This window comes from Pseudomonas sp. NPDC089741 (genome assembly GCF_044748825.1).
In the GTDB taxonomy this organism is placed as follows: domain Bacteria; phylum Pseudomonadota; class Gammaproteobacteria; order Pseudomonadales; family Pseudomonadaceae; genus Aquipseudomonas; species Aquipseudomonas helmanticensis.
The window spans coordinates 1-50,296 of sequence record NZ_JBIVGT010000038.1 but is presented as its reverse complement, the minus strand read 5'-3'; the positions used below and the strand labels follow the sequence as shown (position 1 = coordinate 50,296).

Genomic DNA, 50,296 nt, shown 5'->3' with positions numbered 1-50,296 from the left:
AAAAATACACCAAAAGATATAACACTACGACACGGAGCGAGCCAACCGACAGAGACTGCGTCTTGATCTGAGCTTCGCCTGGGACAATCGCCCGGCCGCCGCCGGTGACGATCTGACCCTGGCGCTCGACTACGCCAGTGTTTCCACGCGCATCCAGGCCTTTGCCGAGCAGGCGCAGTTTCAACTGGTCGAGACATTCGCCGAGCGTCTGGTCGAAGTGCTGATGAGCGAGTTCAAGATTACTTGGGTTCGCTTGAAGCTGACCAAGCCTGGCGCTGTACCGGCTGCGAAGGGTGGCGTGGGTGTGGAGATCGAGCGCGGATGTCGCTGACTCAGGTCTATCTCGGGCTCGGTAGCAATATCGAGCGCGAAACCCATTTGCGCGCAGGTCTCGATGCATTGGCGAAGTTTCTTGTCGATATCCGCTGTTCGGCGGTGTTCGAGAGCGCGCCTGTGGGCATCAAGAGCGGGCCGTTCATCAACTTTGTGGTCTCGGCCTATACCGATCTGCCGTTGATGGAGCTGGATCGCCGCTTGAAATTCATCGAGGCGGATAACGGCCGTTACGCGCCGGATCGCAGGGGTTTACCGCTGGATATCGACGTGCTGCTGTATGGCGATCTGGTCGGTAACTTTGACGGACTGGTACTGCCGCGTGCTGAAATTCTGAAGAATGCCTTTGTGCTGTGGCCGTTGTCGCTGATCGCACCGGATCGCGTGCATCCGGGTGTGGGAAAAAGCTTCGCGACGTTGTGGGCAGAGGCGCAGATTGATCAGGTGCTGGCACCGGTCGGGTTTGAGTGGCGCGGCGAGCAGCTCACGCCTGAGAACCTTTAAAAGCAAAAGATCGCAGCCTGCGGCAGCTCCAGAAAAAACGCGTATTTTCCATGTAGGAGCTGCCGCAGGCTGCGATCTTTTGATCTTGCTTCAAGCGTTGTCTTTGTAAGCCTTCAAGGCCTTGAGCCGCTCACGCTTCAGCGCTTCGCCCAATTCGGGCCCTTTGAATCCCTTCTCCAGCAACGGTTGCACCGCGACCTCCCGCGCAACCTTCGCCGCCCCGCGCAAATAATCCGCCTGTGGGTAACTTCTCTGTTCCAGCCCTTTGCGGCCCCGGGCATCCATCTCGCACGCGGCAATAAACTCTTCAAACCGCTGTGGCCGGCGATAAACATCGAAACTCTGCAACAGTTCCAGCACCGTCGATGCTTTCAACTCCAGTGCCCGGTGCCCATGGGTGTGATACTTGCCCACCAGCAAGGCTAATTCCTGACAGTCCTTCGGCGCCTTGAAGCGTTCGTTTACGGCTTTGATCAGCTTCAGTCCGGTGTGCTCATGGGCGATATGCCGTGGCCATTCTTCTTCAGGCGTCAGGCCTTTGCCAAGGTCATGCAGCAGGCAGGCCCAGCGTACGGTCAGCGGTTGTTTGTGCAGCGCCGATTGCTCCAGCACGCTGAGGGTGTGCAGGCCGGTGTCGATTTCCGGGTGATGGGCTTCCGGTTGCGGCACACCAAACAGCGCGTCGACTTCCGGCATCAGCACTTTCAATGCGCCGCAGTCGCGCAGTACCTGGATAAATACCTGCGGCTGATCTTCCATCAGCGCCCGGGAGATTTCCTTCCAGCTGCGTTCAGCGGTCAGCGCTTGCAGTTCGCCGGATTCGCTGAGTTGACGCATCAGTTCCAGTGTCTCCGGCGCGACGGTAAATCCTAGCCCGGCATAGCGAGCGGCAAAGCGGGCAACGCGCAGAACACGGAGAGGATCTTCGGCGAACGCCGGGGAAACGTGACGCAGGATACGCTGTTCAAGATCGCGTTGGCCGTGGTACGGATCGGTGAGGTTTTGCTGATCGTCCTCGGCCATGGCATTGATAGTCAGGTCACGGCGGATCAGATCTTCTTCGAGCGTCACTTCCGGGCTCGCGTGAAAGGTGAAACCGCCGTAACCGCGCCCGCTCTTGCGTTCGGTGCGGGCGAGGGCGTACTCCTCTCCGCTTTTCGGATGAAGAAATACCGGGAAATCTGCGCCGACCGGGCGATAGCCTTTGGCGAGCATTTCCTCTGTGGAAGCGCCGACGACGACCCAATCGATATCGGTGACCGGTTTGCCCAGCAAGCGATCACGAACCGCGCCGCCAACCTTGAAAATCTGCATAAAAAAACCTCCGTTAGCCCGACAGGATAACCCTTGCGTCAGACTTTCGGAGGCCAGAACCGTATCAAAGATGGATGACGGCGAGGTCGAGCCGACCGTAATCCCCTTCGCTGTGTTCACTGCGTGGCGGAACGTGATGGGTTTTCATGATCTGGTCGCCTTGCAGGGTTTCCAGATGAATGTCGAAGCCCCACAAGCGATGCAGGTGTTTGAGTACTTCCTCAGTGGAATCACCGAGCGGTTTGCGGTCGTGCTGCTGGTGACGCAGGGTCAGCGAACGGTCACCGCGCCGGTCGATGCTGTAGATCTGCACGTTCGGCTCACGATTGCCCAGGTTGTACTGCGCCGCCAGGGTTTCGCGGATGATCCGGTAACCGGGTTCGTCATGGATTGCCGGCACCAGCAAGTCGTCCTTCTGATCGTCATCCATGATGCTGAACAGCTTCAGGTCCCGGATCACCTTGGGTGACAGGTACTGCAGGATGAAACTCTCATCCTTGAAGCTGCTCATGGCGAACTTGATGGTCGATAGCCAGTCGGTCCCGGCGATTTCCGGGAACCAGTGATAATCCTCCTCGGTAGGTTCTTCGCACATGCGCCGAATGTCGCGGTACATGGCAAAACCCAGCGCGTAGGGATTTATGCCGCTGTAGTAAGGGCTGTCGAAGCCAGGCTGGAACACCACGCTGGTATGTGACGTCAGGAACTCCATCATGAAGCCGTCGGTCACCAGGCCCTCGTCATACAGGTCGTTCATCAGCGTGTAGTGCCAGAACGTCGCCCAGCCTTCGTTCATGACCTGAGTCTGACGCTGTGGATAAAAATACTGGGCGATCTTGCGCACGATCCGTACGATCTCGCGCTGCCAAGGCTCCAGCAGGGGGGCGTGCTTTTCGATGAAGTAGAGGATGTTTTCCTGCGGCTCGGCCGGGAAACGTGCGTTGTCCTTGTCGCTGTATTTGTCCGCGCCTTTGGGAATGGTGCGCCACAGATCGTTGATCTGCTTCTGCAGGTGTTCCTCGCGATCCTTCTGCCGGCGCCGTTCTTCTTCGGCGGAAATCGGGTAGGGGCGTTTATAGCGGTCAACGCCGTAGTTCATCAGCGCATGGCAGGAATCCAGCAAGTCCTCTACCGCGTCGATGCCATGGCGCTCCTCGCACTGCATGATGTACTGCTTGGCGAACACCAGGTAATCGATGATCGAGCTGGCATCGGTCCAGGTGCGGAACAGGTAATTGCCCTTGAAGAAGCTGTTGTGGCCATAGCACGCGTGGGCCACCACCAGCGCTTGCATGCAGATGGTGTTTTCTTCCATCAGATAAGCGATGCACGGATCCGAGTTGATGACGATTTCGTACGCCAGGCCCATCTGCCCGCGACTGTAGGATTTTTCCGTGCTGAGGAAGTGTTTGCCGTAGGACCAATGGTGGTAACCCAGCGGCATGCCCACCGAGGCATAGGCGTCCATCATCTGCTCGGCGGTGATCACTTCGATCTGGTTGGGATAGGTGTCCAGCGCATAGCCGGCCGCGATACGGGCGATTTCGCGGTCGTAGGTCTGGATCAGCTCGAATGTCCATTCGGAGCCGGTGGAAATAGGTTGGCGCTTCTGCTCTTTGGCGGTCATGTCACTAACCTGCGCTGGAAGAGTTCACGGAAGACCGGATAGATATCCCCGGCCGAGACCAGTTGCTGCTGGGCAAAAGTGTCAGAAAAGGCGTCGGCGATGCGTTCGTATTCGTACCACAAGGCCTGATGTTCGCGCGGGGTGATCTCCACGTAAGTGTAGTACTGCACAAACGGCATGATCTGATTGATCAGGATGTCGCGGCAGATCGGCGAGTCGTCGTTCCAGTTGTCACCGTCGGAAGCCTGCGCCGCGTAGATGTTCCATTCATTGCTCGGATAACGCTCGGCCATGATCTCCTGCATCAGTTTCAATGCGCTGGAAACGATGGTGCCGCCGGTTTCTCGCGAATAGAAAAACTCCTCTTCATCGACCTCCCGCGCACTGGTGTGGTGGCGGATGAACACCACGTCGATCTTGTCGTAGTTCCGCTTCAGGAACAGGTACAAAAGGATGAAAAAGCGTTTGGCGATGTCCTTGGTCGCCTGGGTCATGGAGCCGGACACGTCCATCAGGCAAAACATCACGGCTTTCGAGCTGGGGTTCGGTTGCTTGATCAGCAGGTTGTATTTCAGGTCGAAGGTGTCGAGGAACGGTACACGATGAATACGCGCGCTGAGTTTCTCGATTTCTGCCTCGAGTTCCTGAATATCGCCGAAGTTGTCCGGCTCTTCGCGTTTCAGCCGTTCAAGTTCTTCTTTAGCCTCGCGCAGTTTTGCCCGGCTGCTGCCGGACAGGGCGATGCGTCGTGCATGGGCCGAACGCAGAGTGCGGATGATGTTGATGCGCGAAGGATTGCCTTCGTTGCTGATCCCCGCACGCACGGTTTTAAAGGTGTCGGTGCCGCTCAGGTTGCGTTTGACCAGGTTGGGCAGTTCGAGGTCTTCGAACATGAATTCGAGGAATTCTTCCTGGGTGATCTGGAAGACGAACTCGTCCATGCCTTCGCCGGAATTACCGGCCTTGCCCGGGCCGCGTCCGCCGCCACCGCCCGGTGGTCGGGCGATGTGCTCGCCGGCAGTGAACTCCTTGTTGCCGGGATGAACCACGGTCTGCTTGCCGCCGCGGCCGTGGTGAAGCACCGGCTCGTCGATGTCGCGACCGGGGATGCTGATCTGTTCGCCGTGCTCCATATCGGTAATGGAACGGCGGCTGACCGCCTCTTCGACAGCCTTCTTGATGTGGTCACGGTAACGCCGCAGGAAACGCTGGCGGTTCACCGTGCTCTTGTTCTTGCCATTGAGACGTCGGTCGATCACATAACTCATAGGAAGCCCTCCGGGCAGCTTCAAGTTGTGAGCTTCAAGCTGCAAGTAAAAGCAGGTTCCCGGGCATCCGTGGGTTACGCGCTTTGTTCTTGCAGCTCGTAGCTAGAAGCTTGCAGCTGCTTCACTGCGACTTCCGTACCCGTAGGTACCATTCGGAAAGAAGCCGTACCTGTTTGTCGGTGTAGCCGCGTTCGACCATTCGAGTGACGAAGTCGTTGTGCTTTTGCTGATCCTCTTTGCTGGCCTTGGCGTTGAAGCTGATGACTGGCAGCAGATCCTCGGTGTTCGAGAACATTTTCTTCTCGATGACCACCCGCAGTTTTTCGTAGCTGAGCCAGGTCGGGTTCTTGCCGTTGTTGTTGGCCCGTGCGCGCAGTACGAAGTTGACGATTTCGTTGCGGAAATCCTTCGGATTGCTGATGCCGGCCGGTTTTTCGATTTTCTCCAGTTCTTCGTTCAGGGCGACGCGATTGAGGATCTCGCCGGTTTCCGGATCGCGGTATTCCTGATCCTGGATCCAGAAGTCTGCGTACAGCACGTAACGGTCGAAGATGTTCTGGCCGTACTCGCTGTAAGACTCGAGATAAGCGGTCTGGATCTCTTTGCCGATGAATTCGATATAACGCGGCGCCAGGTATTCCTTCAGGTAGCGCAGATAACGCTCGCGGGTCTCGGCCTGGAACTGTTCCTGTTCGATCTGCTGTTCCAGCACATAGAGCAGGTGCACCGGGTTGGCGGCGATTTCATGCGGATCGAAGTTGAAGACCTTGGACAGGATCTTGAACGCGAAGCGCGTCGACAGACCGTTCATGCCCTCGTCGACACCCGCCGAATCGCGGTATTCCTGAATCGACTTGGCTTTCGGATCGGTGTCCTTGAGGTTTTCACCGTCGTAGACGCGCATCTTCGAATAGATGTTGGAGTTTTCCGGCTCCTTGAGGCGCGAAAGCACGGTGAACTGCGCAAGCATCTTCAAGGTATCTGGTGCGCAATGCGCCTTGGCCAGCGAACTGTTGAACAGCAGCTTGTCGTAGATCTTCACTTCGTCGCTGACGCGTAGGCAATACGGCACTTTGACGATGTAGATTCGGTCGATGAACGCTTCGTTGTTCTTGTTGTTACGGAAGGTGTGCCACTCCGATTCGTTGGAGTGGGCAAGCAGGATCCCGGTGAACGGAATCGCGCCAAGCCCTTCGGTACTGTTGTAGTTGCCTTCCTGGGTCGCGGTCAGCAACGGGTGCAGCACCTTGATCGGTGCCTTGAACATTTCGACGAACTCCATCAGGCCCTGGTTGGCCCGGCACAGCGCGCCGGAATAGCTGTAGGCGTCGGCGTCGTTCTGTGGGTATTCCTCGAGTTTACGGATGTCGACCTTACCGACGAGCGCCGAGATGTCCTGGTTGTTCTCGTCGCCCGGTTCGGTCTTGGCCACGGCGATCTGATTGAGGATCGAAGGGTACAGTTTGACCACGCGGAACTGGCTGATGTCGCCGCCGAATTCGGCCAGGCGCTTGGTCGCCCAAGGCGACATGATGGTGTTCAGGTAGCGCCGCGGGATGCCAAAGTCTTCTTCGAGGATCGCGCCATCTTCGGTGGCGTTGAACAGGCCCAAAGGCGATTCGAATACCGGCGAACCCTTGATCGCGTAGAAGGGCACTTTTTCGATCAGCTGTTTCAGCTTCTCGGCCAGCGACGATTTACCGCCGCCGACGGGGCCGAGCAGATAGAGGATCTGTTTCTTCTCTTCCAGGCCTTGGGCGGCGTGGCGGAAATACGAGACGATCTGGTCGATGCATTCTTCCATCCCGTGGAAGTCTTCGAAGGCCGGATAGCGACGGATCACCTTGTTGGAGAAGATGCGTGACAGCCTCGAGTTGGTCGAGGTGTCGAGCAGTTCCGGTTCGCCGATGGCCAGCAATAGACGCTCGGCGGCGGAAACGTAGGCGCTACGGTCTTTCTTGCACAGCTCCAGGTACTCTTGCAGCGAGAGTTCTTCCTGGCGTGTGGACTCGAAGCGTTGTTGGAAGTGGCTAAAGATACTCATGACGTCACCTCGCTCGATACGTGGAGCCGACGCCGGATCACTCAGTCGATGCTGGCAAACAACCGCTACGGCAGCTGTTTGTTTACCCCCCAGAACACTTTCACGATCGACAATCGCGAAAGTCACTCCCGATGACCCGTGCGCCGGTGTACCGGCTCTCCCCTGTTTTGGATGGCCTGGGCTTAAGGATAGTTGGGAATTCGGGAGGTAAAGGCGAGATACGTAATTATGTGTGGCAAGACCGTTCGTCTGCCCGCGCAGGCCCACGGGAGCCGGGGCCTGCGCGTTGCAAAAAAATTATTCGGCGGTGCCTTGGGCGGTTTCCGCAGGATAAGTCGTACGCCACAGCTCAAAGCCGCCGTCCATGCTGTAGACGTCGGAGAAGCCTTGGCTGATCAGGTAAGCCGCAGCACCCTGACTGGAATTGCCGTGGTAGCAGACAACCACGGTCGGTGCATCAAGGTCGGCGTCTTGGATGAAAGCATGCAGGGAATGATTGTCCAGATGCTTCGAGCCGCTGATGTGCAGGGCGGCAAAAGTTGCCGGGTCGCGTACGTCGACGACGACAGCACCTTGTTCACGCAGGGTCTGGGCCTGTTCCGGGGGGATTCGTTTGAATTCGCTCATGGCGGGTTCCTGTTGCTCGGCTGAAAGCGCAGTCTAACGCGGTGCGCTGACTGGCGAAGTTTCGGGGATAAGTGGTGCGACAGTCTGGGCGAGGCCGCCGTGTTCGTCGCATTTGCATGACAGGCGTTCGCCGCTGTCGACGTTCATCAGGGTCAGGCTGCCGCCCCAGACGCAACCGGTGTCCAGCGCCGAGATACCCGGCTCATGGATGTTGCCTTCGAGTGCTGCCCAGTGACCGAAGATAATCCGCAAGCCGCGGGTTTTGCGCTCCTTGTGCTGGAACCAAGGTTTGAATCCGGGAGGGGCGGTGTCGAGGCCTTCTTTGCTCTTGAGGTCGAGTTTGCCTTCGGCGGTGCAAAAGCGCATGCGCGTGAAATAGTTGGTGATGACGCGCAAACGGGTCACGCCTTTGAGATCGTTGTCCCATTTCGCCGGATCGTTGCCGTACATGCCGTCGAGGTAGGCAGGGAACAGATTGTCGTCACGCAGGGCGGCTTCGACTTCGGCGGCGCACTTCAGCGCGCGGCTCAGCGACCATTGCGGTGGAATGCCGGCATGCACCATGGCGACATCGCGTGTTTCGTCGTAATGCATCAGCTTTTGCTGGCGTACCCATTCCAGCAATTCGGCGCTGTCCGGCGCCTCGAGAATCTCGCGCAGGGTGTCGGACTTCTTCAGGCGCTCGATGTTTTTCGCCGCTGCCAGCAAATGCAGATCGTGATTACCCAGTACGCAGACCAGCGATTCGCGCATGCGGTACAGAAAACGCAGGGTTTCCAGCGATTGCGGGCCACGGTTGACCAGATCGCCGACCAGCCACAGGCGATCGAGCTTGGCGTCAAACGCCACTTGCTTGAGCAGGCATTTGAGCGGTTCGAGGCAGCCTTGCAGGTCGCCGACGGCATACGTTGCCATCAGTGCAGAGCTCCGGGTACGGCGAGACGGAACGGCTTGATGATGGCGTCGAAATGTTTGCCGTCGGTGGCGACCATTTCGTAAGAGCCCTGCATGGTGCCGACCTTGGTGGTCATCACCGTGCCGCTGCTGTAGGTATGGCTCTGGCCTGCGTCGATCAGCGGTTGCTGGCCGACGACACCGGCGCCGCGCACTTCTTCGACATGCCCGTCGCCATCGGTGATCACCCAATGTCGCGACATCAGGCGCGCAGGCTGCTCGCCATTGTTCTGCACGGTGATGGTGTAGGCGAAGGCGAAGCGGTCGTGCTCGGGTTGCGATTGGTCTGCCAGATAGCGGGTAACGACACTGACATCGACCTGGTAACGGGAATCGGACATGCAAAAGGCCTTAAACGAAGCGGAACGCGGGGCGTAGCTGATGGGGAATCAGTCTAGGCAAGTATCGGGCAGTAAACCAGAGTGGCGTCCTGCCCGATAGCGTTCATCGCTTGTCAGTCGGCGGCGGGGGAGGCCGGGACTTGTATGGCGAGCTGGTCGGCCAGGCGTACGAACGCGGCCAGGTCCAGTTGCTCTGGACGCAGGCTGCCATCGACACCGGCGGCTTCGATCTCGGCATTGCTGAGCAATTGCTTGAGCGTGTTGCGCAGGGTCTTGCGGCGCTGGTTGAAGGCTTCGCGGACGACGCGCTCCAGCAGCTTGTGATCCTTGGCCGGGTGCGGCAGCACTGCGTGCGGCACCAGGCGGACGATGGCCGAGTCGACTTTCGGCGGCGGGTTGAACGCGCCCGGACCGACGTTGAACAGGTGCTCTACGCGGCAGTGGTATTGAACCATGATCGACAGGCGACCCCAGTCACCGCCGCCAGGGCCTGCGGCCAGACGCTCGACCACTTCCTTCTGCAACATGAAATGCATGTCGCGAATGATGCCGGCGTTATTCAACAGGTGAAAAATCAGCGGCGTCGAGATGTTGTACGGCAGGTTACCGACCACTCGCAGGCTGTTCGGCGCGGCATTGAGCGAGTTGAAGTCAAACTTCAGCGCGTCGCCCTGGTGCAGGTTGAAATTGCTCTTGCCGGCAAACTGCTGGTTGAGGATCGGGATCAGATCCTTGTCCAGTTCCACCACATCGAGTTGCGCGCCCGAGGACAACAGGCCGGCGGTCAGCGCGCCCTGGCCCGGGCCGATTTCCAGCAGGCGGTCTTCGGCTTTGGCATGGATGGAGCGCAGGATGCGGTCGATGACGCCAGCATCGTGCAGGAAGTTCTGGCCAAAGCGTTTGCGCGCCTTGTGTTGATATAGCTCGGTCATAAACGGGTCTCGGCCATCTGGTAGGCGGTTTCCAGGGCGACTTGCAGGCTGCCGGTGTCGATCTTGCCGCTGCCGGCCAGATCCAGGGCGGTGCCGTGGTCGACCGAGGTGCGGATGATCGGCAGGCCCAGTGTCACGTTGACGGCAGCGCCGAAGCCTTTGTACTTGAGCACAGGCAAACCCTGGTCGTGGTACATCGCCAGCACTGCGTCGCAGTGCTCCAGATATTTGGGGGTAAACAGAGTGTCGGCAGGCAGCGGGCCACGAAGGTCCATGCCCTCGCCGCGCAGGCGCTCTAATGTGGGTTCGATGATGTCGATTTCTTCATGGCCCAGGTGGCCGCCTTCACCGGCGTGCGGGTTGAGTCCGCAAACCAGAATGCGTGGCCGGGCGATGCCGAATTTGTTTTGCAGGTCGCTGTGCAGGATCCGCGTGACCCGCTCCAGTCGCTGCGGCGTGATCGCATCGGCGATCTCGCGCAGGGGCAGGTGAGTGGTGACGAGTGCCACACGCAAGCCGCGTGTCGCCAGCATCATCACGACCTGGGCGGTATGGGTCAGGTCTGCGAGAAATTCAGTGTGTCCGGAGAATGCGATGCCCGACTCGTTGATCACGCCTTTGTGCACCGGCGCAGTGATCATCCCGGCGAAGTCGCCGTTGAGGCAGCCGTTGCCGGCACGGGTCAGGGTTTCAAGGACGAAAGCAGCGTTAGCCTTGTCCAGTTGCCCGGCGACCACGGGTGCGCTGAGCGGTGTATCCCAGACATACAGGCTATTGGCGGGCGCCGGGGCGTCCGGCCAGTGATTCGGGCCGACATCCAGCAAGTTGACGACCAGCCCCAGCTGCGCGGCCCGCTCATTGAGCAGGTCGCGGCTGGTGATGGCAATCAGGGGATGTGGCTGGGCTTGCGAGGCGAGCAGCAGGCACAGGTCGGGACCGATGCCGGCTGGTTCGCCGGGTGTCAGCGCGAAACGCTTGGGTTTCACTGCGCTGCCTGGTCTGCACCAGGGAGTTTGATCTCTACGTACGCTTCGTCACGGATCTGACGCAGCCAGGTTTGCAGCTCTTCGTCGTATTTGCGGTTACGCAGTACGGTCATGGCTTGCTGCTCGCGGGCCTGTTCGGTGCTGTCGGTGGCACGACGGCCAAGGACTTCCAGAACGTGCCAGCCGTATTGGGTCTGGAATGGCTTGGACAGCTGACCTTGTGGAGTCTTGGCCATCACTTCGCGGAATTCCGGTACCAGTGCGTTCGGATCGATCCAGTTCAGATCGCCGCCGTTGAGGGCCGAACCCGGGTCTTCGGAGTAGCTCTTCGCCAGTTCGGCGAAATCTTCACCTGCCAGGATGCGGTCATACAACGACTGAACCAGCGCCTTGGTCTTGGCTTCGTCGCGGATCGGGCTTGGCTTGACCAGAATGTGGCGCACATGCACTTCGTCGCGCATCTGCGCTTCGCCGCCACGCTTGGCCAGCAGCTTCAGGATGATGAAACCACCCGGAGTGCGTGCAGGCTGCGTGATGTCGCCGACAGCCATGCTGCTCAGCTCGCGGTCGAACGGCGGTGGCAGTTGCGCGGCTTTACGCCAGCCCATGTCGCCGCCTTCCAAAGCGTTGTCGCTACCGGATTTGGCAACGGCCAGTTGACCGAAGTCAGCGCCTTGCTTGAGTTGCTGGTAAACGTCCATGGCCTGACGGGCAGCGCTCTGAATGGCTTCAGAGTTGGCGCTTTCCGGTGTCGGGATCAGGATGTTGGCCAGGTGCAGTTCTTCGGACAGTTGCATCTTTCCCAGGTCGGAAGCGAGGAAGTTTTTCACTTCCTGCTCGGACACCTGAATGCGCTCTGCCACACGACGCTGACGAACACGGCTGATGACCATTTCACGCTTGATCTGGTCACGAGCGTCGTCATAAGACAGACCATCGTGAGCCAGGGCCGCGCGGAATTGATCCACGGTCATGTTGTTGCGCTGGGCAATCGTACCGACAGCCTGGTTCAGTTCTTCATCGGTGATGCGGATGCCGGAGCGTTCGCCGATCTGCAATTGCAGGTTTTCGACGATCAGGCGCTCAAGCACCTGCTGATCCAGTACGCCTGGAGGTGGCGAGCCACCCCCACGCTTGGCGATGGTCTGTTGAACTTCGTGAACACGCTGGTCCAGTTGGCTCTGCATGACCACGTCGTTGTCGACGATCGCTACCACTTTATCGATGGACTGTACGGCGGCGTTGGCCGCCGTACCCAGGAACAACGCGCCCAGCATCAGCGGGCGCAGACAATCAGAAAGCTTGGTCTTCACGTTGACGATAACCTTGGATGCCTTTGTCGAGGAAGCTCTCTACCTTGGCGCCGGTGAGGCCGCCGAGTCCCTTCAGAACAATTTGGAGGAAGACGCCGTGGTCGCCTTTTTCGTTTTCCGGGGCGTTCTGACTGAATTCGTCATAGCTGACCCAGTAACGGTTGATCAGGCGCAGTTTCCAGCAGCAGTTGTCATATTCGAAACCACCGAAGGCTTCCAGCGTACGGTTGCGGTTGTAGTCGTACTGCCAGCGGCTGATCGCGCTCCACTGCGGAACGATCGGCCAGATGACCGAGAAATCATGCTGCTGGATCTTGTAGTAGTCCTTCACGTAGCCAGGTTGCCCCGGAGTGCCGTAGTCACCACCACCCACCGACCATTTACCGGTGTTCTGGTCATAACGAACCTGGTCGTTGCGATAGCGATAGCCGAGGTTGACCACCTTGTTCGGGTTGTCTTCCGGCTGGTAGTGGAACATCGCGCTGCCGGAACGTGGGCTGCGGCTGTCCGGATCCCAGTTGTAGTCGGCCGTGGTCCGCCAATCGCGGTTCCAGCGATATTCGTATTCCAGTGCGTAAGGCGAGACATTGGCCTGAGCATCGTCGCGGGTTTTCGCATCGATACCCGGCAGCTGTACTTCACGATCCTTGAAGTACAACGCCTGGCCGACGCTGATGCGTTGACGTTCGAAACCGTCGTCTTCGATCCAGCGGCTGGTTACGCCCAGCGACAGTTTGTTCTCGTCACCGACACGGTCGGAGCCGGAGAAGCGGTTGTCGCGGAACAGCGAGGCGTAGTTGAAGGTGTATTCGCTGGTGTCGAATACTGGAATGTCTTCTTGATCAACCTCGGGTACATAGAGGTAGAACAGGCGCGGTTCCAGGGTTTGACGGTAGTTCTTGCCAAAGAACGAGGTGTTGCGGTCGAAGTACAGGCCGCTGTCGATACTGGCAATCGGTACGCCACGGTTCTGGTTGCTGTCGAACCGGCCGTAGAGTTTCTGTTGTTCGGCAGGCATTGCCGCAATCTGCGACTTGCCGGTGCCGTCCAGATCAAGCTGGTACTGCGTGTACTGGTACTTGAGCGATGGCTTGAGGAAGCCATAAGTCCAGTTCATCGGCAGGCTGACGCCCGGCTTCAGGTTCAGACGATCGCCGTTGGCGCGTGCCAACCCGGTAACGTTGTTGTCGAGGCGCGGCTCGACAGTGCCGTCTTCGTTAGTGAAGTTGCCGTTTTCCAGGTCGCGGTCAAAGCGGACCAGTTCGGTCTCGTAATCGAAATTCAGACCTTCCGGATGATACGGCAGCTGACCAGTGAAGGTGATCTGCGGCAGGCGGTCATACGGCGTGATGTTCGATACGGTGGCCAACTGATACGCCTGAGCGTTCAGACGGGCGGTGTAGCTGTCGCCGCGATAGGTGACCGAACCCTGCTGGTTCACGTAGTCGGCGTTCTTCACACCGATCTGATCGGTTTGCAGATCCTGGAAGTAGTACGGATCGCTGATCTTGGTGTAGTCAACCTGGGTGAGCACGCGGGAGTCGAGACCGCCCTTGTGCTGCCAGTTGTACATGTAGCGATTCTTTTCGTAGTCGGTCTGCTTGCTGCGATCGGTATCTTCGTCGTTCAGATACGCCGCGCCGAACTGACCTTCGGTGGACTTGGTCAGGTAACGGAACTCGCCTTCCACCAACATGCCGCGCTTGCTCATGTAACGCGGGTACAACGTGGCATCGTAGTTCGGCGCCAGGTTGAAGTAGTACGGAGTCACCAGCATGAAGCCGGTATCGCTGCCGGTACCGATGGTCGGCGGCAGGAAGCCCGACTGGCGACGGTCGTCGATCGGGAAGTAGATGTACGGCGTGTACAGGATCGGGATGTCTTTGACGCGCAGCGTCACGTTGGTCGCGGTACCGAAACCGGTCGCCGGGTTCAAGGTGATGTTGTTGCCCTTGAGCTGCCACGCGTTGCTGTTCGGTTCGCACGTGGTGTACGTGCCGTCCTTCAAGCGGATGATCGCGTTTTCGGCACGCTTGGCGTACAGCGCATTACCGCGGATGCGCGATTTGTGCATCACGTATTCGGCGTTGTCGACCTTGGCTTCACCGGTGTCGAGCTGCACATCGGCGTGGTCGCCGACGATCAGCGCGCCGTTGTCACGGATGCGCACGTCGCCATTGAGTTCGGCGCGGCTCTCGGCCTGGTACAGGCTCGCCTCGTCGGACTCGACCTGCATGCTGCCCTGACGCAAGACAACATCACCGGCCAGCGTACCGACTTGATCATCGGTGTTATAGCGCGAGGCTTTTGCGCCGATAAAGGTCGGAGCGTCGCTTTTGTTCGTCTTGTCATTCATGCCAGGACGAGTCGGCTCGATGTAGGCACCCGAGCAATAAGGACCGGTCTCGGCCAGTTGGGCGGCGGTGAGTTTCTCGCGCGGAACCCAGTCGAGGTGACTGAAGTCTTCGCTACGGGATTTCAGGCCACGGCCCTTGGCTTCGGTGACCAGTGCCGTTTTAGGGCCTGTGTCGGCAACCGAACCGTTCTCGCTCGCCGCTTCGCCGGTGGCACTGACGGCACTGCCGTCATGCACTGGACGTGGCGGCAAAGCTGCAGCGGTTGATTTGGGCGCACAGGCCCAACCACCCGAAGCCGAGACGGAGCAGTCATACTGCTCGGCGGCGACAACGAATTGACTGGCCAGAGGTTGCATAGCCAGCAGACTGCCGGTTACCAACAACGGAAATTTTTTACGAAACGCGGGGGATTTCAATGCCATCTTATTAGTCCGGGCTTCCTGCGTGCCATCTGCCCGCGGTGTGGGCCGCACGCCTCTCGATGGTCTGAAAAAGATGCTGGATAATAAAGCATGACCCGCTTGACGGCTAGCGCCGTCGGAGACCCTTGCAATGCCTGATCAAGATGTACGCTTGCAACACCTGAAAGTTTGGCTCGATGAGCAGTTGGCAATCCTTTTTACAGATCAGGGTTGGGGCGCCGTGCCCCCGGCCACGTTGACTGCGGCCAGTAGCGACGCGAGTTTCCGCCGTTACTTCCGCTGGGAAGGTGCCGGTCGCAGCTTCGTCGTGATGGACGCGCCGCCACCGCAGGAAAACTGCAAACCGTTCGTGGATATCGCTTTTTTGCTGGCGAAATCCGGAATAAACGTGCCGAAAATTTATGCCGAAGACCTCGATCGTGGATTTCTTTTGCTCAATGACCTGGGCAACAAGACCTATCTCGACGTGATCGATGGCGAAAACGCCGAGAAATTGTTCAGCGATGCCCTGCAAGCGCTGCTGGCTTTTCAGCAGTTGCCGATGGTTGCACCGTTGCCGAGTTACGACGTGGCGTTGCTGCGCCGTGAGCTGGAACTGTTCCCGGAGTGGTACGTGAAGCGTGAACTCGGTATCGAGTTCGATGCGACCCAGCAGCAACAATGGCAGCGCATCAGCGATCTTTTGATCGACAGCGCCCTGGCGCAGCCCAAAGTGCTGGTTCACCGCGACTACATGCCGCGCAACCTGATGATCAGCGAACCGAACCCTGGCGTGCTGGATTTTCAGGACGCGGTCTATGGCCCGGTGACGTACGACGTGACCTGCCTGTTCAAGGACGCTTTCCTGAGCTGGCCTGAAGAGCGCGTGCGCGGCTGGCTGGAAAGCTACTGGCAACAGGCTTCGGCGCTGAATATTCCAGTCCAGCCGGACTTCGAAGATTTCCTGCGCGCCAGCGACCTGATGGGCGTCCAGCGCCATCTGAAAGTCATCGGCATCTTCGCCCGCATCTGCCATCGCGACGGCAAGCCGCGTTATCTGGCCGACGTGCCGCGCTTCTTCTCTTATATAGAAGCAGTGATCGCCCGTCGCCCGGAACTGGCGGAGCTGCAAGCGCTGTTCACCAGCCTGCGAGGCGGAGCGACGGCATGAAGGCAATGATTCTGGCGGCAGGCAAAGGCGAGCGCATGCGCCCGCTGACCCTGACCACACCGAAACCGCTGGTGCGTGCCGGCGGTGTTCCCCTGATCGAATATCACCTGCGCGCGCTGGCAGCGGCAGGTTTCAGCGACATCGTCATCAACCATGCCTGGCTCGGTCAGCAGATCGAGGATTACCTCGGTGACGGTGCGCAGTTTGGCGTGAGCATCGAGTACTCGCCGGAAGGCGAGCCGCTGGAAACCGGCGGCGGGATCTTCCGCGCGCTGCCATTGCTCGGCGACGACGCGTTCCTGGTGGTCAATGGCGATATCTGGACCGATTACGACTTCAGCGTGCTGCATCAGCCGATCAACGGGCTGGCGCATCTGGTCCTGGCCGACAATCCGCCGCATCACCCGGCGGGCGATTTCGTGCTCGTCGACGGCAAAGTGCGCGATGGCCAGGCGGATCTGCCGACCCTGACCTACAGCGGCATCGCCGTGCTGCATCCGCAATTGTTCGACGGCTGCGCGGACGGCGCCTTCAAACTGGCGCCGCTGTTGCGCACAGCCATGGCCGCCGGACAGATCACTGGCGAGCGTCTGAAAGGTCATTGGGTGGATGTCGGTACGCATGAGCGTCTGGCGGAAGCTGAACACCTGATAGAAGCGAGTCGCTGATATGTTGTGGCCAGGGACTCTGATTGGAGCCGGAGCAGGTTTTGCTATCGCGAGCATTCCGGGGGCCATGCTTGGTGCATTGCTGGGGCAGGCGCTGGATCGGCGCCTGCACCTGCAGAGCTGGGGGCATTTGCGTGAAAAGCTTGGCGGTCGACCAATGCTGCGCAACGACGAATTGCTTTTTGTGTTGCTCGGGCGGCTGGCCAAGAGTGACGGGCGGGTTACTGACGGCCATATCCATCAGGCGCGCAACGAGATGCGCGCGCTGGAGATGGGAGAGCCTGCGCAGCGGCGGGCCATCGCCGCGTTCAATCGCGGCAAGTCCGGCAGCGATAGTCTGCGCGGTTACCTGCGCCGTCTGAGTACGCAGCCGCATGCCGCCGAGGGAGTGTTGCGTGCGTGTTGGCGAATGGTCTGGGCTGACGGTCGCGCAGGCGTGAGTGAGCGGGAATTACTCGCGCAGTGGGGCAAATGGCTGGGCTGGACGACGCATCAGGTGCAGGCGCTGGCCAGTGATTACGAACCCGGCAAACGGCCGATCGTCAGTGCGGCGGTGAGTTATCAGGAGGCGATGAAACTGCTTGGCGTGTCAGCGACCAGTGAGCCGGCGCAGATCAAACGCGCTTATCGGCGTTTGCTCAGTCGTCATCATCCGGACAAGATTGCCGGCAGCGGGGCGACGCCGGCGCAGGTGCGTGACGCGACCGAACGTACTCGGGAGCTGCACAACGCCTACACGTTGATTCGTGAACGGCGGGATTTTCGTTAGTTGTTGGAAGATCAAAAGATCGCGGCCTGCGGCAGCTCCTACATTGGTTTCCTGTAGGAGCTGCCGAAGGCTGCGATCTTTTTGCTTTTATCAATCGGTGTTCTGCGGACTCAGCCAGCCGCGCACCCGGCGGAACAACTGTTCCTGTTCGGCCTTGTTATCCGGCAACGCCTTCAACGCCACCTGGCTGAACGCTGACGTCTTCAAGCGTTTGCTCGCCTGCATACGTTCCAGCGCCGCGTTGCGATCCAGCGTTTTGTCCATGTAGAAAATGTCTGCGGTCGGCAACTTCAGTGTCGGTGTCAGCTCCGCCAGTTGCGGCTTGGCCTTGGCCGGCATCTGCGCGTCGACCATGACGAACTTCTCCACCTGCGCGGTTTGCTTCTCGCTCAGATAACGCGCCGCCCAATAGGCGCCCGTGCCATGGCCGAGCACGACAATGCGTCGCGCACTCTGCTGTTCGGCATAGCCAATCGCGGCATCGATGCGTGCGAAGATGCGTTCGGCGTCGGCCTTGGCTTGTTCTTCGGTGGTTTCGGCAACGACCTGATCGGCGACTTCCGCTTCCCCACCCGCTGCCTGTTCGATCGGTTGTGCGGTGGTCGAATCCTTGCTGCCGGTTTCTGCTGCTTTCGGTGCGGCGGCGGGCTCGATTACACGCGGTGCGATGGCATCGCTTTGCAGATCGGGCAGGGTGATACTCAGGCTGCTCCACTCGACATCCGGCAGTTTGCGCCGCAACGGACCGATTGCCTGCGGCCAGTCAGCCGTCTCGCCGGCGCCGGGGATGATAATCACCGCTCCTTTGGGTTCGGCGGTGTTGGCCGGTTTCCACAGGGCCAGAAAGGTGTCGCTGCCAGCCTGCAATTGCTGTTGTTCCTGCGCCGGCACCTTACGTTCAAGTGCGGCGGCCTCTTCCTGACTACGCTCAAGCAGTGGCTGGCGTTCGGCCGGTTTTTCTTCGGCAGGTTTTTCTGCCGTGGCGGCGGGCGCCGGGTCGGCGGCTTCAACGGAAAACGCACAAGGCAGGATCAGCGACAGGCACAATGCTGGCATTGCCAGGCGATAAACAGAGGGCATCGGTTATTCCAGGCCAGAAAGTATCCCGGCAGCCTAATGGGTTGGTCAGAATTTGTCAGTGTATGAGACTTCAATGAAGCGATTTTGCTGCCTGTGGGTTATCGGCTGTTTGTGGTTTCCCTTGATGGGCTGGGCGGCGCCTGCGCCACCGGCACACCTCGCGCAATTGTCATCGGGTCAGCAGCAATGGCTGGCGCAGCATGCTGAATTGCGCGTCGGCCTGGTGCTGCAAGCGCCCTATGCGCAATATGACCGACGCTCGCAACGCCTGTCCGGGGCCAACGTTGAGGTGATGAAGTTATTGGCCAAAGCGCTCAATGTCGAACTGAGCTGGCGCAATTTTCAAGACCTCGCGCAACTGGAAGCGGCCCTGAGCGCGGGTGAAATCGATATCGCCCCCGGCCTGACACAGACACCGAGCGCGTTGCGCCTGTGGCAGTTTTCCGATCCGTACATGCGCGTGCCGCAGTTGATCGTCAGCGATCAAAAGGCCAGCGGCGCCATCGATCTGGAAAAGCTCGACAGCCAGACCCGTGTTGCCGTGCGCATGCCGAGTACGACGGCAGACTATCTGCGCGGCAACTATCCACATCTGAACTTGCAAGGCGTGCCGCTGGACCGTCAGGCGTTGCAGTTGCTGTTGAGTCAGCAGGCGTCTTATGCGGTGATCGATGAAGCGCAGCTCGGGCGTTTATCGGTAGAGCCCGAGTTCGCCGAATTGCTGGTGGTCGGCGATATCGGTTTGCCGCAATTGCTGCGCATCGCAACGCGCCGCGACTGGCCCGAGCTTGCCGGCATCGTGCAGAGCGCCTTGCGCGCGATTCCGGGGAAAGACCTGGAGCGCCTGCACAATCAATGGCTGCAACCGAAATATCCGCGACTGTCCGAGTCGCCGGGGTTTTGGCAGAACCTCAGTCTGTTGTTCGCGGTGATGCTGCTCAGTTGCGTGGCGATCGTGTTCTGGCAGCGGCGTCAGCAGCACAGTCTCGAACAGCGTCTGCTCGCCGCCCGCGAAGACATCGCCCTGCGCGCGGCAAGTGAGGAAGCCCTGCGGCTGACGCAGTTTTCCATCGATCAAAGTACCGTCGGCATTCTCTGGGTCAATTGGGACAGCCACGTGCGTTACGCCAATCGCGCGGCAGAAATCATGCTCGGTTATCCCTCGGGCGGGCTGATCGAGCGACCTTTGATCGACTTCGAGCCGGGCCTGCACATGGATCGCTGGCTCAATCTGTGGAAGCGCGCGCGGGCCAGCGAAGAAGGGCCGCTGAGTTTCGAAACCAATTGCGTGCGCGCCGATGGCAGTGTCTTGCCGGCGGATGTGTCGCTGAGTTTTCTGCGCTTTCGCGACAGCGAGTATCTGGTGGTTTATCTCAACGACGTCACTGAGCGTCGCCGTGCATTGGCCGCGTTGCAGGAAAGTGAGGCGCGCCTGCAAGGCATCGCCGCCAACGTGCCGGGGCTGGTGTTTCGTCTGGAGCGGGCGCCGGTGACCGGGCAGATCGACTTTGCCTATATCAGCGAGGGCAGTGAAAGCCTGGTCGGCTACGCGCCGGCCGTGATTGCCCACCGTGACATGGGCCTGCGCAGTCTGGTGCACCCGGACGACAAGGCCAGTTATCACCGCACCCAGGATCAGGCGCTGGACACCGACAGCGACTGGTCGTGGCAGGGCCGGATCGTCACGCGTCAGGGTGAACAACGCTGGGCCGAGATCAAGGCGATCACCCGCCAGCTGGAGGATGGCGCTTACGTGTGGGACGGCATCGTCTGGGACATCACCGAGAGCAAGCGCATCGAGCTGGAACTGGCCGATTCTCGCGAACAACTGCGCGAACTGTCGGCGCACCTTGAGAGCGTGCGCGAAGAGGAAAAGGCGCGGATCGCCCGCGAAGTGCACGATGAACTGGGGCAGATGCTCACCGTGCTGAAACTGGAGACGTCGATGTGCGAATTGGCCTATGCGCAACTCGACCCAGGCCTGAATGAGCGGCTGAACAGCATGAAGCGCCTGATCGCCCAGTTGTTTCAGTTGGTGCGGGATGTGGCGACGGCGTTGCGTCCGCCGATTCTCGATGCCGGGATTGCTTCGGCGATCGAGTGGCAGGCGCGACGGTTCGAGTCGCGTACGCAGATTCCGTGTCTGGTGCAGGTGCCGGACAACCTGCCGCCGCTCAGCGATGCCAAGGCGATCGGGCTGTTCCGGATATTGCAGGAAGCGCTGACCAACGTGATGCGTCATGCTCAGGCGCATACTGTTGAGCTGACACTGGAGCTTGCGGGCGACGAATTGTGCCTGACGGTTGCCGATGATGGCGTAGGATTTGTCGCCGCGACGGGGCGGCCGACTTCGTTCGGGCTGGTCGGCATGCGTGAGCGGGTGTTGATCATGGGCGGGCGGTTGGTGCTGGAGAGTGAGCCGGGGGAGGGCACTAGTCTGGTGGTGCGCGTGCCGGTGAGTGAGGCCTGAAAGTCTGTGGTGTTTGAGCTGACGCTATCGCGAGCAGGCTCACTCCTACAGGGATTAGTGTTTGCTTGAAGTCTGGAGAAAAAATTTGATCCGTGTACTGGTAGCCGAAGACCACACCATCGTCCGTGAGGGCATCAAGCAATTGATCGGTCTGGCCAAGGATCTGCAGGTGGTGGGCGAGGCGAGCAACGGCGAGCAACTGCTGGAGACGCTTCGCCATGTTCCGTGCGAAGTGGTGCTGCTCGATATCTCCATGCCCGGCGTCAACGGCCTCGAAGCGATCCCGCGTATTCGCGCACTGAACAATCCGCCGGCGATTCTGGTGCTGTCGATGCACGATGAAGCGCAGATGGCCGCCCGCGCGCTGAAGGTCGGTGCGGCCGGGTATGCGACCAAGGACAGCGATCCGGCGCTGTTGCTCACGGCGATCCGCAAGGTCGCGGCGGGTGGGCGTTATATCGACCCGGATCTGGCGGATCGTATGGTTTTTGAAGTCGGCCTGACCGATGCTCGGCCATTGCACTCACTGCTTTCCGAGCGCGAATTCTCGGTGTTCGAGCGCCTGGCCCAAGGCGCCAACGTCAACGACATCGCCCAGCAACTGGCGCTGAGCAGCAAAACCATCAGCACCCACAAGGCGCGGCTGATGCAGAAGCTCAACATCACCTCCCTCGCTGAACTCGTCAAATACGCGATGGAACACAAACTCCTCTAAACCAATTCCCCTGTAGGAGCTGCCGCAGGCTGCGATCTTTTGATCCTGCTGTTTATAAAGTCAAAAGATCGCAGCCTGCGGCAGCTCCTACAGTAGACACGAGTCGTCTGTCCGTCCGCGTTCATGGCCGATGTTGTGTGGGCGTATCTGTTAGCGACAAGCGCTTCTGCCCTTGCTTGCGGCTTGCGGCTTGAAACTTGCCGCTGGCTTGCCAATCCGCGCCATCCTTGTAGGGCAATCCCTACCCCCAACCTTCCATCCGGCTGAGGCGATTCTCTCCTGCGCCCCGATTTGCGTGCCTGTCAGCAACCACTAGGCTTAATCCACAAGCAGTCATCAACAACAAAGGTGTGGGTATGAGCCAGGTCGATTCAAACGCAGGGGCCAGTGATGTGCTGGTCAGCTTTCGTGGAGTGCAGAAGAGCTACGACGGCGAGAACCTGATCGTCAAAGACCTTAACCTGGACATTCGCAAAGGCGAATTTCTCACCCTGCTCGGGCCGTCCGGTTCCGGCAAAACCACCAGCCTGATGATGCTCGCCGGTTTCGAAACGCCGACTGCCGGTGAAATCCTGCTGGCCGGGCGTTCGATCAACAACGTGCCGCCGCACAAGCGTGACATCGGCATGGTGTTCCAGAATTACGCGCTGTTCCCGCACATGACCGTGGCTGAAAACCTCGCCTTCCCGCTGACCGTGCGCGGTCTGAACAAAAGCGACGTCAGCGACCGCGTGAAGAAAGTCCTCAGCATGGTTCAGCTCGACGCGTTCGCCTCGCGCTATCCGGCGCAGTTGTCCGGTGGCCAGCAGCAACGGGTGGCACTGGCCCGCGCGCTGGTGTTCGAGCCGCAACTGGTGCTGATGGATGAACCCCTCGGCGCCCTCGACAAACAACTGCGTGAACACATGCAGATGGAAATCAAACACCTGCACCAGCGCCTCGGCGTGACCGTGGTCTACGTGACACACGACCAAGGTGAAGCGCTGACCATGTCCGACCGCGTCGCGGTTTTCCATCAAGGCGAAATTCAGCAGATCGCCCCGCCGCGCACACTTTACGAAGAACCGAAAAACACCTTCGTCGCCAACTTCATCGGCGAGAACAACCGCCTCAACGGTCGCTTGCTCAGCCAGACCGGCGAGCGTTGCGTGGTCGAATTGGGTCGTGGCGAAAAGGTCGAGGCACTGGCGGTCAACGTCGGCCAGACCGGCGAGCCGGTGACCCTGTCGATTCGTCCGGAGCGCGTCAGTCTCAACGGTTCCAGCGATCAATGCGTTAACCGCTTCTCAGGGAGGGTGGCGGAATTCATCTATCTGGGCGACCACGTCCGGGTGCGCCTGGAAGTCTGCGGCAAGACCGACTTCTTCGTGAAACAACCGATTGCCGAGCTCGATCCCGCGCTCGCTGTCGGTGACGTGGTACCGCTTGGCTGGCAGGTCGAGCACGTTCGCGCGCTTGATCCACTTTTAGAGGCGCATTAATCGCCCCGGCAATACCAACACCAACCCTGCACGTGGAGAGAACAATAAATGTTGAGATCCCTGAAGTTCACCGCCCTGACCCTGGGCCTGATGGGTGCGGCAAGCGCGATGGCCGCAGGCCCCGATTTGACCGTGGTGTCGTTTGGCGGGGCGAACAAGGCGGCGCAAGTCAAAGCCTTCTATGCACCGTGGGAAGCGGCGGGCAACGGCAAGATCGTCGCCGGCGAATACAACGGCGAAATGGCCAAGGTCAAAGCCATGGTCGACACCAAGAGCGTGTCGTGGGATCTGGTCGAAGTTGAATCGCCAGAGCTGTCCCGTGGTTGCGACGAAGACATGTTCGAGCAACTCGACCCGGCGCTGTTCGGCAAATCCGAAGACTACGTCAAAGGCGCGATTCAGCCGTGCGGCGTGGGCTTCTTCGTTTGGTCGACCGTGCTGGCCTACAACGCCGACAAGCTGAAAACCGCGCCAACCAGTTGGGCTGATTTCTGGGACACCAAGAAATTCCCGGGCAAGCGTGGCCTGCGCAAAGGCGCCAAGTACACCCTTGAGTTCGCTTTGATGGCGGATGGCGTGGCGCCGAAAGACGTCTACAAAGTGCTGGCCGGCAAGGACGGTCAGGATCGCGCGTTCAAGAAACTCGATGAGCTGAAACCGAGCATCCAGTGGTGGGAAGCTGGCGCGCAGCCGCCGCAATACCTCGCTTCCGGTGACGTGGTGATGAGCTCGGCTTATAACGGCCGCATCGCTGCCGTGCAAAAAGAATCCAACCTGAAAGTGGTGTGGAACGGCGGCATCTACGACTTCGATGCCTGGGCGATTCCGAAAGGTCTCGACGCCAAGCGTGCCGAAGCGGCGAAGAAATTCATCGCCTACTCGGTACAGCCGCAGCAGCAGAAGACCTACTCGGAAAACATCGCCTACGGCCCGGCCAATACCCAGGCTGTGCCGCTGCTGGCCAAGGATGTCCTGAAAGACATGCCGACCACCCCGGAAAACATCGCCAACCAGGTGCAGATCGACGTCAGCTTCTGGGCTGACAACGGCGAGCAACTGGAGCAGCGCTTCAACTCCTGGGCCGCGAAATAACCCGAGCATACGGGCCGACGGCTTTCCGGATGATCATTCCCACGCTCTGCGTGGGAATGCCGCCCGGGACGCTCCGCGTCCCCGTGTGACGCAGAGCGTCACTGGATTCATTCCCACGCAGAGCGTGGGAACGATCAGTAGCAAAAGTTCGAGGTGGTATTCGCCACCTCTGTAACGATCAAAGATTTGCGGAGTACGTCATGGCCATCGCCGTTCCCCTGAACGAGGGCAACAGCCCCACCTTGAAGCAGAAGCTCAAACGCGCCGAGCGGGTCAACCGCTGGAAAGCTCAAGCGCTGATCGCGCCGTTGGTGCTGTTTCTGCTGCTGGTGTTTCTGGTGCCGATCGTGGCGCTGCTCTACAAAAGCGTCGGCAACCCCGAAGTGGTCGGCGGCATGCCGCGCACCGTGGCGGCCATCGCCAGTTGGGACGGTCGCGGCCTGCCCGCTGAACCGGTCTACAAAGCCGCCGGCGAAGACCTCGCTGAAGCGCGTAAAAACCAGACGCTGGGCGATCTGTCCAAGCGCTTGAACATGGAGTTGGCCGGCTATCGCAGCCTGCTGACCAAAACCGCCCGGGCGCTGCCCTTCGCCAGCGAACCGGCCTCTTATAAAGAAGCCCTGGAAGGTCTCGACGAACGTTGGGGCGACCCGGCCTACTGGCAAGCGGTCAAACGCAACACCAGCAGCATCACCCCGTATTACCTGCTGGCAGCGGTCGATCACCGTATCGACGACCTCGGCGAAGTCGCCTCGGCCACTCCGGATCAGGCGATCTACCTCGACATCTTCGCCCGCACGTTCTGGATGGGCCTGATCATCACCGTGATCTGCCTGCTACTCGCTTATCCACTGGCGTACCTGCTGGCGAACCTGCCCTCGCGCCAGAGCAATCTGCTGATGATTCTGGTGCTGTTGCCGTTCTGGACCTCGATTCTGGTGCGCGTCGCCGCGTGGATCGTGCTCCTGCAATCGGGCGGTCTGATCAACAGTGGCCTGATGGCCATGGGCATCATCGATAAACCGCTGGAACTGGTGTTCAACCGCACCGGTGTGTACATCTCGATGGTGCACATCCTGCTGCCGTTCATGATCCTGCCGATCTACAGCGTGATGAAAGGCATCTCGCCAACCTACATGCGCGCGGCAATTTCCCTTGGCTGCCATCCGTTCGCCAGTTTCTGGCGGGTGTACTTCCCGCAGACCTATGCCGGCGTCGGCGCCGGGTGCCTGTTGGTGTTCATTCTCGCCATCGGCTACTACATCACCCCGGCACTGCTCGGCAGCCCGAACGATCAAATGGTCAGCTACTTCGTTGCCTTCTACACCAACACCAGCATCAACTGGGGCATGGCCACCGCACTGGGCGGGCTGTTGCTGCTGGCGACCGTGGTGCTTTATCTGATTTACAGCTGGCTGGTCGGCGCCAGTCGCCTGCGCCTGAGCTAAGGGGAATTCGAGATGCTGAGTCCTTATATGTCACCCATCGAACGGGTGTGGTTCTACGGCTTGCGGATCCTCTGCGGCTTGATCCTGCTGTTTCTGATTCTGCCGGTGCTGGTGATTATCCCGCTGTCGTTCAACTCGGGCAGTTTCCTCGTATACCCGCTACAAGGTTTTTCGCTGCACTGGTACCAGGACTTTTTTGCCTCGGCGGAATGGATGCGTGCACTGAAGAACAGCATCATCGTTGCCCCGGCGGCGACGGTGCTGGCGATGGTCTTCGGTACGCTGGCGGCGATTGGTCTGACGCGCGGTGACTTTCCCGGTAAAGCGCTGGTGATGGCACTGGTCATTTCGCCAATGGTGGTGCCGGTGGTGATCATCGGTGTGGCGAGTTATCTGTTCTTCGCCCCGTTGGGCTTGGGCAACAGCTTCTTCTCGTTGATTGTGGTGCACGCGGTGTTGGGTGTGCCGTTTGTGATCATCACGGTGTCGGCAACGTTGCAGGGCTTTAACCACAACCTGGTGCGGGCTGCCGCGAGTCTCGGTGCTTCACCGCTGACGGCGTTCCGTCGGGTGACCTTGCCGCTGATTGCGCCGGGGGTGATTTCCGGGGCGCTGTTCGCGTTTGCGACTTCGTTTGATGAAGTGGTGGTGACGCTGTTTCTCGCAGGTCCCGAGCAGGCGACCTTGCCCCGGCAGATGTTCAGCGGGATTCGCGAAAACCTCAGTCCGACGATTGCCGCTGCTGCGACATTACTGATTGCCTTCTCCGTGATCCTGCTGCTGACCCTGGAATGGCTGCGTGGCCGCAGCGAAAAACTGCGCACCGCTCAGATTTAAGGTCCAGATCAAGAGCTTACCCCCTCACCCCAGCCCTCTCCCCCATGGGGGCGAGGGGGAAAGGGAGCAGATCTTTATGGTTTTCAAAACCTGAGTTCGACTCGATAATTCAGGTCGGCGTATTGCGAGAGTACAACTCGGTCAGTCCCCTCTCCCTCTGGGAGAGGGCTAGGGTGAGGGGCTCTTGCTCTTGCGCTCGATGAGTCATTCACCACCTGAATAGCAGACAACCCCAAATCCCCAGCTAATCTTGTGCCCAGCTCCCACATCTATAAGAGGCTGCGCACGATGAGTCTGTCCCAGTTCAAAATCGCTCACAAACTGATCACCGGCGCCGCCGCCATCGAACAACTGGCCGCCGAACTCACGCGCCTCGACATCGACAACCCGCTGATTGTCACCGACGCCGCGCTGGTCAAATCTGGCACGGTCGAGCTGGCGCTGGTGCAACTCGGTGGGCGTGACTACGAGATTTTCGACCGCGTGCTGCCCGACCCGGAAATCGCCATCGTCGAGGACTGCATGCGCGTTTACCGCGAGGGAGGGCATGACGGTTTGATCGGCCTCGGTGGCGGCAGCGCCATCGACATCGCCAAAAGTGTTGCCGCCTATGCCGGTTACCACGGCGCGCTGGAAGACCTGTTCGGCGTCGACCAGGTGCCGCGCAAAGGCCCGCCGCTGATCGCCATCCCGACCACCGCCGGCACCGGTTCCGAAGTCACCAACGTGGCAATCCTCTCGGACAAAGTCGCACAACTGAAGAAAGGCATCGTCAGCGACTTTCTATTACCGGACGTCGCGCTGGTCAGCCCGCAGATGACCCTGACCTGCCCACGCAGCGTTACCGCCGCCAGTGGTGTTGACGCGTTGGTGCACGCCATCGAATCCTATCTGTCGGTGAACGCCTCGCCGATCACCGACTCCCTGGCCATTGGCGCGATAAAACTTATCGCCAAAGCCCTGCCCAAGGCTTATGCCAATGGCGCCAACCTGCAAGCCCGCGAAGACATGGCCACCGCCAGTTTGATGGCCGGCATGGCGTTTGGTAATGCCGGGGTCGGCGCGGTGCATGCGCTGGCGTATCCGCTGGGCGGGCGTTTCAACATCGCCCATGGCGTGAGCAATGCCCTGTTGCTGCCCTATGTCATGACCTGGAACAAGATGGCCTGTGTCGAACGCATGCAGGATATTGCCGAAGCCATGGGCGTAAAGACCGCTCATCTGAGCGCAGCCGAGGCGGCGGACAAAGCCGTGCAGGCGATGACCGATTTGTGCGCAACGGTGGAAATCCCGGCCGGTTTGCGCAGTTTCGGTGTGCCGGAAGAGGCGATCCCAGCGATGGCGGTGGAAGCCGCGGGGATCGAGCGCTTGATGCGCAATAACCCGCGCAAACTCAGCGCCGTCGATATCGAGAAGATCTACCGAGCGGCGTACTGATCATCGCGGTCACGGTGCGCGCGCTCAAGCATGAGGCTACAATGCGCGCCATCGTGATTTAGCTCAGAAAAGGTGCGTCATGCAGCCCTTCGTAATTGCTCCGTCGATTCTCTCCGCCGACTTCGCCCGCCTCGGCGAGGAAGTGGACAACGTTCTCGCCGCTGGCGCCGACTTCGTTCACTTCGACGTCATGGACAACCACTACGTGCCGAACCTGACCATCGGTCCGATGGTTTGTGCGGCATTGCGCAAGTACGGCGTCACCGCGCCGATCGACGCGCACCTGATGGTCAGCCCGGTAGACCGTATCGTCGGCGATTTCATCGAAGCCGGCGCGACCTACATCACCTTCCACCCGGAAGCCACGCTGCACGTCGATCGTTCGCTGCAACTGATACGTGAAGGCGGCTGCAAATCCGGTCTGGTGTTCAACCCGGCGACCCCGCTGGACGTGCTCAAATACGTGATCGACAAAGTCGATATGGTCTTGCTGATGAGCGTCAACCCAGGCTTCGGCGGGCAGAAGTTCATTCCCGGCACCCTCGACAAACTGCGCGAAGCGCGGGCGATCATCGATGCCTCGGGCCGTGACATCCGTCTGGAAATCGACGGCGGCGTCAACGTCAACAACATCCGCGAAATCGCTGCGGCTGGCGCTGACACTTTTGTCGCCGGCTCGGCAATCTTCAATGCGCCGAACTATCAGGAAGTCATCGACAAGATGCGTTCCGAACTGGCGCTGGCTCGCCCATGAGCGGGTTTGAGCAGCTGTTCCCGGGAAAACTGCCTCGGCTGGTGATGTTCGATCTGGATGGCACGCTGATCGACTCGGTTCCGGACCTGGCAGCAGCGGTGGACAACATGCTGCTCTCCCTCGGCCGCAAGCCTGCCGGCATCGAATCGGTGCGCGAGTGGGTGGGCAACGGCGCGCCGGTATTGGTGCGCCGCGCTTTGGCCGGTAGCATCGATCATTCGGCGGTGGATGACGTCGAGGCCGAACATGCGCTGGAAGTGTTCATGGAGGCTTACGCCGCCAGCCACGAGCTGACCGTGGTCTATCCCGGCGTGCGCGACACCCTCAAGTGGCTGCAAAAGCAGGGTGTGGTCATGGCGCTGATCACCAACAAGCCGGAGCGCTTCGTCGCGCCGCTGCTGGATCAGATGAAAATCGGTCGCTATTTCAAGTGGATCATCGGTGGCGATACCTTGCCGCAGAAAAAACCTGACCCGGCGGCGCTGTTCTTCGTGATGAAAATGGCCAATATCCCGGCCTCGCAATCGTTGTTCGTCGGCGACTCGCGCAGCGACGTGCTGGCGGCGAAAGCGGCGGGGGTCAAATGCGTGGCGCTGAGTTATGGCTACAACCATGGCCGGCCAATTGCCGAGGAATCGCCGGCATTGGTGATCGACGATCTGCGCAAACTAATTCCCGGTTGCCTCGTCACGGCCGCTGAGATAACGTTGCCCGACGCTTCTCAATCCCATTCTGGAAACGCCATCGTGGTGGTCACTCGCAAACTCTGGATGAAAGTCATCAAGGCCCTGGCCCGCTGGCGTTGGCGCGCCTGACTTGTTCCTCGCCGGCCTGCCGGCACGTTTGCCTACCTGACTGATTTGCCCCTCACACCACGAGGCACCTTATGATCCGCGAAGAATTCCTGCGCTTGGCCGCTGACGGCTACAACCGCATCCCGCTGGCCTGCGAAACCCTGGCCGACTTCGACACGCCGCTGTCGATCTACCTGAAACTGGCCGACCAGCCCAACTCCTACCTGCTCGAATCGGTGCAGGGCGGCGAGAAATGGGGCCGTTATTCGATCATCGGCCTGCCATGCCGCACGGTCATGCGCGTTCACGACCATCACGTCAGCATCACCGTCGATGGCGTCGAAACCGAAAGCCACGACGTCGAAGACCCGCTGGCCTTCGTCGAAACCTTCAAGGCACGCTACAACGTGCCGACCATCGCTGGCCTGCCGCGTTTCAACGGCGGCCTGGTCGGTTACTTCGGTTACGACTGCGTGCGTTATGTCGAGAAGCGCCTGGGCAAGTGCCCGAACCCGGATCCTTTGGGTGTGCCGGATATTTTGCTGATGGTTTCCGATGCCGTCGTGGTGTTCGACAACCTCGCTGGCAAGATGCACGCGATCGTGCTGGCCGACCCTGCGCAGGCCGATGCCTTCGAACAAGGTCAGGCGCAATTGCAGGCGTTGCTGGAGAAACTGCGTCAGCCGATCACCCCGCGCCGTGGCCTGGATTTCAGCAAGCAGCAGTCGGCTGATCCGGTGTTCCGTTCGAGTTTCACTCAGGACGACTACGAAAAAGCCGTCGATACCATCAAGGAATACATCCTTGCCGGTGACTGCATGCAGGTTGTGCCGTCGCAGCGCATGTCGATCGACTTCAAGGCTGCGCCGATCGATCTGTATCGCGCACTGCGTTGCTTCAACCCGACGCCATACATGTACTTCTTCAACTTCGGCGACTTCCACGTCGTCGGCAGTTCGCCGGAAGTGCTGGTGCGGGTCGAAGACAACCTGATCACCGTGCGCCCCATTGCCGGTACACGCCCACGTGGCGCGACCGAAGAAGCCGATGTGGCGCTGGAAGAAGATCTGCTGTCGGATGAAAAGGAGATCGCCGAGCACTTGATGCTGATCGACCTGGGTCGTAACGACACCGGTCGCGTATCGGAAATCGGTTCGGTGAAACTCACCGAGAAGATGGTCATCGAGCGTTATTCCAACGTGATGCACATCGTCTCCAACGTCACCGGCCAGTTGAAGGCCGGGCTGACGGCGATGGACGCGCTGCGGGCGATTCTGCCGGCGGGCACTTTGTCCGGCGCGCCGAAGATTCGTGCGATGGAAATCATCGACGAACTTGAACCGGTCAAGCGTGGTGTGTATGGCGGCGCGGTCGGTTACTTCGCCTGGAACGGCAACATGGACACTGCGATTGCGATTCGCACGGCGGTGATCAAGAACGGTGAACTGCACGTGCAGGCCGGTGGCGGCATTGTCGCCGACTCGGTACCGGCGCTGGAATGGGAAGAAACCCTGAACAAACGCCGCGCGATGTTCCGCGCCGTTGCCCTGGCCGAACAAACCCCGGACTGATCGCAGATCCCTAGTGGGAGAGGCCATGTGTGGTAAGGGGATTTATCTGTGGTGTGGGATTCATTGTGGCGAGGGGATTTATCCCCGCTCGGCTGCGCAGCAGTCGTAAAACCATTACATGCGGTTTGCCTGATACACCGCGGTGTTTGGTTTAGGGGCTGCTTCGCACCCCAACGGGGATAAATCCCCTCGCCACAGGTTAATGTCTCTCACCCCAGAAATGATCCATAAAAAGCGGCGCCTGTGAGGGCGCCGCTTTTTTATGACCTGCAACAACCCTCCGTAGGAGCTGCCGCAGGCTGCGATCCTTTGATCTACCGCTTAAAAATCCAGCACCACCCCAACATTCAAACCCTGCTGGGTAAAGTCATCATCCTTGCGGAACGTATACCCGCCACGCAGCGCCAGATCAGCGGTGAGCTTGTGGCTGACGCCCAGACTCAACCGGTTCAAATGGCTCTGCGGCGTGTAACCCTCAAGTTTGAAGTCGTTCGCCGGCAAGGTATTGAGTGCGATGTTGACCTTTTGCACGTCATCCTCGTACTCACGCTCGTGAGCGTACTCACCATACACCTGGGTTTGCGGAGTGAAGTTGTACTTGCCCTGCAAGCCGAGGCCGAGGCGTTTCGAATCGCGGGTCTGGTCGTCAAAGGTCAGGGCCGTGGCGCGGTTGCTTTTCTCCGAGTAACCGTCGACATCGACGCTGGCGTAGTCGGCGCTGATGAACGGCGACAGGTGCCACTCGCTGCCCGGCTGGGCAATGTCATAACCGATACGCGTGCTGAACGCCCACAGGCTGCCGTCGGTATCGCCTTTTTCTGCACCTTCGCTGACGCCCAGATCAAACTTGCGCTTGAGGTTGTCGTACTCGAGTTTGCCGCCGGTCAACGCCATGTCAGCCCACCAGCGATTCTGCTGGAACTGGGCGAACGCGGTGGCCATGTAGCTGTTGAGTTTGTAGTCGGAATCGTTATGACCAGCCTCGAGGTTCTGCCGGTAGAAACCGCCCGCCACACCGACACGCCACGCCTCGTTGAGACGATAGCTGCCGCCGACGTTGAGGTTGTAACCGCTGCCATCGGCGCTGGCGCCGCTGCTTTGGCTATCGACGTCGACATGCTGACCACCCGCTGAAACGATCGCGCGCCATTGGCCAACCGCTTGCCAGTTTTCCCAATCGGCTTGCCATTGGCTGCGCAGTTCATCCTGATGCGCGCGGACGGTGGCGTGGGCCATTTCCGGCAGCAATGTCAGTTCCCATGGCGCCGCCAGCAGGGAATAGGCGTAGTCGGAGATCAGTTTCTGGCCGGCTTCGGTCGGGTGCACGCCGTCGTTGTAGATCAGCTTGCTCGGATCCGGGGTCGCACTGTTGATGCCGTAACGGGCGTTTTCCGGGCAACTGCTGCCGCTGAAGCAGGTCGCGGTCAGATTCTGATCGGTGGCCAAGCCAAAGCGCCCGGGATTGGCGAACACTTCCGACAGCAGTACCGGAATGTTCAACGGAATGATTTCGGCGTTGATGCCTTGCAGGCGTGTCACCAACTGGCTATTGAATTGCGCGGCGAGCTGGCTGCTGAACGACTGCAGCGGTGTGCCATTGATCGCCGGAGTCAGGCCGACGTCAGGCAGCAACCAGACCATCACGTATTTGGCGCCGGCGGTTTGCAGCGCTTGCACACTGTCGGCCAGGCGATCGGCGCCGGCATTGGCTTGCGGCAGGCTGAGAATGCGACCCTGGAGGAAGTCGTTACCGCCGCCGGAAATGTAATACAGCGCATTCGGGTCGGCACGGAAGCCGTTCGATGGCAGGTAACCGGCGCGGGTGCGTTCGCCTGTGGCGGATTGTGTAGTGATCGAATCGAGGATCTGATCGGTTCGATAACCGCCAACCGCCCAGTTATTGCCGTCGGGCTGACCGTTTTCGGCGCGCACTGCCGAACTCGATGAAGCTGTCTGATCCGGGGTGAAGCCCAGTCGTCCACCGAGTAATTGCGTGGAGTTCAGCGAACGTACTTCGCCGCTGCCATCCAGGTAAACCGGGCCGGTGCGGTTGGTGTAACGCTGGGTGGCACCGGCCGGGCCGCCGGTGTCCCTGAAGGTGCCGGCATCGTTGAGGCTGTCGCCAAACACCACGAAATTCGAGTAAGGATTGGGTGCGGCATTGGCCTGGGCACAGGCCAGTGCGAGGAGGCAGCCGGCCAGCGGTACAAACAACGTCTGTTTGATCATGAGCAAGTCCGTTTATTTATTGTTGTAGGTGAACGAAACGACAGTACCAAAAACTTCCGGCCTTTTGCCATCGGTCGCGAATCCTCCCCTGGATTTATCCCCCAAAGCCCCGGCCATATTGCACGCTCCGCCCAGCTAAGTTACTGTGCCGGAACGTATGAACGAGACCTTCCCCGTGTTGATCACCAGCAAACTTCTGGATCAAGTCATCAAGGCACACGCCCGCTGGCGTTGGCGCGCCTGAATCTTTTCTGCCGGCCCCGCCGGATCTGTATCGCTTTGCCTTCCTTGCCTGTTTGAAATGCCGCTGTGCCGACGCGTCTACCTGCGTCCGACATCGTGCAGCGCCCTGCGGGCAAGTCATCTGAAGGCTGTCTCCAAGTCAGAATTCAAGAGGTTCGAAACGCCATGTTGCTGATGATCGACAACTACGACTCCTTTACTTACAACGTTGTGCAATACCTCGGCGAGTTGGGTGCCGAAGTCAAAGTAGTGCGCAACGACGAATTGACCATCGCCGAAATCGAAGCACTCAAGCCTGAGCGCATCGTGGTATCGCCAGGCCCTTGCACGCCGACCGAAGCCGGCATCTCCATCGAAGCCATCAAGCACTTCGCCGGCAAACTGCCGATCCTCGGCGTCTGCCTTGGCCACCAGTCCATCGGTCAGGCCTTTGGCGGTGACGTCGTGCGTGCGCGTCAGGTAATGCACGGTAAGACTAGTCCGGTATTTCACGAGGACAAGGGTGTTTTCGCCGGTCTGAATCATCCGCTGACGGTTACCCGCTATCACTCGCTGATCGTCAAGCACGATACTTTGCCCGATTGCCTGGAACTGACCGCGTGGACTCAGCACGATGACGGTTCGGTCGACGAAATCATGGGCCTGCGTCACAAGACCCTGAACATTGAGGGCGTACAGTTCCACCCCGAGTCGATCCTGACCGAGCAGGGTCATGAACTGTTTGCCAACTTCCTCAAACAAACCGGCGGCACGCGCTAAGGACTTCCCGTGAATATCAAGACAGCCCTGAGCCGTATCGTCGATCACCTCGACCTCAGCACCGATGAAATGCGCGATGTGATGCGTGAAATCATGACCGGCCAATGCACCGACGCGCAGATCGGCGCGTTCATGATGGCCATGCGCATGAAGAGCGAGAGCATCGACGAGATCGTCGGCGCCGTGTCGGTCATGCGTGAACTGGCCGATCAGGTTGAACTGAAAACGCTCGACGGCGTGGTCGATGTGGTCGGCACCGGCGGTGACGGTGCGAACATCTTCAACGTGTCGACGGCTTCTTCCTTTGTTGTCGCGGCGGCTGGCTGCACGGTGGCCAAGCACGGTAACCGCGCGGTCTCGGGCAAGAGCGGCAGTGCCGACTTGCTCGAAGCTGCCGGCATCTACCTGAACCTGACGCCGGTTCAGGTCGCACGTTGCATCGACAACGTCGGCATCGGTTTCATGTTCGCCCAGACCCACCACAAAGCCATGAAATACGCCGCCGGCCCGCGCCGCGATCTCGGCCTGCGTACGCTGTTCAACATGCTCGGCCCGCTTACGAATCCGGCCGGTGTGAAACATCAGGTGGTGGGCGTGTTCACCCAGGCACTGTGCCGGCCATTGGCCGAAGTGTTGCAGCGTCTGGGCAGCAAGCATGTGCTGGTGGTGCATTCGAAGGATGGCCTGGACGAGTTCAGTCTCGCCGCGCCGACGTTTGTCGCCGAGCTGAAGAACAACGAAATCACTGAGTATTGGGTCGAGCCGGAAGACCTCGGCATGAAGAGCCAGAGCCTGCACGGTCTGTCGGTCGAAGGCCCGGAGGCGTCGCTGGCGCTGATCCGCGATGCACTGGGCAGGCGCAAGACCGAGAACGGCCAGAAAGCGGCCGAAATGATTGTGCTCAACGCCGGCGCCGCGCTGTATGCCGCCGACGTGGCCAGCAGTTTGAAACAGGGCGTGGAGCTAGCGCACGACGCTCTGCACACCGGTCTCGCTCGGGAAAAGCTCGAGGAGTTGGGTGCCTTTACCGCGGTATTCAGAGTGGAGAATGAGGGATGAGTGTACCGACGGTTCTGGAAAACATTCTGGCGCGCAAAGTTCAGGAAGTTGCCGAGCGTAGCGCCCGCGTCAGCCTGAGCGAGCTGGAAAGTCTGGCCAAGGCGGCCGATGCACCTCGCGGTTTTGCCAATGCGTTGCTGACGCAGGCGAAGAAAAAACAGCCTGCGGTGATTGCCGAAATCAAAAAGGCTTCGCCGAGCAAAGGCGTGATTCGCGAGAGCTTCATTCCCGCCGACATCGCCAAAAGCTACGAGAAGGGCGGGGCGACCTGTCTGTCCGTACTGACCGATATCGATTATTTCCAGGGCGCCGATGCTTATCTGCAGCAGGCCCGTGCTGCGTGCAGTCTGCCGGTGATCCGCAAGGACTTCATGATCGATCCGTACCAGATCGTCGAAGCCCGCGCGCTTGGCGCCGACTGCGTGCTGCTGATCGTCTCCGCGCTGGATGACGTGAAAATGGCCGAGCTGGCCGCCGTCGCCAAAAGCGTCGGCCTCGATGTGCTGGTGGAAGTGCACGACGGCGATGAGCTGGAGCGCGCGTTGAAAACCCTCGACACGCCGCTGGTCGGGGTTAACAACCGCAACCTGCACACCTTTGAAGTCAGCCTGGAAACTACCCTCGACCTGCTGCCGCGCATTCCGCGCGATCGCCTGGTGATTACCGAGAGCGGCATCCTCAATCGTGCCGATGTCGAACTGATGGAAATCAGCGACGTGTATTCGTTCCTGGTCGGCGAAGCGTTCATGCGTGCGGAAAATCCGGGCACTGAACTGCAGCGCTTGTTCTTCCCGGAGCGTGGCGTGCCGATCAGCGGTTCGACCCTCGACTGACCGAGTCGACCTCATTCGCGAGCAGGCTCGCTCCTACAGGGGAACGCGTTCCAATTGTAGGAGTGAGCCTGCTCGCAATGAGGTACTAGAAATCCCTAAAGATTCCAAATCTGCCGGAGCCCTCAATGTCGCTGCCCACCCCCCTGACCATCGAAGCCGGCCTGCAAGCCGAACAGGATTTGCTGGCCTCGGTCTGCGGCGGCGACTCAGAATTCGGCCTTCTATTCTGGCAACCCAGCGATCGCGCCTTGGTCATGCCACGCCGCCTCAACCGCTTACCCGCTTTCGATCACGCCTGCGAAGTCTCCGCCGCTGCCGGCTGGCCTGTTCTGCTGCGTGAAACCGGCGGCGAGCCCGTCCCGCAATCCGCCGCCACGATCAATATCGCTTTGGTCTACGCGCCACCGCGCAGCGAAGGCGATCTGAACCGCATCGAAACCGGCTATCGCCGTCTCTGCGATCCGATCTGCCAGTTGCTCGATGAGCTGGGCGGCACGGCATCATTGGGCGAAATTGATGGCGCATTCTGCGATGGTCGTTTCAACGTCAATCTCGACGGCCGCAAAATGGTTGGCACCGCACAACGCTGGCGCCAGAGTCAGGGCGGACAGCGTCCGGTCGGTCTGGTCCACGGAGCGATGCTGATGGATAACGAGCGCGAGTCGATGGTCGCAGCGGTCAATCGCTTCAACGAAGCGTGCGGCCTGGAGCAGCGGGTGAGGGCGCAGAGCCACATTGCCCTGCATGAGAAATTCGACGCGCCAGATGCCTTGGCGCGTCTTGATGAACTGTTTCGTCTGATGCTGGCGCAGATGTACAGCGCCTGAGTTTCGGCTTTAGCGGGTACCGAAGACCACCATGGTCTTGCCCTTCACATTCACCAGGTTGCGTTCTTCAAGATCCTTGAGCACGCGACCAACCATCTCCCGCGAACAACCGACAATCCGGCCGATCTCCTGACGCGTCACCTTGATCTGCATGCCGTCCGGGTGGGTCATCGCATCTGGCTGCTTGCACAGTTCCAGCAGGCAACGCGCGACTCGACCGGTGACGTCGAAGAACGCCAGGTCGCCGACCTTGCGCGTGGTATTGCGCAGGCGTTGTGCGATTTGTCCGCTGAGCACGTAAAGAATGTCCGGATCCTGCTGCGACAGTTCGCGGAACTTGGCGTAGCTGATTTCTGCCGTTTCGCATTCGACCTTGGCCCGCACCCAGGCACTGCGCTCCTGCTCCAGGCCTGCTTGCTCGAACAGGCCCAGTTCGCCAAAGAAATCCCCGGCATTGAGGTACGCAATGATCATCTCGCGGCCGTCGTCATCCTCGATGAGGATGGTCACCGAACCCTTGATGATGAAGTACAGCGTGTCCGAGCGGTCGCCGGCACAGATGATGTTGCTCTTGGCCGCATGACGGCGGCGCTGACAATGCATCAACAGCTTGTCGAGGTTCTTGATTTTGGGTGTGGGGGTAATAGCAACCATGGTTGTATCCCGAAAAGACTGCACGGTAATGTTTGATTTTTTTATGAGGCGCTGAAGGCGGTCGCTACACAGCTGACATGGGCGCCAGCGAATTGGCGCCAGCTTAACAGACACTTCGTCGCAAATTCGAGAAATTACCTACGTTGCAGAGGCATCGGTCCTAGGAACGACGCTCGCTGCCAGAGCAAAGCCCTGTGCTAAGCTGGCGACCCTTTTTTTACAGTGGAGTCTTGGCGATGAAGGCACGCATCCAATGGGCTGGCGAAGCCATGTTCCTCGGCGAATCCGGCAGCGGTCATGTCGTGGTAATGGACGGTCCGCCGGACGCCGGTGGTCGTAATCTGGGTGTTCGTCCGATGGAAATGCTCCTGCTGGGTGTCGGCGGTTGCAGCAACTTCGACGTGGTCAGCATCCTGAAGAAGTCGCGTCAGGCCGTTGAAAGCTGCGAAGCCTTCCTCGAAGCCGAGCGCGCGACCGAAGATCCCAAGGTATTCACCAAGATTCACATGCATTTTGTGGTCAAGGGCCGTGGCCTGAAAGAAGCTCAGGTCAAACGCGCCATCGAACTGTCCGCGGAGAAATATTGCTCGGCCTCGATCATGCTCGGCGCGGCTGGCGTGGCAATCACCCACGATTACGAAATCGTCGAACTCGGTTGAACCGACATTCAACTATCATAAAAGCAGTGCAGACTCTGGCGATCCCCCGCTGACGTCTGCATAATGCGCCACTTTTTTCAGGGCAGTGATCGGTCAGTCGACGGGTCATCCGCCTGAACAGATAACCAAAATCGCCATCGCGAAGAGGTGTTAACCGTCCTACGCAGGTGCGTTGTTCGCATTTGACGGGCATGCTTGATCACGCGGCCGGGCCGCATACATAGAGAGTTTTTAACGGTGAAAAGCAAACTCAAGCTCCACGGGTTCAATAACCTGACAAAGACCTTGAGCTTCAACATCTATGACATCTGCTACGCGGAAACCCCGCAAGACCAGCAGGCTTACGTCGAGTACATCAATCAAGAGTACAACGCGAAACGCCTGACGCAGATTCTCACAGAAGTTGTCGAGATCATTGGTGCCAACATCCTGAACATTGCCAGTCAGGACTACGAGCCTCAGGGTGCCAGCGTCACGATTCTGATTTCTGAAGAGCCGGTGACCCCGACTGAAAGTCAGATCGAAGAATCCCCGGGTCCATTGCCCGAAATCATCCTTGCCCACCTCGACAAGAGTCACATCACGGTGCACACCTATCCGGAGATCCATCCGGACGCTGGTATTGCGACTTTCCGTGTGGACATCGACGTGTCGACCTGTGGCGTAATTTCACCGTTGAAAGCGCTCAACTTCCTCATTCACCAGTTCGATTCGGACATTGTGACTGTGGATTACCGTGTGCGTGGCTTCACCCGTGACGTTGAAGGCAACAAGCACTTCATCGATCACGAGATCAACTCGATCCAGAACTATCTCTCCGAAGACACTCGCGACGCGTATCAGATGACCGACGTGAACGTGTACCAGGAAAACCTGTTCCACACCAAAATGCTGCTGAAGAACTTCGAACTGGATAACTACCTGTTCGGCGACGCCACCAGCAACCTGTCCGCCGAGCAGCGTGCTCAGGTGACTGATCGGGTGAAACACGAAATGCTTGAAATCTTCTACGCGCGCAACATGCCGACCTAAGATTTCCGGGCACAAAAAAAGGCGACTGTCTCAGGGCAGTCGCCTTTTTTATTACTGAAACAAAGCCCCCTGTAGGAGCGAGCCTGTTCGCGATGAGGCCCTCAGCACCAACACAGACCTCAAATCCGATAAGTACTCTTGGTCATCACCTTCGCCAGAATACTCATCCCGAACTTCACCGGCGCCGGAAAGCGGAAACCCCCAGCCTCCAGCGCACTCTCCGCATGATGTTCTTCATCAATGCGCATCTGCTCGAGAATCGCCCGGGACTTTTCGTCCTCGGCCGGCAATTGTTCCAGATGTTCATTCAAATGTTTACACACCTGATGCTCGGTCGCCGCGACGAACCCGAGGCTGACCTTGTCGCTGATCAACCCGGCAACTGCGCCGATGCCGAACGACATGCCATAAAACAGCGGATTCAAAACACTGGTATGGCTGCCTAACTGGTGAATGCGCTGTTCGCACCAGACCAGATGATCGATCTCTTCTTCGGCAGCGTGCTCCATGGCCTCGCGTACCTGCGGCAGCTTGGCGGTCAGCGCCTGGCCTTGATACAGCGCTTGGGCGCAGACTTCACCCGTGTGGTTGATGCGCATCAGGCCGGCGACGTGACGGGTGTCTTCGTCGCTCATCTGCGTGTCCGGCTGCAGGATTGCTGGCGACGGACGGTACGGCTGGCCACTGAAGGGCAGCAAGGTACGCATCGCGGCATCGGCTTGCAGCAGAAGACGGTCAATCGGCGAGTAGTGACGTTGGGTAGTCATGCTGACCTCCGGGAAGAATCTCGGCGGCCAGTTTAACCGAATCGGCCGGGGAAGGTTTGCGCTGGGTCATTTGCCACGCTTTATGTGCTGGATGTACGGGGTGTGCTTTATGTAGGAGCTGCCGAAGGCTGCGATCTTTTGATCTTGTTATTGCTAACTCGAAGATCAAAAGATCGCAGCCTTCGGCAGCTCCTACAGGTGACAAACCGCAGGCCTGGTCGGTGAATCTTAACCCGGTGGCCAGTTCATCTGGCGCTGACCGAGGACGTGCATATGAATGTGATAGACGGTCTGCCCGCCCTTTTCATTGCAGTTCATCACGACCCGGAAGCCTTCCTCGCAACCTAGCTCCAGCGCCAGGCGCTGCGCGGTGAACAGGATATGCCCGGCCAATGCCTTGTCGTCTTCGGTCAGGTCATTGAGGGTGCGTACCGGTTTTTTCGGGATCACCAGGAAATGAACCGGTGCCTGAGGGGCGATATCGTGGAAGGCCAGAACCTGGTCGTCCTCGTAAATGATCTTGGCCGGGATTTCCCGGTTGATGATCTTGGTGAACAGAGTATCCACTGCTGTTTTCTCCGTTGTATGGGCTGGCCTGAGTGTACTCATGGGAAATCAACCCGCCCAGTGTTTTGCCGCAGGACCGTTCAGCGCGGGCAGTAAGCCTTGTTGACCATGCCGACGATGGTGCGATTGAGCCAGCGCGAGCCGAGTCGTGGCAGGAAGGCGAACCAGCGGTTGCGTCGTCCCGGAATGATGATCGCGCGGTTCTTGGCGAGGGCGCGCACGGTGTACAGCGCGACTTCCTCGGGGCTCATCAACAACTTGCTGTCTTTGAGTTTGTCGCTGTTCAGTTGCGCCGTGCGGAAAAATGCCGTGCGGGTCGGGCCGGGGCAGAGCACCGAAACCTTCACCGCACTTTGCTTGAGTTCAACCCGCAGCGCCTCGGAAAAGTGCAGCACGTAAGCCTTGCTGGCGTAATACGTGCTCATCCATGGCCCGGGATTGAACGCCGCCACCGAGGCGACATTGAGAATCTGCCCGCCGCCCTGCAGCGCCATGCTGTTGCCGATTGCATGGCACAGACGGGTGAGGGCGAGGATATTCACCTCGATCAGATCCTGCTCGGTCATCCAGTCCTGGGCAAGGAACGGCCCGCAGGTGCCGATGCCGGCGCAGTTCACCAGTAAATCGATCTGCCGGTCGCCTTCTTCCAGCTCAAGCAGAAAACCGGACAAGCGCAAAGGTTCGCCCAGGTCGCAAGCGCGAAACAGCACCTCGACGCCGAAACGTTGGGTCAACTCTATCGCGATACTTTCCAGCTGATCACGCTGTCGTGCCACCAGAATCAGGCTGCGGCCACGGCGGGCCAGCGCTTCGGCCATGGCCAGGCCGATGCCGCTGGAAGCGCCAGTGATCAGAGCGTAACGGGTCATGCAATTCTCCATCGCAACAGCTCCGCGCCGACGACGCGGGTGTCACGGCGGGGAGCGCTGTTCATTCTTTCGCAGAGTCTACAGGGGCCTGCGCCGCTTCGGCTGCATCGTCGGCGGAATTCGCTGCGGGTTCGACTTCCACGTCGATCTCGTCAGTGGTCACCGAGCCGCTTTCGTAGCTGCTTTCCAGATTGCTTTCGTATTCCTGCTGGATGGCCGAGATTCCGCCAAGAATGCCTCCGACAAAAAACAGCGCGATAAACACGATCCACAGCGAACACAGGACCTTGACCGCCGTGCTGTTCGGTGGCGGTGGCGGGCCATAGCGGTTGGCGACGCTATTGCCCGGAACGATCATGACCACAAACGGGAAGAAGCTGCCCACGAAAGGTACCAGGGTCAGCAACCAGAGCCAGCCGGACCAGCCAATATCGTGCAGGCGTTGGACACTGAACATGATGCTGGCGATGAGCAGTGCCAAGAACAGAAAGACCGCGAAGATGCCGCCGATGATCAGGCCGCTGGTGGAGTCGGCACCGACGAGTCCCAGCGCGATCAATGCAAAGATGCCGATAATCGGCAGCGTCACCAGCGTCAGCACCATCGACCAGGCCAGGTAGCGCAGACGACCGATCCGGCCTTCCACACTAAACGGTTTGAGCGTGGCAAACGCTGGCAGGCTTTCGCCGACGTTCGCGCGAGGTGGCGCGTACGGCGAACTCGGTTCCATCACGGCCGCGGTGTGTTCGTGCACATCCGACAGATTCAGTTCGATGGGGGTTTCGCTTTCGATGCGGGCATTGATGCCGGTTTTGTTCAGCGCTTGCAGATAGGTCTGCGCATCGCTGTGGGAGAGATCACGCTTGATTGCGACGACACTGCCATTGAAGAGCCGTTCGATGGCGGCTACTTCGCTTTTGAACAGGTCGGCCAGATTGAGTTTGGCAGTGGTGATGTCGACACCGGGCTGTAGAGCACCGTCGAAAACGATCTTGTAACGGGTGTCACTCATGGCCGAGGCATCCTTGTCGCGAATAGATTGAAAGGTCGTCAGTGTAAGGCCTGTCCGCTAGCGACTGGCCTGATTTTTTACCGTGGCCAGCGTTGTGGCAACTGCGCTGCGCGTTGCTGGGCCTGCCGGTATTCCGCATCAAGGCGAGCGATCAACTGATCGACGCTGGGCAGATCGTCAATCTGCCCGACGCCCTGGCCGGCCGACCACACAGTCTTCCAGGCTTTGGCTTCGTCGCTGATCGGTTTGAGCTTGTCGCCGAAGTTCACCTCGCCCTTGCCTTGCAGGGCGGCCATGTCGAAACCGGCCGCCTGCAGACTCTGGCGCATGAAACTGGCTGGGACGCCCGACACCGCTGGAGTATGGATGATGTCCGCAGCCTTGGCTGTCAGCAGCATCTCCTTGTAGGCGTCAGGCGCATGGCTTTCTGTGGTGCCGATAAATCGCGTACCGAAGTAGGCCAAATCCGCGCCGAGCAACTGCGCGGCGAGAATCTCATGGCCGTGGTTCAAACATCCTGCAAGCAACAGTGTCTTGTCGAAGAACTGGCGAATCTCGGCGATCAGTGCAAACGGACTCCATGTGCCGGCGTGGCCACCGGCGCCGGCCGCAACAGCGATCAATCCATCGACACCGGCCTCGGCGGCTTTCTCGGCATGTCGCCGGGTGGTGACGTCGTGGAAGACCAGGCCGCCATAGCTGTGCACGGCGTCGACCAACTCCTTCACCGCGCCGAGGCTGGTAATGACGATGGGGACTTTGTGCTCGACGCAGATATTCAGATCCGCCTGCAAGCGCGGGTTGCTGTTATGAACGATCAGGTTCACCGCGTAGGGTGCAGGGTTGTCCAGAGTCGCCAGTCCCGCTTCGATCTGTTCCAGCCAGGCCTTGAAGCCGCTGCTTTCACGCTGGTTAAGCGCCGGAAAACTGCCGACCACACCGTTGCGGCAACAGGCGAGCACCAACTCGGGGTTGGAAATCAGGAACATCGGCGCGGCAACGACAGGCAAACGCAGACGTTGTTCGAGCAGAGCGGGCAGCGACATGATGAACACCCCAGTGATCTGTAGTTATTGAAGTTAGAACGGCTTGACCACGACCAGAATTACGATAGCCAGCAATATCAGAACCGGCACTTCATTGAACCAGCGATAAAAGACATGGCTGCGGGTGTTCTCGCCACGGGCGAAACGTTTTACCTGCGCGCCGCACATATGGTGGTAGCCGATCAATAGAACCACGAGGGTCAGTTTGGCGTGAATCCAGCCACCCATGCTGAAGATGCCCGGGTTGAGGTAGATCAGCCAGCCGCCAAAGATCAGTGTGGCGATCATTGCCGGGCCCATGATGCCGCGATACAACTTGCGCTCCATGACGCTGAAGCGTTCTTTGCTGATCGTGTCTTCGCTTTGCGCGTGATAAACGAACAGTCGCGGCAGATAGAACAGTCCGGCAAACCAGCAAACGATGCTGACAATGTGAAAAGCTTTGATCCATAGATAGAGCATTTTTAGTTATTCCAGGTTCACGGTAAGCCGGATAGTAGAGGCTTGAGCGTCCGCACGTCACCTTGACGGTTGTCGCAGGGGCGCGCGGCCCCTATTATCGACGGCTTTCCAGTGGGTTCGTTGAGGGCAGGTTTATGGTCAAGGTCGGTATCGTCGGCGGCACGGGTTACACCGGTGTCGAACTGCTGCGTCTGTTGGCACAGCATCCGCAGGCAGAAGTGGTGGTGATCACTTCCCGATCCGAGGCTGGCCTGCCTGTGGCTGACATGTACCCGAACCTGCGCGGTCACTACGACGGCCTGGCTTTCAGCGTGCAGGACATCAAGACCCTGGGCGCTTGCGACGTGGTGTTTTTCGCGACTCCGCACGGTGTTGCTCATGCCTTGGCTGGCGAACTGCTCGCTGCCGGCACCAAGGTGATCGATTTGTCGGCGGACTTCCGTCTGCAGGACGCTGAGGAATGGGCCAAGTGGTACGGTCAGCCGCACGGCGCGCCAGAGTTGCTGGACGAAGCGGTTTATGGCCTGCCGGAAGTCAATCGCGAGCAGATCAAAAAAGCTCGCCTGATCGCCGTGCCGGGCTGCTATCCAACCGCTACGCAGTTGGGGTTCCTGCCGCTGCTGGAAGCCGGTCTGGCGGATACTTCGCGTCTGATCGCCGACTGCAAATCCGGCGTCAGCGGTGCCGGTCGTGGCGCCTCTGTAGGTTCGTTGTACTCCGAGACGTCGGAAAGCATGAAGGCTTACGCGGTGAAAGGTCACCGTCACCTGCCGGAAATTCGCCAGGGCCTGCGTCGCGCAGCGGGTAAGGACGTTGGCCTTACTTTCGTTCCGCACCTGACGCCGATGATCCGTGGCATTCACTCCACGCTCTACGCGACTGTGGTTGATCGCTCGGTGGATCTGCAGGCGCTGTTTGAAAAGCGTTATGCCAACGAGCCGTTCGTCGATGTGATGCCGGCTGGCAGCCATCCGGAAACCCGTAGTGTGCGCGGCGCCAATGTTTGCCGGATCGCGGTGCATCGTCCGCAGGATGGCGATCTGGTGGTGGTGCTGTCGGTGATCGACAATCTGGTCAAAGGCGCTTCGGGCCAGGCGGTGCAGAACATGAACATTCTGTTCGGGCTGGACGAGCGTTTCGGTCTGTCGCACGCCGGTATGCTGCCGTAACACTTTAATCTGTACAGCAAAAAGGCCCGTCATTCGGGCCTTTTTGCATTCTCGACCATGGGTCGGGTTTATTGATATACCGTAACAATAGTTGACCGATTTTCTAGGACAAGCGGATAATGCGCGTCATCACGCATTATGGCGGCGTAACGCCGGGAGATAGTCAGCATGAGCGTCGAATCCTTCACCCCCACGGCTTTGCAATTCACCCAAGGTGCTGCGCACAAGGTGAAGAGCCTGGTCGATGAAGAGGGGAATGATCGCTTGAAGCTGCGCGTATTCGTTACGGGCGGCGGTTGTTCAGGGTTTCAATACGGTTTCACCTTCGATGAAGATGTGGCCGAGGACGACACCATCGTCGAACGCGAAGGCGTAAGTCTGGTGGTTGATCCGATGAGCTTCCAGTACCTGGCCGGTGCTGAAGTGGATTACCAGGAAGGTCTGGAAGGCTCGCGCTTCGTGATCAAGAACCCGAACGCCACCACGACTTGTGGTTGTGGGTCTTCGTTCTCGATCTGATCGTTTTTCGTTCCAGATAACAAAACGCCGCAGAGCCTTACGGTTCTGCGGCGTTTTGCTGTGTGCGATTTAGTCAGGCTGGGTAGATGGCGCCGAGTACCCGAAGACCGCGTGCACCGGTGACACTGGGGCGATTGGCGGCGATGCCTTCGAGGCAGCAGTGAGCCAGCCAAGCGAAAGCCATGGCTTCGACCCAGTCTGGATCAACGCCGTGGGTCGCGGTGCTCGCAACCGTTGTATTTGGTAGCAGGTCGGCCAGCCGACTCATCAGTGTCGCGTTGTGCGCGCCGCCGCCGCAGACCAGCAGCTCTTGCGTATCGGCTTGAGCACTCTGCAGCGATTCGATGATGGTCAGGGCGGTCAGCTCAAGCAGGGTGGCTTGCACGTTCTCGGCAGCAAAGGCTGGCAGGCGTGCGAGATGTTGTTCCAGCCAAGGCAGGTTGAACACTTCGCGGCCGGTACTTTTCGGGCCTTTGGTGACGAAGAACGGATCGCTGAGCAGTGCCTTCAAAAGGGACGGTTCAACAGAACCTGTTTTTGCCCAGTCGCCATTGCGATCATAGTGTTCGCCACGCTGCTGGTGAATCCAGGCGTCCATCAGAACATTCCCCGGGCCGCAGTCGAAACCGGCTACAGGCCGGGTCGGCTCTATCAGGCTCAGATTGCTGAAACCGCCGACATTCAAGACGGCCTGGTTGCCGGTACGCTCTTCGAATAACGCTTCATGGAAGGCTGGAACCAGAGGTGCACCCTGGCCACCGGCAGCGACATCGCGGCTGCGGAAGTCGCTGACTACGGTGATGCCGGTCAATTCCGTCAGCAGGGCAGGGTTGCCGATCTGCACGGTGAAGCCGCGCGCCGGTTCATGGCGAATGGTTTGGCCGTGGCTGCCAATCGCACGAATGGCGTCGGGTTTGAGTTTCTGCTGATCGAGGAGAGTGTGGATGCCCTGCGCTGCGAGCTTGACCCAGTGTTGCTGGGCAATCGCCGAGCGGGCGATCTCGTCGGGGCCGCTGGCGCACAAGCCAAGCATCTCGGCGCGCAGGGATTCAGGCATGGGGATGTAGTGCGTGGCGACCAGTTTGATCGCCGAAGTCTGTTCGATCAGGGCGATGTCCAGGCCATCGAGGCTGGTTCCGGACATCACACCGATATAAAGAGCCATGGCTTAGCGCTTGCTCGAAGCCAGCATCGTGGCCTTCTCTTGATCCATACGCGCCATCAACGGCTGACTCTGAGCAAGGAAGCGAGCGCGCTCGGCTTTGGCGATCGGATCGGCCATTGGCAGCTTCTGACCCAGTGGATCGACGTGAACGCCGTTGACCTGGAATTCATAGTGCAAGTGCGGGCCGGTGGACAGGCCGGTAGTGCCGATATAGCCAATCACTTGACCTTGCTTGACGGTGCCGCCGGTTTTCACGCCTTTGGCGAAGCCCTGCATGTGGCCATACAGCGTACGGTAAGTGTTGCCGTGCTGAATGATCACGGTGTTGCCGTAGCCACCACGACGGCCAGCCAGCAGCACTTTGCCGTCACCGGCCGCCTTGATTGGCGTACCGCGAGGTGCGGCGTAATCGACGCCTTTGTGGGCGCGGATCTTGTTGAGGATAGGGTGCTTGCGGCCCATGGAGAACTTCGAACTGATGCGGGCGAAGTCCACCGGGGTGCGGATGAACGCCTTGCGCATGCTGTTGCCGTCTGCCGTGTAATAGCTGCTGTTGCCCTGTTTGTTGGTGTAACGCACGGCGGTGTAAGTCTTGCCGCGGTTAGTGAAGCGGGCCGACAGGATCGGGCCGGTACCGACGGCTTTACCGTTGACTACTTTCTGTTCGTAGATCACATCGAATTCGTCGCCAGGGCGGATGTCCTGGGCGAAGTCGACGTCGTAACCAAACACGCTGGCCATGTCCATGGTCATGCTGTGAGACAGCCCGGCGCGGGCGGCGGACTGTGACAAGGAGCTGTTGATGACGCCGTGAACGTAAGCGGTGCGAACGGTCGGTTTTGCGGTGACGCGGTTGAACGCGTATCCCTTGTCATTCTTGGTCAGGGTGATGGTTTCAACGTCACTGACCTTGCTGTGCAGGCTGGTCAACTGGCCTTCAGGGTTCAGTTCGAACTCGAGTTTCTGGCCATGCTTGAGCTGGCTGAACTGTTTGGCCTGTTTGTCGCTGGCCAATACTTCATGCACGGCGGCGGCCGGCAAACCGACCTTTTCGAACAGTGTAGACAGCGTATCGCCCTTGGCGACGACGACTTCGCGATGGCCGGGAGACTTGGGTTTTTCAGCTGTTGGCGCCGGTGCAGGCGCACTCTCTGCTGTTTGCGGGGTGTTTTCGTCAGCGTTTTCGATTTGCGCAAACGGCGAGGACACCGGTTCATTTGTGGCCTGAGCCGCGTCAGCAGCGTCTTGATCTTGTGTCAGTTGTTCAGCAGGACTTTCCAGTTCCAGGCTCAGGGTCGTCTTTTTGGCTTCAACATCACTGGAAGGAAATACCAGGAGTGCCAGGCTGAGAAGGGCGGCGATTCCACTTGCGGCAAGCAGGTGGGTCTTCGGGTAAAGCGGAGGCGCTTTAGACGGTTCTGTGGTCATAAGTAGTTTTTGACTTTGAAAAAAGATGAATTGGAAAAGATGAATGACATGATGAAGATGAAATAACTGTATAAAATATAACCAAATCATCTCTGAAGCAAGTCTGCAGGCACTCTGTCTGTGGATTGGTGTCCGTGCGCCGGGCAAAACTTGTAATTGGTGCGCGATCTTGTATGGTTGGTTCCCTTTGAATCTGAGCCTTGCGGGTCTGTTATGAAGTCGGTTGAAGAGCAGCTAGCGCTGATTAAACGTGGTGCGGAAGAACTATTGGTCGAGTCCGAGCTGATCGAGAAGCTCAAGCGCGGCCAACCGCTGCGTATCAAGGCTGGTTTCGATCCGACCGCTCCGGATCTGCACTTGGGTCATACCGTGCTTATTAATAAGCTGCGCCAGTTCCAGGAACTGGGGCATCAGGTGATCTTCCTTATAGGTGACTTCACCGGAATGATCGGTGATCCGAGCGGCAAGAGTGCGACACGTCCTCCGCTGACTCGCGAGCAGGTTCTGGAAAACGCCGAGACGTACAAGACTCAGGTGTTCAAGATTCTCGATCCGGCGAAAACCGAAGTTGCGTTCAACTCCACCTGGATGGATCAGATGGGGCCAGCGGACTTTATTCGTCTGACCTCGCAGTACACCGTCGCGCGCATGCTTGAGCGTGATGACTTCGATAAGCGTTACACCACCAATCAGCCAATCGCTATTCATGAGTTCCTGTATCCGCTGGTTCAGGGCTATGACTCGGTGGCTTTGCGTGCGGACGTCGAGTTGGGCGGTACCGATCAGAAGTTCAACTTGCTGATGGGGCGTGAACTGCAGCGTGGTTACGGGCAGGAGGCGCAGTGCATTCTGACCATGCCGTTGCTTGAGGGTCTGGACGGCGTGAAGAAGATGTCCAAGTCCCTGGGTAACTATGTCGGCATCCAGGAAGCTCCGGGCGTCATGTATAGCAAGTTGGTATCGATTCCGGATGCGCTGATGTGGCGTTACTTCGAGTTGCTCAGCTTCCGCTCGATGGATGAGATCAACGCATTGCGTGCTGATGTTGAGGCTGGCGCCAATCCGCGTGACGTCAAAATCAAGTTGGCTGAAGAGATCGTTGCGCGCTTCCATGGCGAAGAGGCTGCTGCCAATGCTCATCGTGCGGCAGGTAACCGTATGAAGGATGGCGAGCTGCCGGATGACCTGCCGGAGATCGAGCTGGCTTCCGCTGAAGACATGCCGATCGCAGCTGTCCTTAATAAGGCAGGTCTGGTGAAGAACTCGGCGGCGGCGCGCGACCTGCTGGCATCCGGTGGTGTGCGCGTTGATGGTGAGGTGGTTGATCGTTCCTTTATATACGTACTGGGCGCTACCCACGTTTGCCAGGCTGGCAAGAAGGCGTTTGCACGTATTACGCTGAAAACCGAGTAAAACTGAAAATAGGGGTTGACGGCGAATTTTAGATGTCTATAATTCGCCCCACTTCCGGCGCAGTCGAAACGGAAAACTCCTTGAGATTCAATGAGTTATGCAGGTTTCGACAGCAGGTGCTTCAGTTCATCGAAGACAGAAAGAAGTTGAAAAAGAGGTGTTGACAGCAGCGTGTAACGCTGTAGAATTCGCCTCCCGCTAACGAGAGATCGGAAGCGCAAGTGGTTGAAGTTGTTGAAGAATTCTTCGAAAACTTCTGAAAATAATCACTTGACAGCAAATGAGGCTGCTGTAGA

At 59.1% G+C, this 50,296-nt stretch carries 45 protein-coding genes and 1 pseudogene; 24 read left to right on the top strand and 22 right to left on the bottom strand.

Annotated features, from left to right (window positions below):
• Window positions 1–25: 25 nt before the first annotated feature.
• Window positions 26–331 (top strand): annotated as a pseudogene (locus ACIPZE_RS25285) (dihydroneopterin aldolase); the annotation flags it as partial.
• Window positions 322–837 (top strand): 2-amino-4-hydroxy-6-hydroxymethyldihydropteridine diphosphokinase, encoded by a 516-nt coding sequence (gene folK, locus ACIPZE_RS25280; RefSeq protein ID WP_400776038.1) that lies wholly within the window; start codon window positions 322–324, stop codon window positions 835–837. The pseudogene ACIPZE_RS25285 and the gene folK, both read left to right, overlap by 10 nt.
• Window positions 838–927: 90 nt before the next feature.
• Here folK and ACIPZE_RS25275 read toward each other — a convergent pair whose 3' ends face one another.
• From ACIPZE_RS25275 to ACIPZE_RS25225, 11 genes are all read right to left on the bottom strand, one after another.
• Window positions 928–2,151: a multifunctional CCA addition/repair protein gene (locus tag ACIPZE_RS25275; protein ID WP_400776035.1), complete on the bottom strand. Its 1,224-nt coding sequence runs from the start codon at window positions 2,149–2,151 to the stop codon at window positions 928–930.
• A gap of 64 nt (window positions 2,152–2,215) precedes the next feature.
• The gene (locus ACIPZE_RS25270) at window positions 2,216–3,778 is read right to left on the bottom strand and encodes a SpoVR family protein (protein WP_129395764.1); all 1,563 of its coding nucleotides are present in this window, start codon (window positions 3,776–3,778) and stop codon (window positions 2,216–2,218) included.
• Window positions 3,775–5,046, bottom strand: a complete 1,272-nt coding sequence (locus ACIPZE_RS25265; RefSeq protein WP_008085192.1) for a YeaH/YhbH family protein — start codon at window positions 5,044–5,046, stop codon at window positions 3,775–3,777. The genes ACIPZE_RS25270 and ACIPZE_RS25265 overlap by 4 nt, the downstream gene beginning before the upstream one ends.
• A gap of 121 nt (window positions 5,047–5,167) precedes the next feature.
• Window positions 5,168–7,090: a PrkA family serine protein kinase gene (locus ACIPZE_RS25260; RefSeq protein WP_007910115.1), complete on the bottom strand. Its 1,923-nt coding sequence runs from the start codon at window positions 7,088–7,090 to the stop codon at window positions 5,168–5,170.
• A 297-nt stretch (window positions 7,091–7,387) separates the two neighbouring features.
• Window positions 7,388–7,717, bottom strand: a complete 330-nt coding sequence (glpE, locus tag ACIPZE_RS25255; RefSeq protein ID WP_400776031.1) for a thiosulfate sulfurtransferase GlpE — start codon at window positions 7,715–7,717, stop codon at window positions 7,388–7,390.
• A 33-nt stretch (window positions 7,718–7,750) separates the two neighbouring features.
• Window positions 7,751–8,632, bottom strand: coding sequence for a symmetrical bis(5'-nucleosyl)-tetraphosphatase (locus ACIPZE_RS25250; RefSeq protein ID WP_400776029.1), 882 nt, complete (start codon window positions 8,630–8,632; stop codon window positions 7,751–7,753).
• Window positions 8,632–9,012 (bottom strand): Co2+/Mg2+ efflux protein ApaG, encoded by a 381-nt coding sequence (gene apaG, locus ACIPZE_RS25245; RefSeq protein ID WP_283438576.1) that lies wholly within the window; start codon window positions 9,010–9,012, stop codon window positions 8,632–8,634. Before apaG ends, ACIPZE_RS25250 begins: the two co-directional genes overlap by 1 nt.
• Window positions 9,013–9,125: 113 nt before the next feature.
• Window positions 9,126–9,944 (bottom strand): 16S rRNA (adenine(1518)-N(6)/adenine(1519)-N(6))-dimethyltransferase RsmA, encoded by an 819-nt coding sequence (gene rsmA / locus ACIPZE_RS25240; RefSeq protein ID WP_283438577.1) that lies wholly within the window; start codon window positions 9,942–9,944, stop codon window positions 9,126–9,128.
• Window positions 9,941–10,930 (bottom strand): 4-hydroxythreonine-4-phosphate dehydrogenase PdxA, encoded by a 990-nt coding sequence (gene pdxA / locus ACIPZE_RS25235; RefSeq protein ID WP_400776025.1) that lies wholly within the window; start codon window positions 10,928–10,930, stop codon window positions 9,941–9,943. Before pdxA ends, rsmA begins: the two co-directional genes overlap by 4 nt.
• A complete protein-coding gene (gene surA, locus ACIPZE_RS25230) occupies window positions 10,927–12,243 on the bottom strand; it encodes a peptidylprolyl isomerase SurA (protein ID WP_283438579.1) in 1,317 nt (438 codons plus the stop codon). The genes pdxA and surA overlap by 4 nt, the downstream gene beginning before the upstream one ends.
• Window positions 12,224–15,022, bottom strand: coding sequence for an LPS-assembly protein LptD (locus tag ACIPZE_RS25225; RefSeq protein ID WP_283438580.1), 2,799 nt, complete (start codon window positions 15,020–15,022; stop codon window positions 12,224–12,226). The genes surA and ACIPZE_RS25225 overlap by 20 nt, the downstream gene beginning before the upstream one ends.
• A gap of 130 nt (window positions 15,023–15,152) precedes the next feature.
• Between ACIPZE_RS25225 and ACIPZE_RS25220 the strand changes: the two genes are divergently transcribed.
• The 3 genes from ACIPZE_RS25220 to ACIPZE_RS25210 are packed head-to-tail and all read left to right on the top strand — an operon-like array spanning window position 15,153 to window position 17,609.
• Window positions 15,153–16,172, top strand: coding sequence for an aminoglycoside phosphotransferase family protein (locus ACIPZE_RS25220; RefSeq protein WP_400776021.1), 1,020 nt, complete (start codon window positions 15,153–15,155; stop codon window positions 16,170–16,172).
• A complete protein-coding gene (murU, locus tag ACIPZE_RS25215; RefSeq protein WP_283438582.1) occupies window positions 16,169–16,840 on the top strand; it encodes an N-acetylmuramate alpha-1-phosphate uridylyltransferase MurU in 672 nt (223 codons plus the stop codon). The genes ACIPZE_RS25220 and murU overlap by 4 nt, the downstream gene beginning before the upstream one ends.
• Window position 16,841: 1 nt before the next feature.
• On the top strand, window positions 16,842–17,609 hold the full coding sequence (locus ACIPZE_RS25210) for a TerB family tellurite resistance protein (RefSeq protein ID WP_283438583.1): 768 nt from the start codon (window positions 16,842–16,844) through the stop codon (window positions 17,607–17,609).
• A 90-nt stretch (window positions 17,610–17,699) separates the two neighbouring features.
• On the opposite strand, the gene ACIPZE_RS25205 is transcribed toward ACIPZE_RS25210, so the two are convergent.
• Entirely contained in the window at window positions 17,700–18,689 is a 990-nt protein-coding gene (locus tag ACIPZE_RS25205) for an alpha/beta hydrolase family protein (RefSeq protein ID WP_283438584.1), read from the bottom strand.
• Between the two features lie 73 nt (window positions 18,690–18,762).
• Between ACIPZE_RS25205 and ACIPZE_RS25200 the strand changes: the two genes are divergently transcribed.
• The 10 genes from ACIPZE_RS25200 to trpE all read left to right on the top strand — a co-directional run bounded on the left by ACIPZE_RS25200 (window position 18,763) and on the right by trpE (window position 31,288).
• Window positions 18,763–21,159: a PAS domain S-box protein gene (locus ACIPZE_RS25200; RefSeq protein ID WP_283438585.1), complete on the top strand. Its 2,397-nt coding sequence runs from the start codon at window positions 18,763–18,765 to the stop codon at window positions 21,157–21,159.
• A gap of 85 nt (window positions 21,160–21,244) precedes the next feature.
• Complete coding sequence (locus tag ACIPZE_RS25195) at window positions 21,245–21,874, top strand: response regulator transcription factor (protein ID WP_008085218.1); 630 nt, start codon at window positions 21,245–21,247, stop codon at window positions 21,872–21,874.
• Window positions 21,875–22,230: 356 nt separating this feature from the next.
• Window positions 22,231–23,355, top strand: a complete 1,125-nt coding sequence (locus tag ACIPZE_RS25190; protein ID WP_283438586.1) for an ABC transporter ATP-binding protein — start codon at window positions 22,231–22,233, stop codon at window positions 23,353–23,355.
• A 48-nt stretch (window positions 23,356–23,403) separates the two neighbouring features.
• On the top strand, window positions 23,404–24,447 hold the full coding sequence (locus ACIPZE_RS25185) for a polyamine ABC transporter substrate-binding protein (RefSeq protein ID WP_283438587.1): 1,044 nt from the start codon (window positions 23,404–23,406) through the stop codon (window positions 24,445–24,447).
• 200 nt (window positions 24,448–24,647) lie between these two features.
• Complete coding sequence (locus tag ACIPZE_RS25180) at window positions 24,648–25,895, top strand: ABC transporter permease (protein WP_283438588.1); 1,248 nt, start codon at window positions 24,648–24,650, stop codon at window positions 25,893–25,895.
• 12 nt (window positions 25,896–25,907) lie between these two features.
• Entirely contained in the window at window positions 25,908–26,732 is an 825-nt protein-coding gene (locus ACIPZE_RS25175; protein WP_283438589.1) for an ABC transporter permease, read from the top strand.
• A 288-nt stretch (window positions 26,733–27,020) separates the two neighbouring features.
• A complete protein-coding gene (locus ACIPZE_RS25170; protein WP_400776015.1) occupies window positions 27,021–28,169 on the top strand; it encodes an iron-containing alcohol dehydrogenase in 1,149 nt (382 codons plus the stop codon).
• Between the two features lie 79 nt (window positions 28,170–28,248).
• Window positions 28,249–28,923 carry a ribulose-phosphate 3-epimerase gene (gene rpe, locus ACIPZE_RS25165; RefSeq protein WP_007918813.1) on the top strand — a complete coding sequence of 225 codons (675 nt, stop codon included), beginning with the start codon at window positions 28,249–28,251 and terminating at the stop codon, window positions 28,921–28,923.
• Window positions 28,920–29,738 (top strand): phosphoglycolate phosphatase, encoded by an 819-nt coding sequence (locus tag ACIPZE_RS25160; protein ID WP_283438592.1) that lies wholly within the window; start codon window positions 28,920–28,922, stop codon window positions 29,736–29,738. The genes rpe and ACIPZE_RS25160 overlap by 4 nt, the downstream gene beginning before the upstream one ends.
• A gap of 71 nt (window positions 29,739–29,809) precedes the next feature.
• Window positions 29,810–31,288, top strand: coding sequence for an anthranilate synthase component I (gene trpE, locus ACIPZE_RS25155; RefSeq protein WP_283438593.1), 1,479 nt, complete (start codon window positions 29,810–29,812; stop codon window positions 31,286–31,288).
• A gap of 321 nt (window positions 31,289–31,609) precedes the next feature.
• Here trpE and estP read toward each other — a convergent pair whose 3' ends face one another.
• A complete protein-coding gene (estP, locus tag ACIPZE_RS25150; protein ID WP_283438594.1) occupies window positions 31,610–33,517 on the bottom strand; it encodes an esterase EstP in 1,908 nt (635 codons plus the stop codon).
• Window positions 33,518–33,925: 408 nt separating this feature from the next.
• Between estP and ACIPZE_RS25145 the strand changes: the two genes are divergently transcribed.
• The 4 genes from ACIPZE_RS25145 to ACIPZE_RS25130 all read left to right on the top strand — a co-directional run bounded on the left by ACIPZE_RS25145 (window position 33,926) and on the right by ACIPZE_RS25130 (window position 37,238).
• A complete protein-coding gene (locus ACIPZE_RS25145) occupies window positions 33,926–34,519 on the top strand; it encodes an aminodeoxychorismate/anthranilate synthase component II (RefSeq protein ID WP_095050324.1) in 594 nt (197 codons plus the stop codon).
• A gap of 9 nt (window positions 34,520–34,528) precedes the next feature.
• A complete protein-coding gene (trpD, locus tag ACIPZE_RS25140) occupies window positions 34,529–35,578 on the top strand; it encodes an anthranilate phosphoribosyltransferase (RefSeq protein ID WP_283438595.1) in 1,050 nt (349 codons plus the stop codon).
• Window positions 35,575–36,411 (top strand): indole-3-glycerol phosphate synthase TrpC, encoded by an 837-nt coding sequence (trpC, locus tag ACIPZE_RS25135; RefSeq protein ID WP_283438596.1) that lies wholly within the window; start codon window positions 35,575–35,577, stop codon window positions 36,409–36,411. The genes trpD and trpC overlap by 4 nt, the downstream gene beginning before the upstream one ends.
• 125 nt (window positions 36,412–36,536) lie before the next feature.
• Window positions 36,537–37,238, top strand: a complete 702-nt coding sequence (locus ACIPZE_RS25130) for a lipoyl protein ligase domain-containing protein (protein ID WP_283438597.1) — start codon at window positions 36,537–36,539, stop codon at window positions 37,236–37,238.
• A gap of 9 nt (window positions 37,239–37,247) precedes the next feature.
• Here the strand turns inward: ACIPZE_RS25130 and crp are convergent, their stop codons facing one another.
• Entirely contained in the window at window positions 37,248–37,892 is a 645-nt protein-coding gene (gene crp, locus ACIPZE_RS25125) for a cAMP-activated global transcriptional regulator CRP (protein ID WP_283438598.1), read from the bottom strand.
• 236 nt (window positions 37,893–38,128) lie between these two features.
• Here crp and ACIPZE_RS25120 point away from each other — a divergent pair, with 236 nt between their 5' ends.
• Together ACIPZE_RS25120 and speD are read left to right on the top strand one after the other, a co-directional pair.
• Window positions 38,129–38,551: an OsmC family protein gene (locus tag ACIPZE_RS25120; RefSeq protein ID WP_003228794.1), complete on the top strand. Its 423-nt coding sequence runs from the start codon at window positions 38,129–38,131 to the stop codon at window positions 38,549–38,551.
• 237 nt (window positions 38,552–38,788) lie between these two features.
• On the top strand, window positions 38,789–39,583 hold the full coding sequence (gene speD / locus ACIPZE_RS25115) for an adenosylmethionine decarboxylase (protein ID WP_129395745.1): 795 nt from the start codon (window positions 38,789–38,791) through the stop codon (window positions 39,581–39,583).
• A 119-nt stretch (window positions 39,584–39,702) separates the two neighbouring features.
• On the opposite strand, the gene coq7 is transcribed toward speD, so the two are convergent.
• From coq7 to hemJ, 6 genes are all read right to left on the bottom strand, one after another.
• Entirely contained in the window at window positions 39,703–40,350 is a 648-nt protein-coding gene (gene coq7, locus ACIPZE_RS25110; protein ID WP_008077993.1) for a 2-polyprenyl-3-methyl-6-methoxy-1,4-benzoquinone monooxygenase, read from the bottom strand.
• A gap of 228 nt (window positions 40,351–40,578) precedes the next feature.
• Window positions 40,579–40,917 carry a histidine triad nucleotide-binding protein gene (locus tag ACIPZE_RS25105; RefSeq protein WP_003228789.1) on the bottom strand — a complete coding sequence of 113 codons (339 nt, stop codon included), beginning with the start codon at window positions 40,915–40,917 and terminating at the stop codon, window positions 40,579–40,581.
• An 80-nt stretch (window positions 40,918–40,997) separates the two neighbouring features.
• Window positions 40,998–41,786, bottom strand: a complete 789-nt coding sequence (locus ACIPZE_RS25100) for an SDR family oxidoreductase (RefSeq protein WP_129395744.1) — start codon at window positions 41,784–41,786, stop codon at window positions 40,998–41,000.
• A gap of 61 nt (window positions 41,787–41,847) precedes the next feature.
• The gene (locus ACIPZE_RS25095) at window positions 41,848–42,798 is read right to left on the bottom strand and encodes a DUF805 domain-containing protein (protein ID WP_129395743.1); all 951 of its coding nucleotides are present in this window, start codon (window positions 42,796–42,798) and stop codon (window positions 41,848–41,850) included.
• Window positions 42,799–42,875: 77 nt separating this feature from the next.
• On the bottom strand, window positions 42,876–43,844 hold the full coding sequence (locus tag ACIPZE_RS25090) for an NAD(P)H-dependent flavin oxidoreductase (RefSeq protein ID WP_400776008.1): 969 nt from the start codon (window positions 43,842–43,844) through the stop codon (window positions 42,876–42,878).
• A 33-nt stretch (window positions 43,845–43,877) separates the two neighbouring features.
• On the bottom strand, window positions 43,878–44,306 hold the full coding sequence (gene hemJ, locus ACIPZE_RS25085) for a protoporphyrinogen oxidase HemJ (protein ID WP_242208925.1): 429 nt from the start codon (window positions 44,304–44,306) through the stop codon (window positions 43,878–43,880).
• 134 nt (window positions 44,307–44,440) lie between these two features.
• Here hemJ and argC point away from each other — a divergent pair, with 134 nt between their 5' ends.
• Together argC and erpA are read left to right on the top strand one after the other, a co-directional pair.
• On the top strand, window positions 44,441–45,475 hold the full coding sequence (argC, locus tag ACIPZE_RS25080) for an N-acetyl-gamma-glutamyl-phosphate reductase (protein ID WP_400776004.1): 1,035 nt from the start codon (window positions 44,441–44,443) through the stop codon (window positions 45,473–45,475).
• Between the two features lie 168 nt (window positions 45,476–45,643).
• A complete protein-coding gene (erpA, locus tag ACIPZE_RS25075) occupies window positions 45,644–45,994 on the top strand; it encodes an iron-sulfur cluster insertion protein ErpA (protein WP_003228776.1) in 351 nt (116 codons plus the stop codon).
• A 73-nt stretch (window positions 45,995–46,067) separates the two neighbouring features.
• Here erpA and ACIPZE_RS25070 read toward each other — a convergent pair whose 3' ends face one another.
• Window positions 46,068–47,159: an anhydro-N-acetylmuramic acid kinase gene (locus tag ACIPZE_RS25070; protein WP_283438600.1), complete on the bottom strand. Its 1,092-nt coding sequence runs from the start codon at window positions 47,157–47,159 to the stop codon at window positions 46,068–46,070.
• 3 nt (window positions 47,160–47,162) lie between these two features.
• Complete coding sequence (locus tag ACIPZE_RS25065) at window positions 47,163–48,587, bottom strand: peptidoglycan DD-metalloendopeptidase family protein (RefSeq protein ID WP_283438601.1); 1,425 nt, start codon at window positions 48,585–48,587, stop codon at window positions 47,163–47,165.
• A gap of 213 nt (window positions 48,588–48,800) precedes the next feature.
• On the opposite strand from ACIPZE_RS25065, the gene tyrS reads away from it, so the two are divergent.
• On the top strand, window positions 48,801–50,000 hold the full coding sequence (gene tyrS / locus ACIPZE_RS25060) for a tyrosine--tRNA ligase (RefSeq protein WP_283438602.1): 1,200 nt from the start codon (window positions 48,801–48,803) through the stop codon (window positions 49,998–50,000).
• Window positions 50,001–50,296 lie beyond the last annotated feature (296 nt).

Coding starts and splice junctions, on each gene's coding strand:
- argC (WP_400776004.1), top strand. CDS start 44,441: ATGGTCAAGGTCGGTATCGTCGGCGGCACGGGTTACACCGGTGTCGAA.
- ACIPZE_RS25225 (WP_283438580.1), bottom strand. CDS start 15,022: ATGGCATTGAAATCCCCCGCGTTTCGTAAAAAATTTCCGTTGTTGGTA.
- ACIPZE_RS25260 (WP_007910115.1), bottom strand. CDS start 7,090: ATGAGTATCTTTAGCCACTTCCAACAACGCTTCGAGTCCACACGCCAG.
- crp (WP_283438598.1), bottom strand. CDS start 37,892: ATGGTTGCTATTACCCCCACACCCAAAATCAAGAACCTCGACAAGCTG.
- ACIPZE_RS25270 (WP_129395764.1), bottom strand. CDS start 3,778: ATGACCGCCAAAGAGCAGAAGCGCCAACCTATTTCCACCGGCTCCGAA.
- ACIPZE_RS25170 (WP_400776015.1), top strand. CDS start 27,021: ATGAGTCTGTCCCAGTTCAAAATCGCTCACAAACTGATCACCGGCGCC.
- rsmA (WP_283438577.1), bottom strand. CDS start 9,944: ATGACCGAGCTATATCAACACAAGGCGCGCAAACGCTTTGGCCAGAAC.
- tyrS (WP_283438602.1), top strand. CDS start 48,801: ATGAAGTCGGTTGAAGAGCAGCTAGCGCTGATTAAACGTGGTGCGGAA.
- apaG (WP_283438576.1), bottom strand. CDS start 9,012: ATGTCCGATTCCCGTTACCAGGTCGATGTCAGTGTCGTTACCCGCTAT.
- hemJ (WP_242208925.1), bottom strand. CDS start 44,306: ATGCTCTATCTATGGATCAAAGCTTTTCACATTGTCAGCATCGTTTGC.
- ACIPZE_RS25200 (WP_283438585.1), top strand. CDS start 18,763: ATGAAGCGATTTTGCTGCCTGTGGGTTATCGGCTGTTTGTGGTTTCCC.
- ACIPZE_RS25250 (WP_400776029.1), bottom strand. CDS start 8,632: ATGGCAACGTATGCCGTCGGCGACCTGCAAGGCTGCCTCGAACCGCTC.
- ACIPZE_RS25175 (WP_283438589.1), top strand. CDS start 25,908: ATGCTGAGTCCTTATATGTCACCCATCGAACGGGTGTGGTTCTACGGC.
- glpE (WP_400776031.1), bottom strand. CDS start 7,717: ATGAGCGAATTCAAACGAATCCCCCCGGAACAGGCCCAGACCCTGCGT.
- ACIPZE_RS25090 (WP_400776008.1), bottom strand. CDS start 43,844: ATGTCGCTGCCCGCTCTGCTCGAACAACGTCTGCGTTTGCCTGTCGTT.
- ACIPZE_RS25120 (WP_003228794.1), top strand. CDS start 38,129: ATGAAGGCACGCATCCAATGGGCTGGCGAAGCCATGTTCCTCGGCGAA.
- erpA (WP_003228776.1), top strand. CDS start 45,644: ATGAGCGTCGAATCCTTCACCCCCACGGCTTTGCAATTCACCCAAGGT.
- ACIPZE_RS25185 (WP_283438587.1), top strand. CDS start 23,404: ATGTTGAGATCCCTGAAGTTCACCGCCCTGACCCTGGGCCTGATGGGT.
- estP (WP_283438594.1), bottom strand. CDS start 33,517: ATGATCAAACAGACGTTGTTTGTACCGCTGGCCGGCTGCCTCCTCGCA.
- ACIPZE_RS25275 (WP_400776035.1), bottom strand. CDS start 2,151: ATGCAGATTTTCAAGGTTGGCGGCGCGGTTCGTGATCGCTTGCTGGGC.
- ACIPZE_RS25265 (WP_008085192.1), bottom strand. CDS start 5,046: ATGAGTTATGTGATCGACCGACGTCTCAATGGCAAGAACAAGAGCACG.
- ACIPZE_RS25095 (WP_129395743.1), bottom strand. CDS start 42,798: ATGAGTGACACCCGTTACAAGATCGTTTTCGACGGTGCTCTACAGCCC.
- trpE (WP_283438593.1), top strand. CDS start 29,810: ATGATCCGCGAAGAATTCCTGCGCTTGGCCGCTGACGGCTACAACCGC.
- ACIPZE_RS25145 (WP_095050324.1), top strand. CDS start 33,926: ATGTTGCTGATGATCGACAACTACGACTCCTTTACTTACAACGTTGTG.
- ACIPZE_RS25205 (WP_283438584.1), bottom strand. CDS start 18,689: ATGCCCTCTGTTTATCGCCTGGCAATGCCAGCATTGTGCCTGTCGCTG.
- murU (WP_283438582.1), top strand. CDS start 16,169: ATGAAGGCAATGATTCTGGCGGCAGGCAAAGGCGAGCGCATGCGCCCG.
- ACIPZE_RS25190 (WP_283438586.1), top strand. CDS start 22,231: ATGAGCCAGGTCGATTCAAACGCAGGGGCCAGTGATGTGCTGGTCAGC.
- ACIPZE_RS25065 (WP_283438601.1), bottom strand. CDS start 48,587: ATGACCACAGAACCGTCTAAAGCGCCTCCGCTTTACCCGAAGACCCAC.
- ACIPZE_RS25100 (WP_129395744.1), bottom strand. CDS start 41,786: ATGACCCGTTACGCTCTGATCACTGGCGCTTCCAGCGGCATCGGCCTG.
- ACIPZE_RS25210 (WP_283438583.1), top strand. CDS start 16,842: ATGTTGTGGCCAGGGACTCTGATTGGAGCCGGAGCAGGTTTTGCTATC.
- ACIPZE_RS25130 (WP_283438597.1), top strand. CDS start 36,537: ATGTCGCTGCCCACCCCCCTGACCATCGAAGCCGGCCTGCAAGCCGAA.
- ACIPZE_RS25160 (WP_283438592.1), top strand. CDS start 28,920: ATGAGCGGGTTTGAGCAGCTGTTCCCGGGAAAACTGCCTCGGCTGGTG.
- rpe (WP_007918813.1), top strand. CDS start 28,249: ATGCAGCCCTTCGTAATTGCTCCGTCGATTCTCTCCGCCGACTTCGCC.
- trpC (WP_283438596.1), top strand. CDS start 35,575: ATGAGTGTACCGACGGTTCTGGAAAACATTCTGGCGCGCAAAGTTCAG.
- ACIPZE_RS25070 (WP_283438600.1), bottom strand. CDS start 47,159: ATGGCTCTTTATATCGGTGTGATGTCCGGAACCAGCCTCGATGGCCTG.
- ACIPZE_RS25180 (WP_283438588.1), top strand. CDS start 24,648: ATGGCCATCGCCGTTCCCCTGAACGAGGGCAACAGCCCCACCTTGAAG.
- folK (WP_400776038.1), top strand. CDS start 322: ATGTCGCTGACTCAGGTCTATCTCGGGCTCGGTAGCAATATCGAGCGC.
- coq7 (WP_008077993.1), bottom strand. CDS start 40,350: ATGACTACCCAACGTCACTACTCGCCGATTGACCGTCTTCTGCTGCAA.
- ACIPZE_RS25220 (WP_400776021.1), top strand. CDS start 15,153: ATGCCTGATCAAGATGTACGCTTGCAACACCTGAAAGTTTGGCTCGAT.